General features: G+C 57.9%; 56 protein-coding genes (2 of these 56 only partly in view). 22 read left to right on the top strand and 34 right to left on the bottom strand.

The features are described from left to right. Window positions 1–278, top strand: the 3' end of a protein-coding gene (glpD, locus tag ACOTX7_RS07235; protein WP_221256570.1) for a glycerol-3-phosphate dehydrogenase. 1,231 nt of this gene lie to the left of the window's left edge; the window shows 278 of its 1,509 coding nt (coding positions 1,232–1,509); its start codon lies beyond the left edge, outside the window; the stop codon is at window positions 276–278. Window positions 279–363: 85 nt separating this feature from the next. On the opposite strand, the gene glgP is transcribed toward glpD, so the two are convergent. The 6 genes from glgP to asd all read right to left on the bottom strand — a co-directional run bounded on the left by glgP (window position 364) and on the right by asd (window position 11,075). After that, window positions 364–2,811, bottom strand: a complete 2,448-nt coding sequence (gene glgP, locus ACOTX7_RS07230; RefSeq protein WP_205922694.1) for a glycogen phosphorylase — start codon at window positions 2,809–2,811, stop codon at window positions 364–366. 18 nt (window positions 2,812–2,829) lie between these two features. Next, window positions 2,830–4,263, bottom strand: a complete 1,434-nt coding sequence (glgA, locus tag ACOTX7_RS07225) for a glycogen synthase GlgA (protein WP_022649646.1) — start codon at window positions 4,261–4,263, stop codon at window positions 2,830–2,832. Beyond that, the gene (gene glgC, locus ACOTX7_RS07220) at window positions 4,263–5,558 is read right to left on the bottom strand and encodes a glucose-1-phosphate adenylyltransferase (protein WP_003861582.1); all 1,296 of its coding nucleotides are present in this window, start codon (window positions 5,556–5,558) and stop codon (window positions 4,263–4,265) included. The genes glgA and glgC overlap by 1 nt, the downstream gene beginning before the upstream one ends. A 17-nt stretch (window positions 5,559–5,575) precedes the next feature. Next, window positions 5,576–7,549, bottom strand: coding sequence for a glycogen debranching protein GlgX (gene glgX, locus ACOTX7_RS07215; protein WP_221256572.1), 1,974 nt, complete (start codon window positions 7,547–7,549; stop codon window positions 5,576–5,578). Next, window positions 7,546–9,732, bottom strand: coding sequence for a 1,4-alpha-glucan branching enzyme (glgB, locus tag ACOTX7_RS07210; RefSeq protein WP_221256573.1), 2,187 nt, complete (start codon window positions 9,730–9,732; stop codon window positions 7,546–7,548). The genes glgX and glgB overlap by 4 nt, the downstream gene beginning before the upstream one ends. Before the next feature lie 239 nt (window positions 9,733–9,971). Next, window positions 9,972–11,075: an aspartate-semialdehyde dehydrogenase gene (asd, locus tag ACOTX7_RS07205; RefSeq protein WP_006812261.1), complete on the bottom strand. Its 1,104-nt coding sequence runs from the start codon at window positions 11,073–11,075 to the stop codon at window positions 9,972–9,974. 178 nt (window positions 11,076–11,253) lie between these two features. Here asd and yhgN point away from each other — a divergent pair, with 178 nt between their 5' ends. Further along, entirely contained in the window at window positions 11,254–11,847 is a 594-nt protein-coding gene (yhgN, locus tag ACOTX7_RS07200) for an NAAT family transporter YhgN (RefSeq protein WP_003861574.1), read from the top strand. Window positions 11,848–12,386: 539 nt separating this feature from the next. Here the strand turns inward: yhgN and gntU are convergent. The 5 genes from gntU to ACOTX7_RS07175 form a co-directional block, all read right to left on the bottom strand. Continuing rightward, entirely contained in the window at window positions 12,387–13,727 is a 1,341-nt protein-coding gene (gene gntU / locus ACOTX7_RS07195) for a gluconate transporter (protein ID WP_221256574.1), read from the bottom strand. 3 nt (window positions 13,728–13,730) lie between these two features. Next, window positions 13,731–14,258 carry a gluconokinase gene (gene gntK, locus ACOTX7_RS07190; RefSeq protein WP_024906707.1) on the bottom strand — a complete coding sequence of 176 codons (528 nt, stop codon included), beginning with the start codon at window positions 14,256–14,258 and terminating at the stop codon, window positions 13,731–13,733. Window positions 14,259–14,384: 126 nt separating this feature from the next. Continuing rightward, entirely contained in the window at window positions 14,385–15,380 is a 996-nt protein-coding gene (gene gntR / locus ACOTX7_RS07185; RefSeq protein WP_003861567.1) for a gluconate operon transcriptional repressor GntR, read from the bottom strand. Window positions 15,381–15,471: 91 nt separating this feature from the next. Further along, window positions 15,472–16,167, bottom strand: coding sequence for a pirin family protein (locus ACOTX7_RS07180; RefSeq protein WP_000639796.1), 696 nt, complete (start codon window positions 16,165–16,167; stop codon window positions 15,472–15,474). Between the two features lie 123 nt (window positions 16,168–16,290). Beyond that, window positions 16,291–17,328, bottom strand: coding sequence for an oxidoreductase (locus ACOTX7_RS07175; protein WP_221256576.1), 1,038 nt, complete (start codon window positions 17,326–17,328; stop codon window positions 16,291–16,293). 310 nt (window positions 17,329–17,638) lie between these two features. On the opposite strand from ACOTX7_RS07175, the gene yhhY reads away from it, so the two are divergent. Continuing rightward, entirely contained in the window at window positions 17,639–18,127 is a 489-nt protein-coding gene (gene yhhY, locus ACOTX7_RS07170; RefSeq protein ID WP_001290285.1) for an N-acetyltransferase, read from the top strand. A gap of 83 nt (window positions 18,128–18,210) precedes the next feature. On the opposite strand, the gene ggt is transcribed toward yhhY, so the two are convergent. Continuing rightward, window positions 18,211–19,956, bottom strand: coding sequence for a gamma-glutamyltransferase (gene ggt, locus ACOTX7_RS07165; RefSeq protein ID WP_221256577.1), 1,746 nt, complete (start codon window positions 19,954–19,956; stop codon window positions 18,211–18,213). 122 nt (window positions 19,957–20,078) lie between these two features. Here ggt and ACOTX7_RS07160 point away from each other — a divergent pair, with 122 nt between their 5' ends. Further along, the gene (locus ACOTX7_RS07160) at window positions 20,079–20,450 is read left to right on the top strand and encodes a DUF2756 family protein (protein WP_006812267.1); all 372 of its coding nucleotides are present in this window, start codon (window positions 20,079–20,081) and stop codon (window positions 20,448–20,450) included. Here ACOTX7_RS07160 and ugpQ read toward each other — a convergent pair. The 11 genes from ugpQ to livK form a co-directional block, all read right to left on the bottom strand. Continuing rightward, window positions 20,440–21,180: a glycerophosphodiester phosphodiesterase gene (ugpQ, locus tag ACOTX7_RS07155; protein ID WP_213828257.1), complete on the bottom strand. Its 741-nt coding sequence runs from the start codon at window positions 21,178–21,180 to the stop codon at window positions 20,440–20,442. The genes ACOTX7_RS07160 and ugpQ overlap by 11 nt on opposite strands. Continuing rightward, complete coding sequence (locus ACOTX7_RS07150) at window positions 21,177–22,247, bottom strand: sn-glycerol-3-phosphate import ATP-binding protein UgpC (protein WP_221256579.1); 1,071 nt, start codon at window positions 22,245–22,247, stop codon at window positions 21,177–21,179. The genes ugpQ and ACOTX7_RS07150 overlap by 4 nt, the downstream gene beginning before the upstream one ends. A gap of 1 nt (window position 22,248) precedes the next feature. Further along, window positions 22,249–23,094 carry a sn-glycerol-3-phosphate ABC transporter permease UgpE gene (gene ugpE / locus ACOTX7_RS07145; protein ID WP_205922687.1) on the bottom strand — a complete coding sequence of 282 codons (846 nt, stop codon included), beginning with the start codon at window positions 23,092–23,094 and terminating at the stop codon, window positions 22,249–22,251. After that, the gene (gene ugpA, locus ACOTX7_RS07140; protein ID WP_006812271.1) at window positions 23,091–23,978 is read right to left on the bottom strand and encodes a sn-glycerol-3-phosphate ABC transporter permease UgpA; all 888 of its coding nucleotides are present in this window, start codon (window positions 23,976–23,978) and stop codon (window positions 23,091–23,093) included. Before ugpA ends, ugpE begins: the two co-directional genes overlap by 4 nt. A 116-nt stretch (window positions 23,979–24,094) precedes the next feature. After that, window positions 24,095–25,411 carry a sn-glycerol-3-phosphate ABC transporter substrate-binding protein UgpB gene (gene ugpB / locus ACOTX7_RS07135; RefSeq protein ID WP_214592450.1) on the bottom strand — a complete coding sequence of 439 codons (1,317 nt, stop codon included), beginning with the start codon at window positions 25,409–25,411 and terminating at the stop codon, window positions 24,095–24,097. 189 nt (window positions 25,412–25,600) lie between these two features. Beyond that, window positions 25,601–25,861, bottom strand: coding sequence for a hypothetical protein (locus ACOTX7_RS07130; protein ID WP_221813294.1), 261 nt, complete (start codon window positions 25,859–25,861; stop codon window positions 25,601–25,603). A 107-nt stretch (window positions 25,862–25,968) separates the two neighbouring features. Then, window positions 25,969–26,682, bottom strand: a complete 714-nt coding sequence (gene livF / locus ACOTX7_RS07125; RefSeq protein ID WP_006812273.1) for a high-affinity branched-chain amino acid ABC transporter ATP-binding protein LivF — start codon at window positions 26,680–26,682, stop codon at window positions 25,969–25,971. Between the two features lies 1 nt (window position 26,683). Next, window positions 26,684–27,451, bottom strand: a complete 768-nt coding sequence (livG, locus tag ACOTX7_RS07120; protein ID WP_006812274.1) for a high-affinity branched-chain amino acid ABC transporter ATP-binding protein LivG — start codon at window positions 27,449–27,451, stop codon at window positions 26,684–26,686. Beyond that, the gene (locus ACOTX7_RS07115) at window positions 27,448–28,725 is read right to left on the bottom strand and encodes a high-affinity branched-chain amino acid ABC transporter permease LivM (RefSeq protein WP_006812275.1); all 1,278 of its coding nucleotides are present in this window, start codon (window positions 28,723–28,725) and stop codon (window positions 27,448–27,450) included. The genes livG and ACOTX7_RS07115 overlap by 4 nt, the downstream gene beginning before the upstream one ends. After that, the gene (livH, locus tag ACOTX7_RS07110) at window positions 28,722–29,648 is read right to left on the bottom strand and encodes a high-affinity branched-chain amino acid ABC transporter permease LivH (protein ID WP_003861540.1); all 927 of its coding nucleotides are present in this window, start codon (window positions 29,646–29,648) and stop codon (window positions 28,722–28,724) included. Before livH ends, ACOTX7_RS07115 begins: the two co-directional genes overlap by 4 nt. Before the next feature lie 46 nt (window positions 29,649–29,694). Beyond that, entirely contained in the window at window positions 29,695–30,804 is a 1,110-nt protein-coding gene (livK, locus tag ACOTX7_RS07105; RefSeq protein ID WP_221256580.1) for a branched-chain amino acid ABC transporter substrate-binding protein, read from the bottom strand. A 424-nt stretch (window positions 30,805–31,228) separates the two neighbouring features. On the opposite strand from livK, the gene panM reads away from it, so the two are divergent. Beyond that, window positions 31,229–31,612, top strand: a complete 384-nt coding sequence (gene panM / locus ACOTX7_RS07100; RefSeq protein ID WP_006812278.1) for an aspartate 1-decarboxylase autocleavage activator PanM — start codon at window positions 31,229–31,231, stop codon at window positions 31,610–31,612. Between the two features lie 177 nt (window positions 31,613–31,789). Here panM and livJ read toward each other — a convergent pair whose 3' ends face one another. From livJ to ftsY, 6 genes are all read right to left on the bottom strand, one after another. Then, window positions 31,790–32,887 (bottom strand): branched chain amino acid ABC transporter substrate-binding protein LivJ, encoded by a 1,098-nt coding sequence (gene livJ / locus ACOTX7_RS07095; protein WP_073885143.1) that lies wholly within the window; start codon window positions 32,885–32,887, stop codon window positions 31,790–31,792. Between the two features lie 197 nt (window positions 32,888–33,084). After that, the gene (locus ACOTX7_RS07090) at window positions 33,085–34,350 is read right to left on the bottom strand and encodes a 4-aminobutyrate--2-oxoglutarate transaminase (protein WP_047353741.1); all 1,266 of its coding nucleotides are present in this window, start codon (window positions 34,348–34,350) and stop codon (window positions 33,085–33,087) included. A gap of 136 nt (window positions 34,351–34,486) precedes the next feature. Beyond that, window positions 34,487–35,344 (bottom strand): RNA polymerase sigma factor RpoH, encoded by an 858-nt coding sequence (gene rpoH / locus ACOTX7_RS07085; RefSeq protein WP_000159624.1) that lies wholly within the window; start codon window positions 35,342–35,344, stop codon window positions 34,487–34,489. 250 nt (window positions 35,345–35,594) lie between these two features. Next, entirely contained in the window at window positions 35,595–36,650 is a 1,056-nt protein-coding gene (ftsX, locus tag ACOTX7_RS07080) for a permease-like cell division protein FtsX (RefSeq protein ID WP_006812283.1), read from the bottom strand. Next, window positions 36,643–37,308, bottom strand: a complete 666-nt coding sequence (gene ftsE, locus ACOTX7_RS07075; protein WP_006812284.1) for a cell division ATP-binding protein FtsE — start codon at window positions 37,306–37,308, stop codon at window positions 36,643–36,645. The genes ftsX and ftsE overlap by 8 nt, the downstream gene beginning before the upstream one ends. Before the next feature lie 2 nt (window positions 37,309–37,310). Further along, a complete protein-coding gene (gene ftsY / locus ACOTX7_RS07070; protein WP_221256583.1) occupies window positions 37,311–38,771 on the bottom strand; it encodes a signal recognition particle-docking protein FtsY in 1,461 nt (486 codons plus the stop codon). Between the two features lie 126 nt (window positions 38,772–38,897). Between ftsY and rsmD the strand changes: the two genes are divergently transcribed. Together rsmD and ACOTX7_RS07060 are read left to right on the top strand one after the other, a co-directional pair. Then, on the top strand, window positions 38,898–39,500 hold the full coding sequence (gene rsmD / locus ACOTX7_RS07065) for a 16S rRNA (guanine(966)-N(2))-methyltransferase (protein ID WP_006812286.1): 603 nt from the start codon (window positions 38,898–38,900) through the stop codon (window positions 39,498–39,500). Further along, a complete protein-coding gene (locus ACOTX7_RS07060; RefSeq protein ID WP_006812287.1) occupies window positions 39,484–39,765 on the top strand; it encodes a DUF1145 family protein in 282 nt (93 codons plus the stop codon). The genes rsmD and ACOTX7_RS07060 overlap by 17 nt, the downstream gene beginning before the upstream one ends. Before the next feature lie 95 nt (window positions 39,766–39,860). Here the strand turns inward: ACOTX7_RS07060 and ACOTX7_RS07055 are convergent, their stop codons facing one another. After that, window positions 39,861–40,220 carry a DUF2500 domain-containing protein gene (locus tag ACOTX7_RS07055; protein WP_221813292.1) on the bottom strand — a complete coding sequence of 120 codons (360 nt, stop codon included), beginning with the start codon at window positions 40,218–40,220 and terminating at the stop codon, window positions 39,861–39,863. 129 nt (window positions 40,221–40,349) lie between these two features. Here ACOTX7_RS07055 and ACOTX7_RS07050 point away from each other — a divergent pair, with 129 nt between their 5' ends. Next, window positions 40,350–40,976 (top strand): lysoplasmalogenase, encoded by a 627-nt coding sequence (locus ACOTX7_RS07050; protein ID WP_205925186.1) that lies wholly within the window; start codon window positions 40,350–40,352, stop codon window positions 40,974–40,976. Between the two features lie 76 nt (window positions 40,977–41,052). Then, entirely contained in the window at window positions 41,053–43,224 is a 2,172-nt protein-coding gene (gene zntA, locus ACOTX7_RS07045) for a Zn(II)/Cd(II)/Pb(II) translocating P-type ATPase ZntA (RefSeq protein WP_221813290.1), read from the top strand. Between the two features lie 99 nt (window positions 43,225–43,323). Here the strand turns inward: zntA and ACOTX7_RS07040 are convergent, their stop codons facing one another. From ACOTX7_RS07040 to tusA, 4 genes are all read right to left on the bottom strand, one after another. Continuing rightward, window positions 43,324–44,610 carry a TRAP transporter large permease gene (locus tag ACOTX7_RS07040; RefSeq protein WP_221256585.1) on the bottom strand — a complete coding sequence of 429 codons (1,287 nt, stop codon included), beginning with the start codon at window positions 44,608–44,610 and terminating at the stop codon, window positions 43,324–43,326. Between the two features lie 10 nt (window positions 44,611–44,620). Continuing rightward, window positions 44,621–45,130: a TRAP transporter small permease gene (locus tag ACOTX7_RS07035; protein WP_001293225.1), complete on the bottom strand. Its 510-nt coding sequence runs from the start codon at window positions 45,128–45,130 to the stop codon at window positions 44,621–44,623. Window positions 45,131–45,142: 12 nt separating this feature from the next. Further along, window positions 45,143–46,114, bottom strand: a complete 972-nt coding sequence (locus ACOTX7_RS07030) for a TRAP transporter substrate-binding protein (RefSeq protein WP_000858957.1) — start codon at window positions 46,112–46,114, stop codon at window positions 45,143–45,145. A 624-nt stretch (window positions 46,115–46,738) separates the two neighbouring features. Next, window positions 46,739–46,981, bottom strand: coding sequence for a sulfurtransferase TusA (gene tusA, locus ACOTX7_RS07025; protein ID WP_000130627.1), 243 nt, complete (start codon window positions 46,979–46,981; stop codon window positions 46,739–46,741). A 169-nt stretch (window positions 46,982–47,150) separates the two neighbouring features. Here tusA and ACOTX7_RS07020 point away from each other — a divergent pair, with 169 nt between their 5' ends. From ACOTX7_RS07020 to ACOTX7_RS06960, 13 genes are all read left to right on the top strand, one after another. After that, window positions 47,151–47,816, top strand: a complete 666-nt coding sequence (locus ACOTX7_RS07020; protein ID WP_006812293.1) for a 7-cyano-7-deazaguanine/7-aminomethyl-7-deazaguanine transporter — start codon at window positions 47,151–47,153, stop codon at window positions 47,814–47,816. Between the two features lie 72 nt (window positions 47,817–47,888). Next, complete coding sequence (locus tag ACOTX7_RS07015; RefSeq protein WP_003861272.1) at window positions 47,889–48,446, top strand: DcrB family lipoprotein; 558 nt, start codon at window positions 47,889–47,891, stop codon at window positions 48,444–48,446. 135 nt (window positions 48,447–48,581) lie between these two features. Continuing rightward, the gene (locus ACOTX7_RS07010) at window positions 48,582–49,631 is read left to right on the top strand and encodes an AI-2E family transporter (RefSeq protein WP_003861270.1); all 1,050 of its coding nucleotides are present in this window, start codon (window positions 48,582–48,584) and stop codon (window positions 49,629–49,631) included. A 125-nt stretch (window positions 49,632–49,756) separates the two neighbouring features. After that, on the top strand, window positions 49,757–50,479 hold the full coding sequence (locus ACOTX7_RS07005; protein ID WP_221256586.1) for a beta-ketoacyl synthase chain length factor: 723 nt from the start codon (window positions 49,757–49,759) through the stop codon (window positions 50,477–50,479). Further along, the gene (locus ACOTX7_RS07000) at window positions 50,476–51,291 is read left to right on the top strand and encodes a lysophospholipid acyltransferase family protein (RefSeq protein ID WP_221256587.1); all 816 of its coding nucleotides are present in this window, start codon (window positions 50,476–50,478) and stop codon (window positions 51,289–51,291) included. The genes ACOTX7_RS07005 and ACOTX7_RS07000 overlap by 4 nt, the downstream gene beginning before the upstream one ends. After that, entirely contained in the window at window positions 51,272–51,529 is a 258-nt protein-coding gene (locus tag ACOTX7_RS06995) for a phosphopantetheine-binding protein (RefSeq protein ID WP_003861263.1), read from the top strand. Before ACOTX7_RS07000 ends, ACOTX7_RS06995 begins: the two co-directional genes overlap by 20 nt. Window positions 51,530–51,540: 11 nt before the next feature. Next, window positions 51,541–51,792, top strand: coding sequence for an acyl carrier protein (locus ACOTX7_RS06990; protein WP_022649680.1), 252 nt, complete (start codon window positions 51,541–51,543; stop codon window positions 51,790–51,792). Between the two features lie 10 nt (window positions 51,793–51,802). After that, entirely contained in the window at window positions 51,803–52,363 is a 561-nt protein-coding gene (locus ACOTX7_RS06985) for a hypothetical protein (protein WP_260630825.1), read from the top strand. Beyond that, complete coding sequence (locus ACOTX7_RS06980) at window positions 52,356–53,702, top strand: AMP-binding protein (protein WP_221256590.1); 1,347 nt, start codon at window positions 52,356–52,358, stop codon at window positions 53,700–53,702. Before ACOTX7_RS06985 ends, ACOTX7_RS06980 begins: the two co-directional genes overlap by 8 nt. Continuing rightward, window positions 53,689–54,039, top strand: coding sequence for a hydroxymyristoyl-ACP dehydratase (locus ACOTX7_RS06975; RefSeq protein ID WP_221256592.1), 351 nt, complete (start codon window positions 53,689–53,691; stop codon window positions 54,037–54,039). Before ACOTX7_RS06980 ends, ACOTX7_RS06975 begins: the two co-directional genes overlap by 14 nt. Continuing rightward, window positions 54,030–55,721, top strand: a complete 1,692-nt coding sequence (locus ACOTX7_RS06970; protein ID WP_221813288.1) for a glycosyltransferase family 2 protein — start codon at window positions 54,030–54,032, stop codon at window positions 55,719–55,721. The genes ACOTX7_RS06975 and ACOTX7_RS06970 overlap by 10 nt, the downstream gene beginning before the upstream one ends. Before the next feature lie 3 nt (window positions 55,722–55,724). After that, window positions 55,725–56,147 (top strand): acyl-CoA thioesterase, encoded by a 423-nt coding sequence (locus ACOTX7_RS06965; protein WP_006812302.1) that lies wholly within the window; start codon window positions 55,725–55,727, stop codon window positions 56,145–56,147. Next, window positions 56,144–56,167, top strand: partial view of a LolA family protein gene (locus tag ACOTX7_RS06960; protein ID WP_221256595.1) — the 5' portion only. Its footprint extends 582 nt past the window's final position; only the first 24 of its 606 coding nucleotides appear in the window; the start codon lies at window positions 56,144–56,146; its stop codon lies off the right edge, out of view. Before ACOTX7_RS06965 ends, ACOTX7_RS06960 begins: the two co-directional genes overlap by 4 nt.

Below are 56,167 nucleotides of genomic sequence, written 5' to 3'. Positions count from 1 at the left end.
AAGGGATGGCGCGCCACTATGCCCGCACCTACGGCAGCAATACCGAACTGTTCCTCGGCGGCGCGAAAGAGATTGCCGATCTGGGCGAGCATTTTGGCCATGAGCTGTACGAAGCGGAGCTGCGCTACCTGGTGGAACACGAGTGGGTACGCCGTCTGGACGATGCCATCTGGCGTCGTACGAAAGAAGGTATGTGGCTGAACGCCGAGCAGCAGTCTCGCGTGGCGCAGTGGCTGGCGCAACATGCGGGAAAGCGTGAGCTTTCGCTGGCGTCGTAATTGAAAAAAGCCGGGTGGCGGCTCCGCCTTACCCGGCCTACAGGATCGAGTAGGCCCGGTAAGCGCAGCGCCACCGGGCGTTGTTTTACAACCTCACCGGATCAATATGCCAGATATTCTCGGCATACTCCTTGATGGTCCTGTCTGACGAGAAGTACCCCATGTTGGCGATGTTATGCATCGCGGCGCTGGTCCACTTCTCCTGCTGACGGTACAGTTCGTCCACCTTATCCTGACAATCCACATAGCTGCGGTAATCCGCCAGCACCTGATAGTGATCGCCAAAGTTAATCAGCGAGTCCACCAGGTCACGATAGCGTCCAGGCTCCTCAGGGTTAAACACCCCGGTGGCGATTTGCGTCAGCACCTGGCGTAACTCTTCATCCTCTTCATAATACTCACGCGGCGCGTAGCCCTGCTTGCGCAGCGCCTCCACCTCTTCCGCCGTATTCCCGAAGATAAAGATATTCTCCGCGCCCACATGCTCCAGCATCTCAACATTTGCGCCGTCCAGCGTGCCGATAGTCAGCGCGCCGTTCAGGGCAAACTTCATGTTGCTGGTGCCCGATGCTTCCGTCCCCGCCGTGGAAATCTGCTCAGAGAGATCCGCCGCCGGAATAATCAGTTGCGCCAGGCTTACGCTGTAGTTCGGGATAAACACCACCTTCAGCTTATCGCCAATGTCCGGATCGTGGTTCACCACCTTCGCCACATCGTTGATGAGATGAATAATGTGCTTCGCCATGTAGTACGCGGACGCCGCCTTACCGGCAAAGATTTTCACGCGCGGCACCCACTCCGCCGTCGGGTCAGCCTTGATGCGGTTGTAGTGGGTAATGACGTGCAGGACGTTCATCAGCTGCCGCTTGTACTCGTGGATGCGTTTGATCTGCACGTCGAACAGCGCTTTCGGGTTCGCCACCACGTTCAGATGCAGCGCCAGCCAGACCGACAGACGTTTCTTGTTCAGCAGCTTGGCTTCGCGCACGGCTTTGTTCACCGTCGGGAAATCAATGTGCTGCTCAAGCTCGCTCAGCTGGCTCAAATCGGTGCGCCAGGTGCGGCCAATGTTCTCATCCAGCACATCGGAGAGCGGCTGGTTCGCCAGCGCCAGCCAGCGGCGCGGGGTGACGCCGTTGGTCACGTTGCAGAAACGCGTCGGGAAGATCTTCGCGAAGTCTGCAAACAGTGACTGCACCATCAGGTTCGAGTGCAGTTCTGACACGCCGTTCACCTTGTGGCTGATCACCACCGCCAGCCAGGCCATGCGTACGCGACGACCATTGGATTCATCAATGATCGAGGCGCGGCTCAGCAGGCCGGTATCGTTCGGGTACTGCTCCTGCAAGGTCTTGAGGAAGTAGTCGTTGATCTCGAAGATGATTTGCAGGTGGCGCGGCAGAATTTTGCCGAGCATATCCACCGGCCACGTCTCCAGCGCTTCGCTCATCAGCGTATGGTTGGTGTACGAGAACACCTGGCAGGTGACTTCAAACGCGTCATCCCAGCTGAACTTATGCTCGTCAATCAGCAGGCGCATCAGTTCAGGGATCGAGAGCACCGGATGGGTGTCGTTGAGGTGAATGGCGGTTTTCTCCGCCAGATTCGCATAGGTTTTGTGCAGCTGATAATGACGGCTGAGAATGTCCTGAATCGTTGCCGAGACGAGGAAATACTCCTGACGCAGGCGCAGCTCGCGGCCGGAGTAGGTCGAGTCATCCGGATACAGGACGCGTGACACATTCTCGGAGTGGTTTTTATCTTCCACCGCCGCGAAGTAGTCGCCCTGGTTAAATTTACCCAGGTTGATCTCGCTACTGGCCTGCGCATTCCACAGGCGCAGGGTATTGGTCGCATCGGTGTCGTAGCCGGGAATGATCTGGTCATAGGCCACGGCGAGGATCTCTTCGGTTTCCACCCAGCGGGATTTTTTTCCTTCCTGCTGAATACGCCCGCCAAAACGCACCTTGTAGCGCGTATTGTGGCGCTTGAACTCCCACGGGTTACCGTACTCCAGCCAGTAGTCCGGGGACTCTTTCTGACGGCCATCCACGATGTTCTGCTTGAACATGCCATAGTCGTAGCGAATACCGTACCCGCGCCCCGGCAGCGCCAGCGTCGCCAGCGAGTCGAGGAAACAGGCGGCAAGACGCCCGAGACCACCGTTACCCAGCCCCGGGTCGTTCTCTTCGTCAATCAGCTCTTCTAAATCCAGCCCCATCTCTTCCAGGGCGTTTTTTACGTCGTCGTAGATACCGAGCGATAACAGCGCATTGGAGAGGGTGCGACCAATCAGAAACTCCATCGACAGGTAATAGACCTGACGCGTCTCCTGCGAAAGCTGGGCGCGGTTGGAGCGTAGCCAGCGTTCGACCATACGGTCACGCACCGCAAACAGCGTGGCGTTCAGCCACTCATGCTTGTTGGCAATAACGGGATCTTTCCCAATGGTAAACATCAGCTTATAGGCGATGGAGTGCTTCAACGCCTCAACGCTGAGCGTGGGGGAAGAGTAGCTAAATGGAGCATTCATATCAGTAACTTCGCCTCGTTACATCAAGCGTTGATAAAGGTCGCGGTAGGACTGCGCCGCAACGTGCCAGCCAAAGTCCATAGACATCGCCTGACGTTGTACGTAACGCCACAGGGATGGACGGGACCACAAGACGAAAGCACGCCGGATCGCCCGAAGCAGCGACCAGGCATTACTGTCCTCGAAAACAAACCCGCTGGCGATACCGTCCGCCAGGTTTTCCAGGGAGCTGTCAGACACCGTATCCGCCAGCCCACCCGTGCGTCGCACCAGCGGTAGCGTGCCGTACTTCAGGCCATAGAGCTGCGTCAGGCCGCATGGCTCGAACCGGCTCGGCACCAGAATCACGTCCGCACCGCCCATGATGCGGTGAGAAAACGCTTCGTGATAACCGATCTGCACACCCACCTGCCCCGGATGTTCCGCCGCGGCCGCCAGGAAACCTTCCTGCAATACCGGGTCGCCCGCGCCGAGCAGCGCCAGCTGGCCGCCCTGCTCAAGTAACCCTGGCAGCGCTTCCAGCACCAGATCCAGCCCTTTCTGGCTGGTCAGGCGGCTGACCACTGCAAACAGCGGCACCTTGTCGTTGACCTTCAGCCCCATCGCAATCTGTAGCTGGCGCTTGTTTTCCGCTTTGTCCTCAACGGAGTCACGGCCATAGCGCGCCGCCAGCAGGAGGTCCGTTTCCGGATTCCAGATCTGTTCATCCACGCCGTTCAGAATGCCCGACAGACGACCTTCACGATGGCGCTGTTGCAGCAGCCCTTCCATACCGTAACCGAACTCCGGCTGGGTAATTTCCCGCGCGTAGGTTGGGCTGACCGCCGTGATGTGGTCGGCGTAGTACAGACCGGCCTTCAGGAACGAAATCTGTCCGTTAAACTCCAGTCCGTGCATGTTAAAGAATGACCATGGCAGATCAATGTCGTTCATATGATGGGCGTAATACATGCCCTGATACGCCAGGTTGTGCACCGTAAACACCGATTTGGCCGGATGGCCCTTCGCCGCGAGATACGCCGGTGCCAGGCCCGCATGCCAGTCGTGCGCATGCACCACGTTCGGACGCCAGAACGGATCCAGCCCGACGGCCATTTCTGCCCCCACCCAGCCCAGCAGGGCGAAGCGCAGCACGTTATCGGTGTAGGCGTACAGATTGGTATCGTGATACGGGCTGCCGGGTCGGTCGTATAAATGCGGCGCATCAATCAGGTAAATCCCTACGCCATTGTAATGTCCAAACAGCAGGGTGATACGTCCCGCGAAGGTCTCGCGGCGGGTAACAACCTTTGCATCGGGGATACCACGCCGGATATCCGGAAAAGCGGGTAACAACACGCGGGTATCCACCCCTCCGGCAATTTGCGCCGCCGGTAATGCACCAAGAACATCCGCCAGTCCGCCCGTTTTTAACAACGGGAACATCTCAGAACATACGTGTAAAACCTGCATCATCGCTCCTGTTTGATTTGCAGCTTCCGCAACATTTCCCGTGTTACTAACACGATCCCCTCTTCCGAACGGTAGAAACGACGCGCATCTTCTTCCGCGTTTTCCCCAATCACCATCCCTTCAGGAATGACGCAGGCACGGTCGATAACGCAGCGACGCAGGCGACATGAGCGCCCTACCCAGACGTCCGGCAGCAGAACTGCCGAATCGATATTACAGAATGAGTTTATACGCACGCGCGGGAACAGCACGGACTGCACCACCACCGAACCGGAGATAATGCACCCGCCAGAAACCAGCGAGTTGAGCGTCATGCCGTGGCTGCCGGAGCGGTCCTGGACGAACTTCGCTGGCGGCAGCGATTCCATATGGGTGCGAATCGGCCAGTTCTGGTCGTACATATCCAGCTCAGGCGTCACGGATGCCAGATCGAGGTTGGCTTTCCAGTACGCTTCCAGGGTTCCCACATCGCGCCAGTAAGGTTCCGCATTCGGATCGGACTGCACGCAGGAGAGCGGGAAGGGATGTGCATACGCCATGCCAGCTTTGGTAATTTTCGGGATGATGTCTTTACCGAAATCGTGGCTGGAGTTTTCGTCTTTGTCGTCCTCTTCCAGCAGCTCATAAAGATAATCGGCATCAAAGACATAGATCCCCATGCTGGCGAGCGATTTAGTGTCGTCGCCTGGCATGGTTGGCGGGTTTGCCGGCTTTTCGACGAAGTCGATAATCTTGTCGTCGCCGTCTACATGCATCACGCCAAACGCGGTTGCTTCCGCAACGGGCACCGGCAGACACGCCACGGTGCAGCGCGCCCCTTTTTCGACGTGGTCGATCAGCATGTGGGAGTAATCTTGCTTGTAGATGTGATCCCCGGCGAGGATGACGATGTATTCCGCGTTATAGCGGCGAATGATGTCGAGGTTCTGGGTCACGGCATCCGCCGTGCCGCGGTACCAGTTCTCCCCGTGAACGCGCTGCTGCGCCGGGAGCAGATCGACAAACTCGTTCATCTCTTCGCTGAAGAATGACCAGCCGCGCTGAATGTGTTGCACCAGTGTATGCGACTGATACTGGGTAATGACGCCAATGCGGCGAATGCCTGAGTTCAGGCAGTTGGATAGCGCAAAGTCGATAATACGGAACTTACCACCAAAGTGAACGGCCGGTTTGGCGCGCTTGATGGTCAAATCTTTCAGACGGGTACCACGCCCGCCCGCGAGTATCAGGGCAACTGTTTTTAATGGTAGCTGGCGCGCCAACATTAACGGATCGTTCTTCTCTAATCTAACCATGACTAACTCCTTTTTTATCATCTTTGGAATACGCACACTCCGTGCGCAGGCCCGTGCCAGACAGCCATTACTACCGGATTATCCGCTCCGGCAAAGGGGGGAACAGCTCGCCACTCCCCGTCAGGTAAAACAATCTCAGCGACGTCGTCCGTCGCGTTCAGCGTTACCAGCCACGTATCCGACAACAGGATTTGCAGACGTGGTACGCCGTGTTGCCACTCTTGCGCGCTTAACGGTTGCGCGTCTTGATTCAGCCAGCGAACGTTGCCGTCGCCCTCCTCCCACCAGCGGTCGGCGGTGAGCGCGGGGATTTGCTGGCGAAGATGGATCAGCGCCGCGGTGAAATGGGTCAACCCGCTGTTCGCTTCTCCCCAGTCAAGCCAGGTCAGGGTGTTATCCTGGCAATAGGCGTTATTGTTGCCGTGCTGGCTGTGGCCGTGTTCGTCACCCGCCAACAGCATCGGCGTACCCTGCGATAACAAAAGCGTCGTCAGCAGCGCATGAACGCTGGCGCGTCGCCGCTCGATCACATCCAGACTTCCGCCTAACCCTTCTATACCATGGTTAAAGCTATGGTTATTGTTAGTCCCATCGCGATTCTCTTCGCCGTTTGCCTCATTGTGTTTCTGATTGAAACAAACGCAGTCGCGCAGCGTAAAACCGTCGTGCGCCGTCACCAGGTTAATGGTGGCCGACGGACGTTTTCCGTCGCGCTTAAAGAGATCGCTGGAGCCAGCAAAGCGTCCGGCGAACTCCCCTAACGACAGATCGCGCGTCAGCCAGAAGCGGCGGATGGCATCGCGGTAGTGGTCGTTCCACTCGGCAAACAGGGGCGGAAAGTTCCCCACCTGATAACCGCCCTCACCGATATCCCATGGCTCTGCGATGAGCTTCACCCGGGAAAGCACCGGGCAGTTTTTGATTGCCTCAAACAGCGGCGCCTGCTGGCTGAACGCCGGGGTACGCCCCATCACCGGCGCCAGGTCGAAGCGAAAACCGTCTACGTGGAAGGTCTCAACCCAGTATTTCAGGCACTCATACGCGTAATGCGTGACCGCCGGATGACTGAGATTGAGGGTGTTACCGCACCCGGTCCAGTTCTCGTAATCGCCGTCGTCCCTGATCCAATAATAGCTACGGTTATCGATTCCGCGCTGTGAGAGCGTCGGGCCGTCAAGATCGCTTTCCGCACTGTGGTTCAGTACCACGTCCAGAATGACCTCAATCCCCGCCGCGTGAAGCGCCTTCACCGCATCTCGAAACTCATCCCGCGCCTTCTCGGGATGCACCGCGTAGCGCGGGTCGAGGGCGAACATCGCCAACGGGTTGTAGCCCCAGTAGTTGCTTAACCCAAGACGCTGAAGGCGCGGCTCGCTGGCGAAATGCGCCACCGGCAACAGCTCCAGCGCGGTGATGCCTAAGTGCTTCAGGTAAGCGACCATCGTCGGATGCCCAAGCGCTTTATAGGTGCCGCGCATCTCTTTGGGGAGCGACGGGTGCAGATACGTCAGCCCTTTGACGTGGGCTTCATAAATCACGGTATTGCCCCACGGCGTCTGCGGCGGGGCATCGTCTTCCCAGTCGTAGAGATCGTGCACCACCACGCTTTTAGGCGCGACGGACGCGCTGTCGCGGTGGTCAGGTTCGCCATAGCCAACGTGGAACAGCGGGTCGTCTTTAAACTCGCCGTCGACGCGGTGCGCGCACGGGTCTATCAGCAGCTTCGCCGGGTTAAACCAGTGTCCCTGAGCAGGCTCCCAGGGGCCGTGAACGCGAAAACCGTAGTGCATCCCCGGCCGCCCTCCGGCCAGATAACCATGCCAGGTATCCCCCGTGCGCGCCGGTAAATCGTAACGGTGCTCGTTACCTTCCCCGTCAAACACACAGAGTTCCACCCGCTCCGCATGGGCGGAAAAGAGCGTGAAGTTCACCCCCTTTCCGTCAAAACTCGCCCCGAGCGGTTCGGGTTTACCTGCCGTGAGCTGTGTCATTCTCCCTCCCGCACCAGCCAGATTGTGCTCAGCGGCGGCAGCGTCAGGCTCAGGGAGTTTGGTCGGCCGTGGCTTTCGAAGGTGTCGCTCTGTACCAGCCCACCGTTACCGGCGTTGCTGCCGTGGTAGTGCATGGAGTCGGTATTGAGAATTTCGCGCCATTTGCCCGGCTGGTTAATGCCGAAGCGGTAGTGTTCGCGCGGCACCGGGGTAAAGTTGCTGGCAACGATGATCTCGTTACCCGCTTTGTCGCGGCGTACAAAGACAAACACCGAGCGCTCGTGGTCGTCCACCACCAGCCACTCAAAGCCGTACGGATCGAAGTCCAGCTCGTGCAGCGCTTTGTGATGGCGATAGGTCAGGTTCAGGTCACGGACCAGACGCTGCACGCCGTGGTGCCAGTTGTCCGCGCCCTCCAGCAGATGCCAGTCAAGGCTGGTGTCGTGGTTCCATTCGCGCCCCTGGGCGAACTCATTGCCCATAAACAGCAGCTTTTTGCCCGGGAAGGCGAACATCCAGCCGTAGTAGGCGCGCAGGTTGGCGAACTTCTGCCACGGGTCGCCCGGCATGCGGTCGAGAATGGATTTCTTGCCGTGTACCACTTCATCGTGCGACAGCGGCAGCATGAAGTTTTCGGTGTAGTTGTAGAGCAGCCCGAAGGTGAGCTTATCGTGGTGATACTGACGAAAAACCGGGTCGAGCTTCATGTAGTCGAGCGTGTCGTGCATCCAGCCGAGGTTCCACTTGTACCAGAAGCCCAGACCACCCATTGCCGGTGGACGGGAAACGCCCGGGAAGTCGGTGGACTCTTCCGCCATGGTCACGGCGCCTTCCACCTGCTCGCCGATGATGCGGTTGGTGTTGCGCAGAAACTCAATCGCTTCCAGGTTTTCACGGCCACCGAACTCATTCGGGATCCACTCACCCTCTTTGCGGCTGTAGTCGCGGTAGATCATCGACGCCACCGCATCCACGCGCAGGGCATCAATGCCGAAGCGTTCGATCCAGTACAGCGCGTTACCGACCAGATAGTTCGACACTTCACGGCGACCGTAGTTGTAGATCAGCGTGTTCCAGTCCTGGTGATAGCCTTCGCGCGGATCGCTGTGCTCGTACAGCTTCGTGCCGTCGAACTCTGCCAGCGCAAAATCGTCCGACGGGAAGTGGCCCGGCACCCAGTCGAGGATCACGTTCAGCCCGGCGGCGTGGGCGGCATCGATGAAATAGCGGAAGTCATCGCGCGTGCCGAAGCGGCGCGTAGGCGCATACAGCCCGGTAGGCTGATAGCCCCAGCTGCCGTCGAACGGGTGTTCGTTGATCGGCAGCAGCTCCAGATGGGTAAAGCCCATCCATTTGGCGTACGGCACCAGCTGGTCCGCCAGCTCGCGATAGCTCAGCCAGAAGTTGTTATCGGTGTGACGACGCCACGAGCCAAGATGCACCTCATAAACCGATATTGGCGCATCGAAGCGGTTGGCCTGCTTGCGCTCCTCGCTCTGGACGACCTTTTCCGGCAGGCCGCAAATCAGCGAGGCGGTATTCGGGCGCAGTTCGGCCTCAAAGGCGTACGGGTCAGATTTAATACGCAGCTTGCCGTTGGCATCGATCATCTCGAATTTGTAGAGCTGACCGTTGTGCGCGCCGGGGATAAACAGCTCCCAGATGCCGGTTTCCCGGCGCAGGCGCATAGGGTGACGACGACCGTCCCAGTAGTTGAACTGCCCGACAACGGAGACGCGCTGGGCGTTTGGCGCCCATACCGCAAACCGCGTGCCGGTGATACCGTCCATGGTATCCGCATGGGCACCCAGCGTTTCGTAGGGGCGTAAATGGGTCCCTTCGGACAGCAGCCAGGCGTCCATCTCTTTTAAGAGCGGGCCGAAGCTATAGGGATCGTCAATCAGGTTTTGCTGACCGTGCCAGATAACGGCAAGCTGGTAACGAAAAGGATTTTTACGGCGGGGCATGACGCCCGAGAAGAAGCCACGCGAGTCGAGGCATTCCAGATTACCCACCTTGCGGCCGGTTTTGGGTTCGATAACCCACACTTCTGTCGCATCCGGTAACAGCGCCCGAACTTCCAGTCCGGCCTCCGTACGGTGCATCCCTAGCACAGAAAAGGGGTCGGCAAAATGACCCGCAATAAGCGCATTAATCACGTCTCTCGAAATACGATCGGACATGGTATTCATCCTGTTTTTTTATGTCGCCCTTTTTACTCGCTCCGGAACGACTTTTAATGTGACCTAAACGGTGCAGTTAATCCTCTCTGCTCCGCCCTACCCTCAGGTGAGAAATAAATCTTCCTTAAAGCATAGCCAACGTCGTGGGTCCTCCTGATAAAAAATCAGACATCTGCGTTTTACTCCATGTAGTACGCAAAAAAAGGGGGTGACAATCACCCCCCGTGTTTAACAAATTATTACGCCAGCTGGCGCAGCATGCGGCGCAGCGGCTCGGCGGCACCCCACAGCAGCTGGTCACCCACGGTGAACGCAGAGAGATACTCCGGCCCCATGTTCAGCTTGCGCAGGCGGCCAACCGGGGTGGTCAGCGTACCGGTGACGGCTGCCGGGGTCAGTTCGCGCATGGTGATATCGCGATCGTTTGGCACCACTTTCGCCCACGGGTTGTGTGCGGCCAGCAGCTCTTCCACGGTCGGAATAGACACATCTTTTTTCAGTTTAATGGTGAAGGCCTGGCTGTGGCAGCGCAGCGCGCCGATACGCACACACAGACCGTCAACCGGAATGGTGTTCGCGGTCGCGAGGATTTTGTTGGTCTCAGCCTGGCCCTTCCACTCTTCGCGGGTCTGGCCGTTATCCAGCTGTTTGTCGATCCATGGGATCAGGCCACCGGCCAGCGGTACGCCGAAGTTATCCACCGGCAGCTCGCCGCTGCGGGTCAGTTGAGTGACTTTACGCTCAATGTCGAGGATAGCGGACGCCGGGTCTGCCAGCTCGGTCGCGACGCTCTGGTGCAGCTGGCCCATCTGGGTCAGCAGCTCGCGCATATGACGCGCGCCGCCGCCGGAGGCCGCCTGGTAGGTCGCCACGGAGACCCACTCCACCAGGTCCTGCGCGAACAGGCCGCCGAGGGACATCAGCATCAGGCTGACGGTGCAGTTACCGCCGACAAAGGTTTTCACGCCGTTGTTCAGGCCGTCGGTGATGACGTCCTGGTTAACCGGGTCAAGAATGATGATGGCATCGTCTTTCATGCGCAGCGAAGAGGCCGCGTCAATCCAGTAGCCCTGCCAGCCGCTTTCACGCAGCTTCGGATAGATTTCGTTGGTATAATCGCCGCCCTGGCAGGTCACAATAATGTCGAGTGCCTTCAGCGCCTCCAGGTCGTAAGCATCCTGCAACGTGCCTGTGGTACCTCCAAAGGACGGTGCAGCCTGGCCGAGCTGGGAAGTGGAGAAGAAGACCGGGCGGATGGCGTCGAAATCGCGCTCTTCAACCATGCGTTGCATGAGTACAGAGCCGACCATACCGCGCCAGCCGATAAAACCAACGTTTTTCATAGCATTTTTTTCCTGCAAGGGGTGTGTGCTGATTGTGCAAGCCAGTATTGAACTGGGATATGCTTCACATTACAAAATGCTGCCAAAGTCGCAAGCGAAATTAATCGATGATTGCCCGGCTATCAGAAAAAGTGCTAATCATCGGAATAACCACAATAAGTATCAGGGATAATTTAAGATGAGTGAAATCATTTCCGCAGCGGTTTTATTGATCCTGATTATGGATCCGCTCGGTAATTTGCCGATCTTCATGTCGGTGCTGAAGCACACCGAGCCGAAGCGCCGCCGGGCGATCATGATCCGCGAACTGCTCATCGCCCTGCTGGTGATGTTTATCTTCCTGTTCGCCGGTGAAAAGATCCTTGCCTTCCTGAACTTACGCGCCGAAACGGTCTCCATTTCCGGCGGGATAATTTTGTTCCTGATTGCCATTAAGATGATTTTTCCGAGCGCGGAAGGCAGCAGCAGCGGCCTGCCCGCGGGTGAAGAGCCGTTTATCGTGCCGCTGGCAATTCCGCTGGTCGCCGGACCAACGATTCTGGCGACGCTGATGCTGTTGTCGCATCAGTATCCGAATCAGATGAGCCATCTGGTGATTGCCCTGCTGATCGCCTGGGGCGGGACGTTTATTATCCTGTTGCAGTCGTCGCTGTTCCTGCGCCTGCTGGGTGAGAAAGGGGTGAACGCGCTGGAGCGCCTGATGGGGCTGATCCTGGTGATGATGGCCACGCAGATGTTCCTGGACGGGATCCGGGCGTGGATGAAAGGGTAGGTAAAAGCAAAACGGCAATCTTAGATTGCCGTTTTTAGTGTTTGCCCCCTCTCCCCGTGGGAGAGGGCCGGGGTGAGGGCATCAGGCCGCAGAGGTCTTATTTTGTCGGGTGGCGGCTTCGCCTTACCCGACCTACAACAAACTCTGGTCCCGTAGGCCGGGTAAGCGTAAGCGCCACCCGGCTTTTTTACAGCGGCACGATGCCTTCCTTTGTGAGCAACCCGCACGTCGACAAACCGCGAGCAATTATCTGCCAGTTCGGTGAAATCAGTGGTGTGATCGAATGGGGTAGTAAATAAAGTGTGAGAAAAGTTAGGGGTAGTAGTCATAAGACAGCCTCTGATGAGTAATGTGTATCCACCACTGGAGAGGCTAATCCTGACGCCTGATTTTGCAGGCGCGGCAAGAAGATACTGCGTTGGGGGCGGGGTGGCAAGAGAGGCTCTGGAAGGCGGCTCGCAAAACGAAATATTATTTTAGGGTGCGGCCTGATGCCCTCACCCCAGCCCTCTCCCAACGGGAGAGGGAGAAAACCGGGATTAGCTCAGCAGCGTAAACGCAATCATCCCGACAATCGCACCCGTCGTGCCGAGGATGGTTTCCATCAGCGTCCAGGTTTTCAGGGTTTGCGCTTCGGTGGCGCCGGTAAATTTACCGAACAGCCAGAAGCCCGCGTCGTTCACGTGCGAAACCACAATCGAGCCACCCGCGATACAGATAGAGAGCGCCGCCATCTGCGCACCGGAGTAGTTCAGCTGTTCAATCACCGGCATCACCAGACCGACGGCAGTTAAGCACGCCACGGTCGCGGAGCCCTGAATGATACGCACCGCCGCGGCCAGCACGAAGCAGGTGACCGCAATCGGCAGCCCCATCCCGGTCAGGGCTTCGCCCAGTGCCGGACCCACGCCGGAATCCACCAGCACCTGCTTGAACACGCCGCCCGCCCCGATCACCAGCAGGATAATCCCGGCCGGTTGCAGCGCCGCGCCGCAGATCTCCATCACGCGGTCTTTCGGCATGCCCTGACGCATCGCCAGGCCGTAAATCGCCACCAGACACGCCACCAGGATCGCGGTGAACGGATGACCGATAAATTCGAACCATTCGTACACGGTTGACCCCACCGGCACAAAACGCGCGGCGATGGTTTTCAGGCCAACCAGCACCAGAGGCAGAAGAATCAAAGAGAGACTAAACCCGAAGGACGGCATTTTGCCCTCGCCCAGGTGCGGCTCGGAGATGTCATCCGGAATGTGCAGCTCAACGTAACGGCTGATGAAGTTGCCCCACAGCGGACCGGCGATAATCATTCCCGGTATCGCCGCGCACAGGCCAATCAGGATCATCCAGCCAAAGTCAGCGTGCATCTGGGAGGCCAGCAGCATCGGCGCAGGCCCCGGCAGCAGAAACGCCGCCGCTGCCGCCACGCCCGCAAACAGCGGAATGACCAGCTTCACGAGGTTAGTGCCGGTATGACGCGCCATAGAGAACGCGACGCTAATCAGCAGCACTACCGCCACTTCGAAGAACAGCGGCAGCGCGCAAATCAGACCAGCCAGACCAATCGCGTAGTGCGCACGGCTGTGGCCGAAGGATTTCAGCATCTTGACCGCAATCTGATCGACCGCGCCCGTCTCGTGCAAAATCTTGCCAAACATCGCGCCCAACGCCACCACAATGGCCAGGAAGCCGAGCGTGCCGCCCATCCCTTTTTCCATTGTCGCCGCGATTTTGTCGAGCGGCATGCCGGAAAAGAGACCGGCACCAATAGAAACCACCATCAAAGCAACGAAGGCGTGCATACGCGCCTTCATCACTAAAAACAGCAGCAGCAAAACGGAACCCACTGCTGTCAACACTAGCGTTAATGTACTCAAAACTTACTGCCTTTTATTAATAACCTCGATGGTGCTGGCAACAACACCTTCCAGCGGCTGATCGATATCAACCACTAAGACGTCTTTTTCATCTTCACCCGGCTCCTGAAGCGCTTCGAACTGCGTCACCAGCATCTGGGTTTTGAAGAAGTGGCCTTTACGCGCCTTCAGACGGCTTTCAATCACTTCGAAATCGCCTTTCAGGTAGATGAAAGAGAGGTTCGGATTGCCGTCGCGCAGCAGGTCGCGATAGGTTTTTTTCAGCGCGGAGCAGACGATCAAGGAGACTTTATTGGTGCGCTGCATCGCGAACGCGGCGTCATTCAGCGCCTGCAACCACGGTTTGCGGTCGTCGTCGTTCAGCGGCTCGCCGGAAGCCATTTTCATGATGTTGCTGCGCGGATGGAGGAAGTCACCATCAAGAAACGCAGCCTGGAGTTGATGCGCCACTTCGCTCGCCACGGCAGATTTACCGCTACCGGACACGCCCATCAGGACGTAAACGTGGTGATCGTGATTAGTCGTGCTCAAAGGGTGTCCCTCAGTAAATTGTTACGGGTAACAGTTATCGGTAACATTGTCCTGCCGGGGCATAAGAGAAGCAATATCCAAACGTGCGCGAAGTGAATAAGTGTGAGCTACTTCAAATTTGTCGGATTAAATAGATCCACCCGGTGACAAGGTGAAACCTAAATCTAACATTTTCGGGGTAACTGCCTCTCCACGAATGCGCGCCAGCAGGCGCTCTGCACCAATGCGGCCCATGCGTTCACGCGGGGTCAGAACGCTCGCCAGACGCGGCTCCATCACCTGGCCAATGTCGTGGCCGTGGAAACCGGCAATCGCCATATCATCCGGGATTTTTAAACCCAGACGCTGGCACTCAAACGCGGCGCCGACCGCAAGGTCATCGTTGGTACAGAAAATACCGTCCAGTTGCGGATACTCGCGTCGCGCCTGACGCATCAGCTCAATACCCGAGGTATAGGAGGAGGATTGCTCCACCATCACGCTGTACGGGGTTAAACCGGCGTCGAGCATCGCCTGCTCGTATCCCTTCTGTTTGATGATAGTACGTTCATCCAGACGCGCACCCAGATAGGCCACATGGCGATGGCCGCGGGCGATAATCGCCGCCGTCATCTGACGCGCCGCTTCAAAGTTATCGAACCCCACGGCGATGTCGAGGCACGGCGACTGGCTGTCCATCAGTTCCACCACCGGAATGCCTGCCACTTCAATCATTTTCAGCGTGCGCGGGGTGTGAGTACGTTCCGTTAAAATCAGACCGTCGATGTTCCAGGAAAGCATCGATTCAAGACGTTCCTCTTCCAGTTCCGGCTTGTACCCGTAGTGCGCGAGCATGGTCTGATAACCGAACGCATCGGTGACGCTTTCGATACCACGCAGCACTTCAGCGAAAACCTGATTGGTTAAGGAAGGAAGCAGGACGCCCACCGCACGGCTGGTGGCATTGGAGAGAATATCGGGTGCGCGGTTGGGGATATAACCCAGTTCATCAAGGGCGGCGGCAATCTTGCCACGCAACGCCACGGAAACCTGTTCCGGGTTACGTAAAAAACGGCTGACCGTCATTTTGGTCACACCGACGCGATCGGCGACATCCTGAAGTACGGGGCGTTTCTTTTTCATCGTCCTGAGAAATCTTGAAGTGAGAGATTTGCTCAGTTTATCACGGACAAAGCTCAACCTTCCCCGTTTAAAGGGAAGGTTGAGAAATTATTTAGACCGGCGGCAGGTCAAACAGCAGAATTTCACTTTCGCTGTCCGCATGCACGGAGAGCGCCTGCTCATCCCAGATGGCCAGGCCATCGGCGGTTGTCGCTTTGGTGCCGTTGATGGACACTTCCCCTTTCACCACCTGGATCCAGACGCGGCGGTTGGCGGCAATCTGGTGGACAGACTGTTCGTCTTTCGCCAGCGCCCAGCGGTACAGTTCCATATCCTGATGCACTTTCAGGGAACCTTCACGCGCATCCGGGGAGAGCACCAGCTGTTTGCCCTGTTTTGCGTCGAAGCGGCGCTGTTCGTAGCGTGGCGTGATGCCAGTCTCTTCTGGAATGATCCAGATTTGATACAGGTGCAGTTTTTCCGTTTTGCTCGGGTTGTACTCGGAGTGACGCACCCCGGTACCCGCGCTCATAATCTGGAACTCGCCCGCCGGAACCTGCTCTTTGTTGCCCATGCTGTCCTGGTGCTCAACCGCCCCTTCCAGCACATAGGTCAGGATTTCCATGTCTTTGTGCGGGTGGGTCCCGAAGCCCTGGCCTGCATCAATCACGTCGTCGTTAATGACGCGCAGTGCGGAGAAGCCCATGAAGTTCGGGTCGTAGTAGTCGGCAAACGAGAATGAATGCCATGAGTCCAGCCAGCCATGATTCGCGTGACCACGTTCGTTTGCTTTGCGTAAGTAGATCATTGTTTTCACCCTCAGTTCGTTTCGATGGAGTAAGTGTGGACGCAAACGCCCTGGGATCATAGAGGGTGAAAATTGACTCCTCTGTTCAAAAATTTAGAACAAACGAAGAGGAGCCATGTTTTCTTATCTGGCAAGGGTTACCGTGGCAGGAGAAGCCTGTTCGAAGGCCCGTTCAAGGATTTCCAGGTTGGTCAGAACGTCAGATTCCTTGACGTAATTCGGCGCGCCATTGGTGAGGGTTTCATACAGCGCATCGTAGACGCGTCCATAGTCGCCCGTTTCCGGCTTCAGTTCTTCTATGACCGTAACGCCCTCATCGTTCACATACTCCAGCACGCCCACGGAATCATCCGCCGCAAAGCCCGGTTCGCCCGGCATGATGTTGGCCTTCAGGCTGGTCTCCTGCTGGTCAATGCCGTACTTAATGAACGAGCCTTTGGTGCCGTGCACAATGAATTTCGGGTAGTCGATTTTTACCAGGTGGCTGGTTTTGACGATGGCTTTCAGGTCACCGTAGAACAGCTGCGCTTCAAAGGTGTCGTCCGGGTTGGCTTTATTGCGCAGGCTGCGGATGTCGTACGCGACGTGATCCGGGCGGCCAAACAGGGAGATGATCTGGTCCATGGTATGCACGCCCAGACCATAGAACGAACCGTCCTGCGGCAGGCCGGGGTTGGTCTCCGCCACCGGACGGTAGTAATCGAAGTGGCTTTCAACCTCCACGATCTCGCCGAGCTTGCCGCTTTCAATTGCCTTTTTCGCCGTCAGGAAGCAGCTGTCAAAGCGACGGTTCTGATACGGCGTGACGGTCAGCCCCTTGCTCTTTGCCAGCGCGAACAGTTCTTTCGCTTCGGCGATGGTTGGGGTGAACGGCTTTTCCACCAGTACGTTTTTGCCCGCTTCGAGCGCGCGTTTCGCATAGTCAAAATGGCTGTCAGCGTGGGTACAGACGACGACAAGTTTGACCTGCGGATCCCCCAGCACCTCGTCGAGATCGCTGGTGAAATGAATATGGGAATACTGCGGAGATTGCTCTTCCGGCTTCGCGCGGCGGCGGTAGATGTGGGCGACGTGCCAGGTCTCTTTACGGTGGAGGACATACGGAAGGTGGTAACGGGTGGTGCTTTTGCCAAATCCAATAAATGCGCAATGTAGTGTCATGGCTCAGTCCTTTTGGAAGGTTACTGGGTTTTACCATAGCGCATGTTTTGCCCTCACCCCAGCCCTCTCCCACGGGGAGAGGGAGAAAAAGAGCAAAAAAAAGCCAGCGAGAAGCTGGCTAAAGTAATACTGGAAGCAATGTGAGCAATGTCGTGCTTTCAGGTTCCCGTAGGAGGTCTTCCTGAATGCAGAGCAATAATAATCATTCTCATTCGCACTTGTCCAACACTTTTTGCAAAAAATAGCGATTGACTCAACTTTTAAAGTCATTGATGTTTGAAGGGACGTTTAACTGACTGAGGAACAAGGAATGAGTGAGATAGTGATACGCCACGCTGAACCGAAAGATTACGACGCCATTCGTCAGATCCACGCCCAGCCGGAGGTGTACCACAACACGCTACAGGTTCCTCATCCTTCAATGGAAATGTGGCAAATGCGGCTAGGCGAGCAGCCGGGCATTAAACAGCTGGTTGCCTGCATTGATGATATCGTGGTCGGGCATTTGTGCATTGACGTCGCCCAGCGACCACGCCGCAGTCACGTTGCCGATTTCGGTATTTGTGTGGGTGCGCAGTGGCAAAACCGCGGCGTCGCCAGCGCGCTGATTCGCACCATGATCGATATGTGTGACAACTGGCTGCGCGTCGATCGCATCGAGTTAACGGTATTTGTCGATAACGAACCGGCAATCGCGGTGTACAAAAAGCACGGCTTCGAGATTGAAGGCACCGGCAAGCGCTACGCCCTGCGCAACGGCGAGTATGTGGACGCGTATTATATGGCGCGTATGAAGTGACACAGACCCCTCACCCCGGCCCTCTCCCCAGGTGTAATCGTTCCCTCTCCCCTTTGGGGAGAGGGCCAGGGTGAGGGGAATAATCAATATCCCGCCGTTAAATCATCCACCGAACGCGGGTCCGATGCGCCAAACAGCGCGCCGTCCGGCCCGACCATAATGCTCTGGGTGCTGCCCATCGCCTCTTTCACCGCCACCTTCTGCCCGCGCTGCTCAAGCAGTTTGAGGGTGTCCGGGCTAAAGCCCTTCTCCACGCGCAGCTCGTCCGGCAGCCACTGGTGATGGAAGCGCGGCGCATTGGTCGCTTCGGCAACGTTCATGCCAAAATCGATGCTGTTCACCACCATTTGCAGCACGGTCGTGATAATCCGGCTCCCGCCCGGGCTGCCGGTCACCAGCCAGGTTTTGCCGTCTTTCACTACGATGGTGGGCGACATGGACGACAGCGGGCGCTTCTTCGGCCCGACCGCATTCGCATCGCCGCCGACCAGCCCGTAGACGTTCGGCACGCCCGGTTTGGCAGAAAAATCATCCATCTCGTTGTTCAGTAAAATACCGCTGTTGCCCGCCACAATTCCGGTGCCAAAGGTGGTATTCAGCGTATAAGTTACCGCCACCGCGTTTCCGTCCTTATCCACCACCGAGAAGTGCGTGGTCTGGTTGCTTTCATACGGTGCCAGCTTGCCGGGGCGGATCTCGCTGGACGGCTTAGCCTTGTTGATGTCGATCTCGTCGGCAATCGATTTGGCATAGGCTTTATCGGTCAGCGCCTGCCACGGCACCTTAACGAAGTCCGGATCGCCGAGGTATTCCGAGCGGTCAGCATAGGCGCGCTTTTCCGCCTCCGCCATCACCTGCATGGCGTCCGCGCTGCCGAAGCCGAACTTGTGCATATCAAAGTTTTCCAGAATATTGAGGATCTGCACGATGTGGATCCCGCCGGAGGACGGCGGCGGCATGGAGAAGACGTCGTAGCCGCGATAGGTGCCGCTAATCGGCTCGCGCTCCACCGCCCTGTATTCCGCCAGATCCGCTTTGGTGATAAGCCCGCCGTTCTTTTGCATCTCTTCCGCAATCTGGTCGGCAATCGCCCCTTTGTAGAAGGCGTCAGGACCGTTTTCAGCAATCAGTTCGAGACTTTTGGCGAGGTTCTTCTGCACCAGCTTATCGCCCTTCTTCAGCGGCTCGCCGTTCTTCCAGAAGATAGCCTTGCTGTTTTCATGATTGGGAATGACTTCGCTGCCGTAGGTTTTGAGATCGTCCGCCAGGGCGTCATTGACCACAAACCCCTCCCGCGCCAGCCTGATGGCAGGCTGCACCACCTTGTTCAGCGACATCGTGCCGTATTTCTCCAGCGCCAGCGAGAAGCCCGCAACGGTGCCCGGTGTACCGGTCGCGAGATGCGAGGTCAGAGACTTTTTGCTGTCCGGGTTCCCCTGGTCGTCGAGGAACATATCGCGGGACGCCTGGGAAGGTGCCATTTCGCGGAAGTCGATGGCCGTGGTTTTACCGTCTTTGGTGCGCAGTATCATAAACCCGCCGCCGCCCAGGTTCCCCGCCTGTGGATGCGTCACCGCCAGCGCGTACCCTACCGCGACCGCCGCATCCACCGCGTTACCGCCCTGCTTAAGAATATCGACGCCCACCTGGGTTGCCAGCGCGTCAACCGAGGCCACCATGCCGTGCGTCGCCCGCACGGGATGAAAAACATCCTCCTCCACGCCGTAAGAGACCGGAGGAGCTGCGGGCGGGTTGGCCGCCACGGTAAATGTGCCGCCTGCCATCAGCGCAGCGATGGCGACCCAGCGCAAAAAGGTTGGTTTCATCATTATTGTTCTCCAGGTGAAGGGGTCCATATTCCCCGCTTAAGCCTGGTTCACAACTCTTAAAAAATCATCGTTATGCCGGAATGAGGGTAAACTTAAGAGAAGCCTCAAAGGAGGAGATAACCATGAAACGATTACTGATCCTGACCGCGCTGCTTCCGTTCGCCGCGCTCGCACAGCCAATCAACACCCTGAACAACCCGAACCAGCCGGGTTACGTCATCCCGAGCCAGCAACGTATGCAGACGGAGATGATGAGCCAGCAACAGCAGCAGAAAGGGATGCTCAATCAGCAGTTAAAAACGCAGACACAGGTGCAGCAGCAGCACCTGCAAAACCAGATGAATACCAACACCCAGCGCGTGCAGCAGGGCCAGATGCTTGAACAGCCGCTGCCCAATGCCAACGGTGGGATGTTAGGGGGCGGGATGTCGCAAAGCAGCGGTCAGCAGCATATGCTGCCGACCCAGCAGAACGGCAGTATGCTTAATAAATAAAGTTCGGCCCGATCTGGTCAATTGCATCGGTACAGATGCTGTCCACGCCCCAGCGCAGCAGCTCGGCTGCACGCTGGGGTTTGTTGACGGTATACACCAGAATATGCAGACCCGCCTCCTTCAACAGCGTCACGCGCGCTGCGTCCAGCAGCTTATGGTTGAGGTGGATCGACACGCAGCCTAAGCGGGTTGTCAGCGCGCGCCAGTCTTCTCGCCACTCATCCAGCAACAGCCCGCGCGGCAGTTCCGGTACGGCATTCTGTGCGGCTTCCAGTGCGTCAATGTCAAACGACGACAACAGCGGCGCGGTCATCCCTTCCCACAGTTCGCGCGCGGCAAGGGCAATCACTTTACCCGTCAGCGGCCCGGTGCCGGTAGTCGGTTTGATTTCGATGTTGGCCATCATGCCGTGTTGACGACAGCGGTCCGCCACTTCCGCCAGCAGCGGCAGCGGTTCGCCTTTGAATTCTCCGCTGTACCAGCTTCCGGCGTCCACCTTCAGCAGGTCACGCCACGGCAGATCGCCCGCCACGCCCCAGCCGTTGCTGGTGCGTTCGAGGTTGTCGTCGTGCAGCAGGAAAATTTCGCCGTCTTTCGACAGCTTAGCGTCGAACTCGATCATCGTGTGGCCGAAGCGCGCGCCGATATCAATCGCCGCCAGGGTGTTTTCCGGCGCCAGTTTACCGCCGCCACGGTGGGCGACGATGTGGGGGTAAGGCCAGTTGCTCATACTCGTTGTCCTGTTTCACCGTCAAATAAGTGCAGGTGATTTTCCGGCATATGCAGCCACAGCGTGCTGCCTGCTTTCGGGCGCTCCTGATGCGGCAGACGCACCACCAGCTTTTGCGCGCCCCAGCGACCATGCGCCAGGTTATCGGCGCCCAGCATCTCCAGCGTGTCCATCACCAGCGGCACGCCGCCGTCCGCCTGAGACGTCAAACCAATATGCTCCGGGCGGATACCGAGCGTCATCTTACGCCCGGCGTAGCCACGATAGTACCAGTTGATCGGCAACGCCATCCCGCTTTCCAGTTCAAAGTGGGTTCCCGCCGCATTGATCCGCCCGTCCAGCAGGTTCATCGCCGGGCTGCCGATAAAGCTCGCCACAAAACGGCTGGCTGGTTTTTCGTACACCTCCACCGGGGTGCCAATCTGCTCGGCGATGCCTTTGTTCATCACCATGACGCGCTGGGCAAGGGTCATCGCTTCAACCTGATCGTGGGTCACATACAGGGACGTGGTTTTCAGGCGGCGATGCAGTTGCTGTAGCTCAAGGCGCATCTGCACCCGCAGTTTGGCGTCGAGGTTAGACAGCGGTTCGTCGAACAGGAATACCGCCGGATCGCGCACGATGGCGCGCCCCATCGCCACGCGCTGGCGCTGGCCGCCGGAAAGTTCACGCGGGCGGCGCTTGAGCAGGCCGTCCAGCTCCAGAATGCGTGCGGCCTCTTTTACGCGCTCGGCGATATGGCCTTTGCCCATCCCGCGAATTTTCAGCCCCCAGGCCATGTTCTCTTCCACGCTCATGTGCGGATAGAGGGCGTAGTTCTGGAACACCATCGCGATGCCGCGATCTTTTGGCTCCATCTCGGTGACGCGCTGGCGGTCAATCCAGATATCGCCAGAAGTGACGCGCTCCAGCCCCGCCACCATGCGCAGCAGGGTGGATTTTCCGCAGCCGGACGGGCCGACCATCACGATGAATTCTCCGTCTGCCACGTCGAGCGTCAGCGGCTGAATGACCTGGGTTTTGCCGTCCCAGCTTTTGGTTACTGCCTGTAATTTTAAACCTGCCATCTTATTTCTCGCTATCGACCAGGCCGCGGACAAACGCGCGCTGCATGGCTAAAACAATGACTACGGGTGGGATAAGGGTGAGCAGCATCGCCGCCATCACCTGGTTCCAGAGGGTGGTGCCTTCGCCGGTGGCGATCATGCCTTTGATACCCGCCACGGCGGTGCCGAGGTTGACGTCCTGAACGATCAGCAGCGGCCACAGATACTGGTTCCAGCCGTAGATAAAGGTGATCACAAACAGCGCCGCGAGGTTGGTTTTCGACAGCGGCAGCACGATGTCGCGGAAGAAGCGCATCGGCGAGGCGCCGTCGATGCGCGCGGCTTCAATTAGCTCATCCGGCAGGGTCATAAAGAACTGGCGGAACAGGAAGGTGGCGGTGGCCGAGGCCATCAGCGGCAGGGTTAACCCCGCGTAGCTGTCGAGCATCTTCAGGTTGGCGATCACCTCCACCGTCGGGAAGATACGCACCTCCACCGGCAGCATCAGGGTGATGAAGATCATCCAGAAGAACAGGTTGCGCAGCGGAAAGCGAAACCAGACGATGGCAAAGGCGGAGAGCATCGACACCGTGATTTTGCCGACGGTGATGCCGAACGCCATGATGAAGCTGTTGAGCATCATCAGCCAGAACGGCGCGCTGTTGGCCCCCACGCCCTGGGTCCAGATGGTTTTCATGTTTTCGAAAAGATGCCCGCCAGGGACGAGCGTCATCGGCGTGTCGAACACCGCTTTGGTGTCCAGCGTGGCGGCGACAAAGGCCACGTACAGCGGGAAGAGGATGACGATAATCCCTAAAATCAGCATGGTATGGCTGAAAATCGTCAGCCCGCGACGGTTCTCAATCATTGGTAGCGCACCTTACTTTCAACATAGCGGAACTGCACCACCGTGAGGATGATGACGAGGAACATCAGCACCACGGACTGCGCGGCAGAGGCTGAGAGATCAAGCCCGGCAAAGCCTTCGCGGTAGATCTTGTAAATCAGCGTGGTGGTCGCCTGCACCGGGCCGCCCGCGGTGGCGGCGTCGATCACCGGGAAGGTGTCGAAGAAGGCGTACACCAGGTTAACCACCAGCAGGAAGAAGCTCACCGGGGCGATCAGCGGCAGCGACAGGCGGAAGAAGCGGCGCACCGGCCCTGCGCCGTCGATGGCGGCGGCCTCTACCAGCGAACGTGGAATGGATTGCAGCGCGGCAAAGAAGAACAGGAAGTTGTAGCTGATCTGTTTCCACACCGAGGCGAACACCACCAGGAACATCGCCTGACCGCTGTTCTGCGCGTGGTTCCAGTCATAGCCGAACTCCGCCAGGAAGTGGGTAATCAGCCCGCGCCCCGGGTTAAACAGGAAGATCCACAGCACGGCAGCGACGGCGGGCGCCACGGCGTAAGGCAGCAGCATCAGGGTCTGATACAGGCGACTGCCGCGTACCACGTAATCCACCAGCGCGGCGAAAAACAGCGACGCGACAAGGCCGCTGACGGTCACCAGCGCGCTGAATTTGATCGTCGTCCAGAAGGAGTCCAGGTAGTAGCTGTCGTGGAACAGCGCGGTGAAGTTGTCCAGACCGACAAACTGGCTGGAAAGCCCGAACGGATCGACGCTTTGTACCGAGTACCACAGCGCTTCGCCCGCAGGCCAGATAAAGAAGATAACGGTGATGACCAGCTGGGGCGCGACCAACAGGTACGGCAGCCAGCGGGAACGGAACACCGGACGGGATGATGACATAGGTTTGCTCTGTAGATATTCACCCCTCACCCTAACCCTCTCCCCATAGGGGAGAGGGGACGATTACACCCTCTCCCCTATGGGGAGAGGGCCGGGGTGAGGGGGATTAGTTTGAATTACGATTTGGTCGACTGCTCAAAGCGGCGCAGCAGCTGATTCCCGCGTTCTACCGCTGAATCCAGCGCCTGCTGTGGCGTTTTCTTCCCGGTCCAGACGCTTTCCAGCTCTTCATCCACTATGGTGCGGATCTGCGGCATGTTGCCCAGACGCAGGCCTTTGGTGAACGGCAACGGCGGCTTGTTCAGCATCTGACGCGTCGCGATGTCCGCCCCCGGGTTCTTGCTGTAAAAGCCCTGCTCGCGGGTCAGGTCGTACGCGGCTTTGGTGATCGGCAGGTAGCCGGTCTTCTGATGCCACTCGGCGGCGTTTTCCGGCTTCGCCAGGAAGTCGAGGAACTCGGCGACGCCTTTGTAAGTACCGTTGTCTTTGCCCTGCATCACCCACAGGCTCGCCCCGCCGATGATAGCGTTCTGCGGCGCGCCTTTTACGTCAGCGTCGTACGGCATCATGCCTACGCCGTAGTTGAATTTGGCGTAGTGACGGATGTCCGCCAGTGAGCCGGACGAGGCGGTGGTAATCGCGCAGTCGCCGTTGTAGAACTTCTCGGTGGATTCGTCCTTACGCCCGAAGTAGCTGAAATCGCCCTTCTTGTTGAGTGCTTCCAGCAGCGCAATATGCTTCACCTGCTCCGGCTTGTTGAACTCCAGTACCGCATCGGTGCCGTCGAAGCCGTTGTTTTTGGTGGCCACCGGCAGGCCGTGCCAGGCGCTGAAGTTTTCAATCTGGATCCAGCCCTGCCAGCCGCTGGCATAGCCGCACTTCATCCCCGCCGCTTTCAGCTTCGCGGTGTACTCGGCCAGGTCCTGCCAGGTTTTTGGCGGCTGCTCCGGGTCTAAACCGGCTTTTTTGAAGGCATCTTTGTTGTAGTAGAGCACCGGCGTAGAGCTGTTAAACGGCTGGGACAGCAGGTGGCCGGTTTTGGAATCGGTGTAGTAACCCGCCACGGTTGGCACGAACCGCGATTCGTCGAAGTTGATGCCCGCCTCTTTGAACACTTCATACACCGGCTTGATGGCTTTTGAGGCCATCATAGTGGCGGTGCCAACCTCATAAACCTGTAACAACGCCGGTGCGTTGCCGGTACGGAAGGCGGCGATGCCCGCGCTCAGGCTCTGCTCGTAGTTACCTTTGTACACCGGCACAATTTTGTAATCCGGATGGGTGTCGTTGAAACGCTGCGCCAGGGAGTCAACCTCTTTACCCAACTCCCCTTCCATGGAATGCCAGAACGGAATGGTGGTCACAGCCATTGCGTTCGTCGCAAAAGCCAGACCGATTGCCAGACCCAAAGCTGTGTGTCGTAACGATGTCATTGTCATCTCTCTTATTGTGCCGGATGCGCGATATCACGCGTTTTATGCTCGCGAGGTAACATGACATGCGCGAATGACAGAAAAATAACTGTTTACTTACAAAATGATGACACTCGTAAGGCGACTGCATGGCGAAAGTATGATGGATCCGTGAAGGAATGATGGCGGCCTACCCGGCCGCCGGAGAGTCTATGGGCGCTCGTACAGCGCCTGTTCCCGACGCTGCTCGCGCCGCTCGCGTTCACGCTGGAGATCTGATTTTTCATCTTCCCATGCGGGGCAGACCGCACTGCTAAAAACTTCGCATGGGATCTCCTGTGCAAGCGGATTATCGCTTTTTTCATGCCAGATAGAGGGGTCCCGCGGGTCGAATTTGGATTCAGCGGTAGCTGCCGGGACTGCGGCCAGAAACACAACACCGGACAATATGCCAGGAACGAAACCTCTCATCTGTACTCCTTGCTCTTTAACGTGATTGATAACCATTCGCGATAATAACATAACGCAAAAAAAAGGAGCCAGTGGCTCCTTTACGATTTGATGACGCAGAGAGGGTGTTAACCTCCCAGATAGGCACTCCGCACCGCCTCGTTCGCCAGCAGTGCGTCACCGGTATCCTCAAGCACCACCCGGCCGTTCTCCAGCACGTAGCCGCGGTCAGCGAGCTTCAGCGCCTGGTTGGCGTTCTGCTCGACGAGGAAGATGGTCATCCCCTCTTTGCGCAGCTGTTCGATGGTGTCGAAGATCTGCTGGATGATGATCGGCGCCAGGCCGAGCGACGGTTCATCCAGCAGCAGCAGGCGCGGCTGGCTCATCAGCGCGCGGCCAATCGCCAGCATCTGTTGTTCACCACCGGACATGGTGCCCGCGCGCTGGATACGGCGCTCCCACAGGCGCGGGAAGAGTTCGTACACCCATTTAATGCGGGTCTGGTATTCATCCCGATGGGCGAAGAAACCGCCCATCGCCAGGTTCTCTTCCACCGTCATGCGGGAAAACACGCGACGCCCTTCCGGGACAATCGCCACCGCTTCACGCATGATTTTTGCCGTCTGCCAGTCAGTAATGTCTTTTCCGTCAAACACAATCCGCCCGCTGGTAGCGCGCGGATCGCCGCACAGGGTGCCAAGCAGCGTGGTTTTCCCCGCGCCGTTGGCGCCAATCAGGGTGACGATTTCTCCCTGATTGATGTGCAGGCTGACGTCGTGCAGCGCCTGGATCTTGCCGTAGTGCGCGTTGACCTTGTCGAACGTTAACATCGCTTTTTCCATCTTATGCCTCACCAAGGTATGCGCGGATCACGTCCGGGTTGTTGCGGATCTCTTCCGGCGTGCCGTTCGCCAGCGGCGTGCCCTGGTTTACCACGTAGATACGGTCCGAAATGCCCATCACCAGCTTCATGTCGTGCTCAATCAGCAGGATGGTGGTGTCGTGATGATCGCGCAGCTCGGCAATCAGCTCGTCCAGCTCTTTGGTCTCTTTCGGGTTGAGGCCCGCCGCCGGTTCGTCAAGCATCAGGATCTCCGGCTGGGTCACCATGCAGCGCACGATCTCAAGACGACGCTGGTCACCGTAGGCGAGGTTGCTCGCCTGTCGGTTAGCGTGCTGGAGCAGGCCGATACGGTCGAGCCAGGTGGCGGCGCGGTCGAGCGCCTCCTCCTGCGTGCGGCGGAAGGCCGGGGTTTTCAGCAGGCCGGAGAACAGCCCGGTTTTCAGCTGTTGATGCTGCGCCACCAGCAGGTTCTCAATCACCGTCATCTCGCGGAACAGACGCACGTGCTGGAAGGTACGCACCACGCCCATGCGGGCGATCTGCTGGCCCGGCAGCCCTTCAAGGTGCTGATCGCGCAGCATGATGGTGCCGCCCGTCGGCTTGTAGAAACCGGTCAGACAGTTGAAGACCGTGGTTTTTCCCGCGCCGTTCGGGCCAATCAGGGAGACAATCTCTTTCTTGTGCAGATCCAGATTCACGTTGTTGACCGCCAGCAGGCCGCCAAAACGCATCATCAGGCCGTTTACGGATAATAATGGCTGACTCATGCCTGCTCTCCTTTCGCTTCCGCACTCTTAAGCTTCAGCTGTGGACGCGTCATCGGCAGCAGACCCTGCGGACGCCAGATCATCATCAGCACCATCAAACCACCCAGCATCAGCATGCTGTATTCGTTAAAGTCGCGCATCAGCTCGCGGGAGACCACCAGCAGGATGGCGGCGAGGATCACGGCGAACTGCGAGCCCATCCCGCCAAGCACCACAATCGCCAGCACAAAGGCGGATTCGGCAAAGGTGAAGGATTCCGGGCTGACGAAGCCCTGGCGCGCGGCAAACAGCGTCCCGGCGAAACCGGCAAACGCGGCGCTGATGGTAAACGCGGTCAGCTTGATGCGGGTCGGGTTCAGGCCCAGGGAGCGGCAGGCGATCTCATCTTCACGCAGCGCTTCCCACGCGCGGCCGAGCGGCATGCGCAGCAGGCGGTTGATCACGAACAGGGTGATGACCACCAGCAGTAGCGCCACCAGGTAAAGCCAGATTACGCGGTCGGACGGGTCGTACTTGATGCCGAAGAAGTTGCTGAAGGTATCCCAGCCGCCTTCGCGGGCGGTACGGCTGAACTCCAGGCCGAAGAAGGTCGGTTTCGGGATCTGGCTGATGCCGTTCGGGCCGCCGGTCACCTCGGTGTTGTTGAGCAGCAGGATACGGACGATTTCGCCGAAGCCTAAGGTCACAATCGCCAGGTAGTCACCGCGCAGGCGCAGCACCGGGAAGCCGAGCAGGAAGCCCGCGGCGGCAGAGACCAGCCCCGCCAGCGGCAGACAGGTCCAGAAGCCGAGACCGTAATAGTGGTTCAGCAGCGCGAAGGTGTACGCCCCGATGGCGTAGAAGCCGCCGTAGCCCAGTACCAGCAGGCCAGAAAGCCCCACGACCACGTTCAGACCCAGCCCCAGAATCACGTAAATCATGGTCAGGGTGGCGATATCCACCGTACCGCGCGACACCATAAACGGCCACGCCACGGCAGCCACCAGCAGCGCCACGAGGAACAGCTTCTGTTTCACGGTTGTACCGTCGATCGCCGGCAGGACGAATTTCGGCCCGGAGACGTTTTTCAGCGTCTTCTGGAACAGCGGACGCAGTAGCTGGAACAGGAACACCACGCCAGTGCCGATAAACACCCACTGCCAGCGGATGTCAGGGGCGGTATCCACCACCAGCTTCGTGCCGTCCAGCCCTAACTGAACGCCCATAAAGACGCCCGCCAGGACGAAGAACATGGCGGCAGAAAGCAGCGCCATGGCAAAATGCATCGGTTTCATACTTTCTCTACCTCCGGACGGCCCAGAATACCGGTAGGCATTACCAGCAGAACCAGAATCAGCAGGGCAAACGACACCACATCTTTATATTCAGTGCTCAGGTACGCCGAGGAGAGCGCTTCCGCCACGCCCAGGATCAGGCCGCCGATCATCGCCCCCGGAATACTGCCGATACCGCCCAGCACCGCTGCGGTGAAGGCTTTCATCCCGGCCATAAAGCCGATGTAGGGGTTGATGACGCCGTAGAACTGGCCGAGCAACACGCCTGCCACCGCCGCCATCGCCGCGCCGATCACGAAGGTGAGCGCAATCACGCGGTCGGTATTAATCCCGAGCAGGCTCGCCATCTTCAGATCTTCCGCGCAGGCGCGGCAGGCGCGTCCCATGCGGGAGTAGCGGATGAACAGGGTAAGGGCCAGCATCGCAATAAAGGTCACAACCCAGATCACCAGCTGCATGGTGGTGACAGAAGCGGAGAAGTTTTCGCTGGCCCCCACAATCCACTGGCCGTTAAACAGGCTTGGCAGCGCCACGTCGCGTGAGCCTTCTGTCAGGCTGACGTAGTTTTGCAGGAAGATAGACATCCCGATGGCGGAGATCAGCGCGATCAGGCGCTTGGAACTACGCACGGGCCGGTAGGCCACCCGCTCAATGCTCCAGCCGTAGGCGCTGGCAATCACAATCGCACCGACAAACCCGGCGGCCACCAGCAGCCAGCTGCTGTCGATGCCCATCATCATCAGCGCGGCGATGATCATAAAGGAGACGTAGCTACCGATCATGTACACCTCGCCGTGGGCGAAGTTGATCATGCCGATAATGCCGTAAACCATCGTGTAGCCGATGGCGATCAGCGCATAGGTGCTTCCCAGCGTGACGCCGTTAAACATCTGCTGCAAAAAGTAGAGAAACTGCTCGGACATATGCAAACCTTTTTATACCCGCCCGGTGAGCCGGGCGGTGGGATAGTTATTTGGCGACCGAGGAAGACCCGTCGGCGTGCCACTTAAAGACACCAAATTCAAATCCCTTCAGATCGCCTTTCTCATCCCAGTTCAGCGGCCCAATCACGGTGTTCGCCCCGTGCGCTTTTAAATCTTTCACCAGATCCAGCGGCGCTTTGCTGCCGGTACGATCCATGGCCGTTGCCAGTGACTGCACGGCGGCATAGGTGATCCAGACGTACGGACCACTCGGATCCTTCTTCTGCGCCTTGAGCGCGTCCACGATAGCCTTATTCGCCGGATCCTGGTCATAGCGTTTTGGCATCGTCACCAGCATGCCTTCGGCAGAATCCCCGGCGATGTTTGACAAGGAGGCGTTGCCCACGCCTTCAGGCCCCATGAACTGGGTTTTCAGACCGGTGGCGCGCGCCTGGCGCAGCATCTGGCCCATTTCCGGGTAGTAGCCGCCGTAGTAAACGAAGTCGATATTCTCTTTTTGCAGACGGGCGATCAGCGCCGAGAAGTCTTTCTCACCGGCGGTGATGCCGTCGAAGAAGACGATATTCGCCCCGCCTTTTTTCAGGCCGTCCTGCACGGAACGCGCCAGACCTTCGCCGTACTGCTGCTTGTCATGGATGATGGCGATACGCTGCGGCTTAACGGTCTCGAGAATGTAGTTGGCGGCGGTTGGCCCCTGAGAGGAGTCCAGACCCGCGGTACGCATAATGTGCTGATAGCCGCGCTGGGTCAGTTCCGGGTTGGTGGCGCCCGGGGTAATCATCAGGATACCTTCGTCTTCGTAGATGTCAGACGCAGGCTGCGTGGAGGATGAACACAGGTGCCCAATGACGTACTGGATACCGTCGTTAACGATTTTGTTGGCAACCGCGACGGCCTGTTTCGGATCGCAGGCGTCGTCATACTCCACGCCCACCAGCTTGTCGCCTTTGATCCCGCCTTTGGCGTTGATGTCTTTGATGGCCTGACGCGCGCCGTTGAACTCCATGTCGCCCCACTGGGCAACAGGGCCGGACATCGCCCCTACTACCGCAACTTTAATGTCGTCTGCCATAGCGGCATGCGAGATCGACAGTGCGACCATCCCCGCGATTAATGTCTTCGCGTTCCTTTTCATCTCTGAATCCCCATTCGTGATGTCGTGTTTATATTTTGTTTTATTATGGTTAAAAAGCATTCTGTACTTTTAATGAACAACGCTATTTTTACCAGTGCCTTTAATGGTTTAGCGCAGTTTTTTGTCAAAAACCAGACTAAAATATCTATTTTTCAGGCGATTAAGCAAAGATAATATTCTGAAATCAGGCAGAGATAAACAAATAAAAGCGCAGTTGGCAGCATAAAATAACGGTACAAAGCGCCGAATAAATCACTGCCTTTCAGGTTAAAATTCTGCTTATTTTTCGATCCATGTGTTTTCAAACTGCCCATCGCGTCGTCATAAAACTAATCACCTGGTAAATGGGAATAAAAAGAGAAAGCGCCTGAGCAAATAAATTGAGTACACTGGCCGTACTCTTTTTGATTTGGACAAACAGCTAATGAAACTGACTATCGTGCGTCTGGTGACCTTTAGCGACCAGGATCATATCGACCTGGGCAAGATCTGGCCGGAATATTCCCCTTCGTCGCTGACCGTCGATGAGAATCACCGCATCTATGCCGCGCGCTTTAACGAACGTCTGCTGGCCGCCGTCCGCGTAACGCTGAGCGGCACGGAAGGGGCGCTGGACTCCCTGCGCGTGCGCGACGTCACCCGCCGTCGGGGAGTCGGGCAGTATTTGATTGAAGAGGTGATCCGCGAAAACCCGAGCGTAACCTCCTGGTGGATGGCCGACGTGGGCGTGGAGGATCGCGGTGTAATGGCGGCGTTTATGCAGGCGTTAGGGTTTACGGCGCAGGCGAACGGGTGGGAGAAGCGCTAAAAAAAAGCCGGGTGGCGGCTGCGCCTTACCCGGCCTACATTATCTGCCGCATTTTCCCAAGCATTTCGTGTTGCAGGAAGGCGGCAAGTTATGAAATCCCCGGGAGCTTACATAAGTAAGTGACCGGGGTTGAATAACGCAGCCAACGCACCTGCGGCGCGAAAGGCGACGGGAAAATTATTTGGCGTCAGTAGCCGTGCCATTGGCATGCCAGTCAAACACGCCGAACTCGAAGCCCTTCAGGTCGCCCTTTTCATCCCAGGACAGCGGCCCCATCACGGTTTCCACCGAGTTCGCTTTCAGCCAGGTGGCAATCTCCGCCGGATCGGCTGACTGGTTCAGGCCCGCTTGCAGAGACTGCAACGCTGCGTAGGTGGTCCAGACGAACGCACCGCTTGGATCCTGTTTCTTCGCCTTGATGGCATCGACCACAGGTTTGTTCGCAGGCACCTGGTCGTAGTTCTTCGGTTTAGTTACCAGCAGCCCTTCAGCTGATTCACCCGCGATATTAGACAGGGAAACGTTCGCGACACCTTCTGGCCCCATGAACTGCGTCTTCAGACCCGCCGCACGCGCCTGGCGCAGGATCTGCCCCATTTCCGGGTGATAGCCGCCGTAGTAAACAAAATCGATATTCTCTTTCTTCAGACGCGCCACCAGGGTAGAGAAGTCTTTCTCACCGGCGGTGATACCGTCAAAGAACACCACGTTGGCGTTCGCTTTTTTCAGGTTGTCCTGCACGGCACGCGCCAGACCTTCGCCGTACTGCTGTTTGTCATGAACAATTGCGATGCGCTGCGGCTTCACTTTTTCCACGATGTATTTCGCGGCGGTTGGCCCCTGATCGGAGTCCAGACCGGTGGTGCGCAGGATCAGCTTATAGCCGCGCGCGGTCAGCTCGGGTGCCGTCGCAGCGGGCGTGATCATCAGAATGCCTTCATCTTCGTAGATGTCAGATGCGGGCTGTGTGGAAGAGGAGCACAGGTGGCCGATAACGTATTTGATCCCGTCGTTCACCACTTTGTTCGCCACCGCGACCGCCTGTTTCGGGTCACAGGCATCATCGTATTTTACGATCTGTAGTTTTTCGCCCTTGATGCCGCCCTTAGCATTAATGTCTGCAACCGCCTGTTCCGCGCCCGTAAATTCCTGGTCGCCGTACTGTGCTACCGGACCGGACATCGCGCCCACCACTGCCACTTTAATATCGGCCTGCGCGGTACCAAATGCCAACGCGATACATCCTGCCAGTAACGCTTTACCCTTCATGTTCATCCTGAGATTCCCCATTATTATGGTTATAACGATTGTTGTGATGTTGTTGTGTAGCGCTTTATTTCAGTTATAGGCGTGCTGTTCGCGCTTTTTCAGCATACTCTGCTAAAACATACCCCATTTTTATGATTTTGGAATAGCTAATTTGAAATGAAAATATGATAAGCCCGACCGTCATTTCAGCCGGGCTTTTGGCTTTATCGTGTCAGCGAGGCGGAAATAATATCCAGCGCCTTACGGAACTGCGCTTCGGGGATGGTGAGCGGGTAGAGGAAGCGAATAACGTTGCCGTAAACGCCGCAGCTCAAAAGCAGCAGCCCTTCGTTCAACGCGCGCTCCTGAACCTGACGGGTAAATTCCGGCGACGGCTGCCCGGTTTGCGGATCGGTAAATTCCACCGCCACCATCGAGCCCTGCCCACGGATATCGGCGATATACGGACAGCCATCCTTCGCTTTATTCAGCACCTCGACCAGATGATGCCCGAGATGCGCCGCGCGGGTGCAGAGATCTTCTTCGTCAATCACGTCCAGCACCGCATGGGCCGCAGCAATCGCCAGCGGGTTGCCCGCGTAGGTGCCGCCCAGCCCACCCGGGGCGGGGGCGTCCATCACCTCCGCCCGGCCAGAGACCGCCGAGAGCGGCATCCCGCCCGCCAGACTTTTCGCCATGGTGATCAGGTCCGGCTTCACGCAGTGGTTTTCCATGGAGAACAGCTTGCCGGTGCGGGCGAAACCGGTTTGCACTTCGTCGGCAATCAGTAAAATCCCGTGGGTATCGCACAGGGCACGCAGCGCCTGCATAAAATCAGCGGGCGCGACGTTGAATCCGCCCTCGCCCTGAACCGGCTCAATAATGATTGCCGCCACCTGATCGGGCGCGATATCGGCTTTGAAGATACGATCCAGGCTTTTTAACGCTTCGGCGGTAGTGACGCCGTGCAGGTTGTTGGGGAATTGCGCGTGGTACACCGAGCCGGGGAACGGGCCGAAGCCGAGTTTATAGGGCGCCACTTTGCCGGTCAGCGCCATGGTCATAAAGGTACGGCCATGGAACGCGCCGCCGAAGGTGATAAGGCCGGGACGTCTGGTGTACGCGCGGGCGATTTTAACCGCGTTTTCGACCGCTTCTGCCCCCGTTGAGAAGAAGGCGGTTTTGGCCGGGCCGTCTATTGGCACGCGCTGGTTGAGGCGCTCGGCAAGCGCCACATAGCCTTCATACGGGACGATTTGATAAGCGGTATGGGTAAAGGCGTGAAGCTGTTTTTCGATGGCGGCGATAACGTCAGGATGGCGATGCCCGGTATTCAGCACGGCGATCCCGGCGGCAAAATCAATATACTCGTTACCTTCCACGTCCCACACCGTGGCGTTTTCGGCTTTATCGGCATAGAAGTTACACATGACGCCGATACCGCGCGGCGTTGCCTGTAAACGCCGGTCGTTCAGTTCGTTATTTTTCACCCTGTCACCCTCTGAAAGTCGCCTGCTTAGCGCATCAGTAAGTGTTTGCCAGGGGGGAGAAATTCGCCAGAGCGGGCGCTAAAAAAACAAAACCCCCGGATTCGCATCCAGGGGTTCTCGTCTTATTTCGCGGAAATTACGCTTCGATAGCGGCGCGAAGTTTTTTCATGGCGTTTTTCTCAAGCTGACGCACACGTTCAGCGGAGACGCCGTAGCGGTCGGCCAGTTCCTGCAACGTGGACTTGTTATCTTCGTCCAGCCAGCGGGCACGGATAATGTCCTGGCTACGCTCGTCGAGACCTTCCATCGCGAAGGTCAGCTTGTTCGCCGCCTGGTCTTCCCAGTTATCCTCTTCAATGCCGTCAGCAAAGTTAGAGGTTTTATCCTGTAGATACAGAACCGGGGCCATCGGCTGGCTGTCGGACGCGTCATCGTCGGCAGACATATCAAACGTCATGTCCTGCGCGGCCATACGGGATTCCATCTCGCGGACGTCTTTGCTGGAAACGCCCAGCTCGCGCGCCACCATTTCCACTTCATCCTGATTGAACCAGCCCAGACGCTGCTTGGTTTTACGCAGGTTGAAGAACAGTTTGCGCTGCGCTTTCGTCGTGGCGACTTTCACAATACGCCAGTTACGCAGAACGTATTCGTGAATTTCAGCTTTGATCCAGTGCACGGCGAAGGAGACCAGTCGCACACCCACTTCCGGGTTGAAGCGACGTACCGCCTTCATCAGGCCAATGTTGCCTTCCTGAATCAGGTCCGCCTGCGGCAGGCCGTAGCCCGCATAATTACGAGCAACGTGAACAACAAAGCGCAGGTGAGACAGGATCAGCGTTTTAGCTGCTTCCAGATCGCCCTGGTAATGCAGCTTTTCAGCAAGCTCCTTTTCTTCCTCGGCCGTTAACATCGGCCAGGTGTTCGCAGCCCGGATGTAAGATTCCAGGTTACCAACAGGGGCTAAAGCTAAAGTTTGCATTTCTTTGGTCATTCATTCCTCTCAATGTTTCTTCTGGTCCAGGTTGTCCCCGTCAGGCAACAACCATGCCAAAGCGTTTGAGCAACGAGATTAGCATTCACTCTTTTATCAGACAGTGATTTTATCCACAAGTTCCAGGTGCAACAGTGAATAAATTACGCACAAAATGTGACATGAAGATGATTACAGGGGAAGAGACAACAGGGACGCTTTCCCTGCAAGCGAACATCTCGGTGCAGGGAAAGATTATATCACGGTTTTATTAGTCGGGAGTAAAGTGGCGTAAATGTTGAACCGTTGCCAGCCATGCCGCCACCCAGCCGATCATGGAGCACACCAGCAGCAACAGCAGGCACTCATCGAACCCTAAGCCACTGATATCAAACTTAGTTCCGAACACCTGCGCCACCTCGGTGACGGCAGACGACAACCGCATCACCAAAATTTCTGACAAAATCAATGAAAGAAATGCACCAGAAAAACCTAATAATGCGCCGCCGTAGAGGAACGGGCGGAGAATGAAACCATCCGTTGCGCCAATCAGTTTCTGCACGTTGATGGTATCGCGACGGGCGAAGATGCTCAGACGAACGCTGTTACCGATGACAAGGAACACCGCCGCCACCATCAGCACGCCGATCATCGCCGACACGCGTCCTACCAGCCCGGTCAGGGCGGCAAGGCGGGCAAACCAGCTGTCGTCCATGCGCACTTCATCAATCCCGTTGATGCGGGTAATGCGGTCGCGCAGGGTGTTGAGCGAATCCGTGCCCTGGAAATCGAGCTTCGGGATCACCACCGCCACCGCGGGCAGCGGGTTCTCTTCGAGCATATCCAGCGCGCCGCCAAATCCGGACCAGTTGCGGAATTCGCCCAGCGCTTCATCGCGCGATAGGTAGTTCACCTTCTCGACGCCCTGTTCGGCCTGAATCTGTCCGACCACCTGCGCCGCCGCGTTATCGTCCAGCGCTTTATCCAGATAAACGGTGATCTGCGGCGACGGATAATACTGGGACGCCGCCTGGTTTACGTTTTTGTAAACCATGTAGCAGACGCTGGGCAGCGTCAGGGAGATGGCAATCACCATCACCGTCAGGAACGTCGCCAGCGGTTTGCTTTTCAGATCCTGCAACGCGCCCTGGAAGGCGTAGCGCACCTGCTCGTTGAAGACGTTGGTTTTGCGGGAGTTCGGCTTCGGTGTCGGTTTAGCGCGCTTAGGCGCATTGCGATTGCCGTCCCCGCCGCCCTGAGGCTTGCGGAAACGGTCAAACCGGTTGCTGAACTGCCGAATCTGGTTCATTGCATCACGCTTATTCACCGTGGCCTCCGTGCAAATGCCCGTCGCTCAGGGTCAGCATGCGGTACGAACGGCGGGAGATCAGCCCCATGTCGTGCGTCGCCATCAGTACCGTGACCCCCACGCGGTTAAATTCCTCAAACAGACGCAAAATCCCTTCGGACAGGGCATCGTCCAGGTTACCGGTCGGTTCATCCGCCAGCAAAACGGCTGGCTTGTTCACCACCGCACGGGCGATGCCCACGCGCTGCTGTTCACCGCCGGAGAGCTGGATCGGGAAGTTTTTCGCTTTGTCCAACAGCCCGACCTTATCCAGCGCCGCCGAAACGCGACGGCGGATATCATCGTAACTGGCACCGGCAATAATCAGCGGGATCGCGACGTTATCGAAAACCGTGCGATCCATCAGCAAGTGGTGATCCTGGAAAATCATGCCGATCTGACGACGCAGGAACGGCACTTCTCGGTTCTTAAGACGGCTAATTTCATGGCCGCTGAACCAGATTTTCCCGGCGCTTGGCCGCTCGATCCCACAGATCAGCTTGAGCAGGGTACTTTTCCCCGCGCCGGAATGGCCGGTCAGGAATGCCATCTCGCCTGGCTGGAGGTGAAATGTTACCCCCTGTAGCGCTTGTCTCCCACCGAGATAGGCCTTGCTGACGTGTTCAAAGCGAATCATTGTTAGTCCTCTCGGGCAAATAGTGCCTCAATAAAGTCGTCCGCTTTAAACGGACGCAAATCTTCAATACGCTCGCCCACACCGATGTAACGGATAGGAATGCCGAACTGGTCGGCCACGGAGAAGATCACCCCGCCTTTCGCGGTGCCGTCCAGCTTGGTCAGCGTGATCCCGGTCAGTCCTACCGCTTCATGGAACAGCTTCGCCTGGCTAATGGCGTTCTGCCCGGTGCTGGCATCGATAGTCAGCATAATTTCATGCGGTGCATCTTCGTCCAGCTTCTTCATGACGCGAACGATTTTCTTCAGTTCTTCCATCAGGTGCGATTTGTTCTGCAAACGCCCTGCGGTATCCGCAATCAGCACGTCCACGTTACGCGACTTCGCCGCCTGGATAGCATCGAAAATCACGGAGGCGGAATCCGCGCCGGTGTGCTGGGCAATGACCGGAATATTGTTGCGCTGGCCCCACACCTGGAGCTGTTCCACCGCTGCCGCACGGAAGGTATCACCCGCCGCCAGCATCACCGATTTGCCCTGCTGCTCGAACTGGCGCGCCAGCTTGCCGATGGTGGTGGTTTTACCCACGCCGTTGACGCCAACCATCAGAATAACAAAGGGCATTTTGCCTTCAATATTAAGCGGTTCGTCAACTTTTGCGAGAATTTCACCCATCTCGTCTTTCAGCAGGCCGTACAGCGCCTCGGCGTCACGCAGTTGCTTGCGGCTCGCCCCTTCGGTCAGGTTAGTGATGATCTTCCGGGTGGTTTCCACGCCCACGTCCGCAATCAGCAGTTGCTCTTCCAGCTCCTCAAACAGATCGTCGTCGATCTTCTTGCCGCGGAACAGACTGATAAATCCGGAACCTAAGTTTTCTTTGGTCTTGAGCAGGCTGCGTTTCAGACGCGCGAAGAAACCTTCTTTGGTTGGTTTTTCCTGCTCCTGAACGATCGCTTCTTCGGCCTGCTCTTCTACCGGCACAACAATGACCGCTTCTTCAGCCGCTTCCGCCGCCAGCGCCTGGGCTTCCAGCTCTTCGTCGGTCAGCTCTGGCTCAAGGGCCGCTTCTTCTTCCACCGCCTCTACAATTTCAACGGTTTCCGCTTCGGCCTGCCACTCTTCGGCAGAAACCTCTTCGGTTTTCACCTCTTCCGGCAGCGGCAGTTCTTCGTGTTCGATAGCGGCCTGCGGCGCTTCGGTAAGGGTTTCAACGATAACCGGCTCTGGTTTTTCGTTCTCCTGAACCTGTTCAGTGACCTCAACCACCTCTTCAGCAAAGGATTCAATCTCTTCTTTGCTGTGCGCTGGCTCTTCCGCTTCGACAACCGCAGCGGTTTCGACAGGCGTTTCAGGCTGTGACTGCTCTTCTACAACCTGTTGTTCTTCGGTTTTCTGTTCTGTTTCTTGCTCTTTTTCACCGAAACCCAACCAGGAAAAGAAGCCACGTTTTTTTTGTTTTGCCATCTGCGACTACACTCCTCGCGGCGCTATATACAGGGAAGCTAAAAAAATGATGAAATAGTCTAACACTTTACTTAATTGACATCACCGCCCGCAATCGCAGGGCATTGTTAACAGAGCTTTCCTGAGATGAAGAAACCCACCCGCGCCCCGGCCGGTCAAATACGCATTATCGGCGGTCAGTGGCGAGGCCGGAAATTACCGGTGCCGGACAGCCCCGGTTTACGCCCCACCACGGACCGCGTTCGCGAGACGCTGTTTAACTGGCTTGCCCCGTCAATGGTAGACGCCAACTGCCTGGACTGCTTCGCTGGCAGCGGTGCATTAGGTCTGGAAGCACTGTCGCGTTATGCCGCCAGCGCTACGCTGCTGGAGATGGAGCGCGGCGTCGCGCAGACGTTGCAGCAAAATCTGGCTACGCTGAAGGCAACCAACGCGAAAGTGGTGAATACCAATACGCTGAGCTTCCTCGCCCAAAACGGGACGCCGTTCAACGTGGTGTTTGTTGACCCGCCGTTCCGTAAAGGACTGCTGGAAGAGACATTATCGTTGCTGGAAAAAAATGGCTGGCTTGCAGACGACGCGCTGATTTACGTCGAAAGCGAAGTGGAAAATGGCCTGCCGCCCGTTCCCGTTCACTGGGATCTGCACCGCGAGAAGGTCGCCGGTCAGGTGGCTTATCGTCTGTATCACCGTCAGGCACAAGGAGGATCCGATGCCAGTACTGATTAACGTAGGGCGCTTGCTGATGCTGGGCGTCTGGGCATTTTTGATTTTGAATCTGGTGCACCCGTTCCCGCGTCCGCTGAATATCTTTATTAACGTGGCGCTGATTTTTACCGCGTTCATGCATGCGTTGCAGATGGTGATGCTGAAAAACGGCCTGCCGAAAGATGGCCCACCGATGACCGGCTGGCAGCAGCTGCGGGTGTTTATTTTCGGCGTATTTGAACTGCTGGTGTGGATGAAGAAGTTTAAGGCGCAGGTGAAGAAGTAACAGATTTGCCCCTCACCCTAACCCTCTCCCCAAAGGGGCGAGGGGACGATTACACCCTCTCCCCTCTGGGGAGAGGGCCGGGGTAAGGGGTAAAATTACCGCTCCGGTACAAACCCATCAAACCGCGACCCTTTGTAGCTCAGCGTCCCCTTCTCCCCTACCGTCAGCTGGTGGTACTGCTGCGCCTCCAGGCGGAAAGTGATCTCCAGCCCGCCGGTTTCCGGCTTAAAGCTCGCTTCATAGCGCATCGTTGTGCCCGCAGGCGTCACCTGCTGCTGGCGGGAGCGGCGGTCGTTAAGCGGCTTCTCACGCTTGTTCGTCACCACCACGCGCTTTTGCATCAGCGGCGCGGCGTCATTGTCGGCCTTCTCACGGCGCTGCTGCACGAAGCGAAACGAGGCGGCAATGACGATAATCGCCACCACGATAATGAAAAACAGCGGCATCTTGCTCATTGAAAAATCCCATCAGATTATGCGGAATTCAGGATACCTCGCCTGCCCCGGCATTGCCAAACGCCCGCTCGCGTCACTACACTGGATCAGGAACTGATCATTCAGCCTCAACAGTTACAGGGAGTTAATATGCTTTGGTCATTTATCGCTGTCTGTTTTTCCGCATGGCTTTACGTCGATGCGTCTTACCGTGGCCCAGCCTGGCAGCGCTGGTTGTTTAAACCCGTCACGCTATTACTCCTGCTGTTGCTTGCCTGGCAGGCCCCGATGTTTAACGCCGTTAGCTATCTTGTCCTCGCGGGGCTGTGTGCTTCCCTGATTGGCGATGCCTTAACCCTGCTGCCGCGTCAGCGCCTGCTGTACGCCGTGGGGGCGTTCTTCCTGTCGCATCTGCTCTATACCATCTACTTTGCCAGCCAGATGACGCTCTCCTTCTTCTGGCCACTGCCGCTGGTGCTGCTGGTGATTGGCGCCCTGCTGATCGCGGTGATCTGGTCGCGTCTGGAAGAGATGCGTCTGCCGATATGTACCTTTATCGCCATGACGCTGGTGATGGTGTGGCTGGCCGGTGAACTGTGGTTCTTCCGCCCGACGTCTCAGGCCATGTCCGCCTTCTTCGGCGCGGCGCTGTTGTTGCTCGGCAATATCGTCTGGTTGGGCAGTCATTATCGCCGCCGCTTCCGTGCGGATAATGCGATTTCCGCCGCCTGTTACTTTGCCGGACACTTCCTGATTGTGCGTTCACTGTATATCTAAATAACGCTTGACTCTGGAGTCGACTCCAGAGTGTATGCTGCGGTTAATGAGAAAATTATCATTACCGGAGACTGCCATGTCGACTCCAGAAACACCTAAAAAAGTTCCACAATTCTCGGCACTTAAGCTCAGCCCGGTTCCGCCGAAAGACGACTGCTGCTGCGAGGGCGCGTGCGAAACCCAGGTCGACGCGCTGCCTGAAAGCGGCAATCACTACAGCTGGGTGGTCAACGGTATGGACTGCGCGGCCTGCGCCCGCAAAGTGGAAAACGCGGTGAAGCAGGTGCCGGGCGTGAACCACGTTCAGGTGCTGTTTGCTACCGAAAAGCTGCTGGTCAGCGCCGAAAACGACGTCAGTAAACAGGTTGAAGCCGCCGTCAGCAAAGCGGGTTATACCCTGCGCAGCGAAACGGCGCCCGCTGAAAAAACCTCCCCGCTAAAAGAGAACCTGCCCCTAATCACACTCATCATCATGATGGCCCTGAGCTGGGGGCTGGAGCAGTTTAATCACCCGTTCGGCAATCTGGCGTTTATCGCCACCACGCTGGTCGGCCTGTTTCCAATTGCCCGTCAGGCGCTGCGCCTGATGAGAAGCGGTAGCTGGTTTGCCATTGAAACGCTGATGAGCGTGGCGGCCATCGGCGCGCTGTTTATTGGCGCGACGGCGGAAGCGGCGATGGTGCTACTGCTGTTCCTGATCGGCGAACGGCTTGAGGGCTGGGCGGCGAGCCGGGCGCGCAAAGGGGTGAGCGCGCTGATGGCGCTGAAGCCGGAAACTGCCACGCGGATCCATGAAGGCAAACGTGAAACGGTCGCCATCAACACGCTGCGCCCGGGCGACGTGATTGAAGTCGCCGCTGGCGGGCGTCTGCCAGCCGATGGGACCCTCGTGACCGCCACTGCAAGCTTTGATGAAAGCACCCTGACCGGAGAATCCATCCCGGTAGCGCGTGCGGCAGGTGAAAAAGTGCCTGCGGGCGCCACCAGCGTTGACCGACTGGTGCAGCTCACCGTGCTTTCTGAACCGGGCGACAGCGCCATCGACCGCATCCTGAAGCTGATTGAAGAGGCCGAAGAGCGCCGCGCACCGGTCGAACGCTTTATCGATCGCTTCAGCCGAATTTACACCCCCGCCATCATGCTGGTGGCGCTGCTGGTTACCGTGGTGCCACCGCTGTTCTTCGGCGCACCGTGGGAGGGCTGGATTTATAAAGGGCTGACCCTGCTGCTGATCGGCTGTCCGTGCGCGCTGGTGATCTCCACCCCGGCGGCGATTACCTCGGGCCTGGCAGCAGCGGCACGTCGCGGGGCGCTGATTAAGGGCGGTGCGGCGCTGGAGCAGTTGAGCCAGGTTCAGCACATCGCCTTCGATAAAACCGGCACGCTGACGGTTGGTAAACCGCAGGTCACCGGCGTCTATCCGCAGGACATAAGTGAAGACGCACTGCTGATGCTGGCCGCCGCCGTGGAGCAGGGCTCCACTCACCCGCTGGCGCAGGCGATAGTGCGTGAAGCGCAGGAACGTGGGCTGAACATCCCTTCGGCAACCGCCCAGCGAGCGCTGGTCGGGTCAGGGATTGAGGCCGTCGTCGACGGCAAAAAAGTGCTGATCGCCGCGGCAGGTGCGTTCGCGGATCCACAGGTTGAGGCATTAGAGCAGGCCGGTCAGACGGTTGTTGCCGTGATGCAGGACGGCGTACCGATGGGCATGCTGGCGCTGCGCGATACCCTGCGTGACGATGCGAAAGACGCCATCAACGCGCTGCACAGGCTGGGCGTACAGGGCGTGATCCTGACCGGCGACAACCCGCGCGCGGCGGCGGCAATTGCTGGCGAGCTGGGGCTGGCGTTTAAGGCCGGGTTACTGCCTGCGGACAAGGTGCGTGCCGTAACGGAGATGAACGCGCACGCTCCGCTGGCGATGGTAGGCGATGGCATTAACGATGCCCCGGCGATGAAGGCTGCAATCATCGGCATTGCCATGGGCAGTGGCACCGACGTGGCGCTGGAGACGGCGGATGCAGCGCTGACGCACAACCGTCTGACCGGGCTGGCGCAGATGATAGATCTCGCGCGGGCGACGCGGGCCAACATTCGCCAGAACATCGGGATTGCGCTGGGCCTGAAGGGGATTTTCCTGGTCACCACGCTGCTTGGCATGACCGGCCTGTGGCTGGCGGTGCTGGCGGATACCGGGGCGACGGTGCTGGTGACGGCGAACGCGCTGCGGTTGTTGCGCCGTCGGTAAAAACGCCCGGTGGCGGCTACGCCTTACCGGGCCTACAACATCTCCGAACCGTAACCGTAGGCCGGGTAAGGCGTAGCCGCCACCCGGCATAAAACGGCGTCACTGCATCCCTAACACCCCCGGCAACCATAATGAAATCGCCGGAATATAGGTAATCATCCCCAATATCACCAGCAATATGCCGTAAAACGGCAGCATCGCGCGCACAACGTGCTCGATCTTCTGCTTACTCACCGCGCTCGCCACGAACAGCACCGACCCGACCGGCGGCGTGATCAACCCAATCCCCAGGTTAACCATCATGATCATCCCAAAATGCACCGGGTCGATCCCCAGCGCATTGGTCACCGGCAGCAGCACCGGGGTCAGGATCAGAATGATCGGCGCCATGTCCATCAGCGTGCCAATCAGCAGCAGCATGATGTTGAGGTACATCAGGATCACGTATTTGTTATCGGACAGCGAGGTGAAGAATTCGGTAATGCGCATTGGCAACTGCATGTAGGTCATCACTGCGCCAAACGCCGCCGCAAAGCCAATCAAAATCATCACGATGGTGACGGTTTTCACCGTGCGGCACATCAGCTTCGGCAGTTCATTCCATTTGTAGTCGCGGTAGATGAACATGGTGACGAAGAACGCCCACAGGCAGGCCACGGCGGCAGATTCAGTGGCGGTAAATATCCCGGACAAGATCCCGCCGAGGATAATCACCACCGTCATTAGCCCCCACAGGGCATCCAGCACAATTTTCAGCGCCTGCCTGAAAGGGATTTTATCTCCCTTCGGATAACCGCGCTTGCGGGCGAAGCACAGGCAGAGGGCCATCAACCCCATACCCAGCAGCAGGCCCGGCAGCACGCCCGCAATAAACAGCGTGGCGATGGAGACTGTGCCCCCTGCCGCCAGCGAGTAAATCACCGAGTTGTGGCTGGGTGGGATTAAAATCGCCTGCACCGACCCGCTCGCTGTGACCGCCGCCGCGTATTCGCGCGGATAGCCCTTCTTCTCCATCTCCGGGATCATCACGCTGCCGATGGACGCCGTATCCGCCACCGACGAACCGGAAATCGCGCCGAAGAACGTCGAGGCGACAATGTTCACCAGCGACAGCCCACCACGAATGAAGCCCACAAAAATGTACGCGAAATTGACCAGCCGTCGGGCAATCCCCCCTTCCGCCATGATCGCCCCGGCAAGAATGAAGAACGGGATCGCCAGCAGGGTAAATTTATTGACCCCGCTGGTGATCTGGATCATCAGTGCTTCCAGCGGGAGGTCAATCCACAGCGCACCCGCCACGGCGCTTAAGCCCACGGCGAAGGCCACCGGCATCCCCAGCGCCAGCAAAATGGCGAGGGTGAATAACAAAACAAAAGCATCCATTGTTCACCCCTTAAGTGTGATTGCCGATCAGCACGACCGGACGGTTTTCCTGTGAGCCAAACAGCAGGCGTTCAAGCACAAACAGGATCAGAATGGCCGACCCGACAGGCAGCGGCAGATAGCTTTCGCCGGAGGTCAGGAGCGGAAACTCCGCCACCGGCTGTTCCCAGAGTTCGACGCACAGCCAGTAGCTGTACCAGCACATCAGGCCAGAAATCAGCAGCATCAGCAGATCCACCACCCGCGCGCACAGGGTTTGCAGCGATGCGGGCAGACGGTCGGTGAGCATGTTGACCGCAATATGCGACCCGGCGCGGTAACTGACCGCCGCGCCGATGAAGGTAAACGTCACCATGCAGATAATGGCGATCGGTTCCGGCCAGGATTCGCCGCGATTGAGCACGTAGCGAGAGAAGATGCCGATGGGGATCACAATCGTCATCACCAGCAGCGAGAGACCCGCCACCGCCATGGCGAGCAGGTACAGACGGTCCATCCACTTCAGGTAGAGTTCGGACATACGTACTCCGGCTTACTGAACGTCAGCGATGGCTTTCATCAGATCCTGATGCTTATCGCCATACTGCGCGCGCACCGGCTCTGTCGCCTTGATAAACACCGCTTTATCGATATCGTGGAACTGCACGCCACCGGCCTTCATTTTGGCCAGCGCCTGGGCGTTATAGTCGTTCCACAGCTTGCGCTGCTCGATCTGCGCTTCGCGGGCCAGCGTCAGGATCTTTTGCTGTTCGTCAGCGCTCAGTTTGTCCCACTTCACTTTGGAGTAGAGCAGCATTTCCGGGGTGATGAAGTGGCCGCTCAGCGTGTAGTTTTTGGCGACCGGCATGTAGTTATGGGCGATAAAGGTTGGCGGGTTGTTCTCCGCACCGTCGATCACGCCGGTCTGCATGCCGCTGTACACCTCGCTGACGCCCATCGCGATCGCGTTGGCCCCCATCGCTTTCAGCGTGGCCAGTGCCACCGGGCTACCCTGCACGCGAATTTTCTTCCCTTTCAGATCGTCCGGCTTCAGGACAGGCTCTTTGGTGATCAGGTTGCGGGTGCCGGAATCCATCCAGCCGAGGAAGACCAGGCGGGATTTTGGGTTCGCGGTGAGTTTGTCGCCGATCTGCTTGCCAATATCCCCGTCGATTACCTTGTGCATGTGGTCTTCATCGCGGAACACGTAGGGCAGCGTAAACACTTCGATATCCGGCAGGATGGCAGCTACCGGCGCCATAGAGACGCGGATCATATCAATCGCCCCCATCTGCGCCTGCTCAATCATCTGCTTTTCATCCCCCAGCACGCCGCCGGGGAAGACCTTAATCTCCAGCTTGCCATCGGTTTGTTGTTTGAGTTTTTCACCCATGTGCTGAACCGCCACCACGTTCGGGTAGCCTTCAGGATGCACATCGGCGGCTTTAATGGTTTGCGCGGAGACGGTGCAGGCAAAAGCAGACAGGCACAGAGCGGCCAGTAACGGCTTGAGGGTCGTTTTCATTGAGTCAACTCCAGGGTAGTGAGATAAGCGTTAAAACGGTGTTTTAGTTTTTGACGTTTAAAAAATAGACTACGGCTGGAAAAGAGAGGGTGAAGCGCCTCACAAAAAGCGCGAAATTTTGAAACGATGGTTTAGAAAGGTTTCTCCCTCTCCTCGTGGGAGAGAGTACCCCAGTAATTTAAAAACAAAAGCTATAACGTTGCCTCAGAATAACTAAGGGCTTTCAGCGATGCCTCGGTCCGGCTGTAAATCGCTGAGGCGTTTCCTGTAGGCCGGGGCGAGGCGCAGGGATGCGCCGAGAGGGCGGGCTTTACAGGGATGTTACCTCCGCCCGTCCCCGATAAGCCGGAAGGAATAAGCCGAAGGCACCGCGAAGCGGCGATTTACCGCCGGAAGCCCGGGTCGCCAGGGTGGTGGCGACTGAGCCACCCTGGCACGTTCACCGCTCATGTCGTGACAGAGTAGCAAGGAACATAAAGTGAACGGAATGACCACCAGAGCCGTATGTTCCCCCTCACCCCAGCCCTCTCCCTCAAGGGAGAGGGGGCCGTCTGTGCAGGCATTATTTAGTGGGGAACCCTCAGCCCCGTAGGAGAGGGTCGGGATGAGGGCGTCAGGCCACACTTACCCCTTACGAATCAAATACCGGTACGGCAGGGTTTCGGTTTGCTGCGCCACCAGTTCATGTTCCATAAAGGTGCAAAAACCGGGAATATCGCGGGTGGTGGCCGGATCATCTGCGACGATCAGCAGCGTTTCGCCGCTCTGCATGTTACGGACGGTTTTACGCACCATCATTACCGGCTCCGGGCAACGGAGGCCCTGAGCATCAAGCGTGTGGTCTGGGCTGGAAAACAGGTCGGTCATTTTCTTCTCGTTCAGGTAAAAACGGCTGTAGTTTACGCCCCGCTATCGCCAATGCAAACCAGGTTAACGATTGCGTGAAAATTAGCCATTGCAAAGTGTCGCCAAAGCAGTATCATGCGGCGGCTTTATTGGGTTCCCTCACCCCAAATATTAATCAAAAAGGTACAATATGAACTCCTTTACACAATCGCAGCGCGTCAAGGCGTTGTTCTGGCTTTCGCTATTTCATCTGCTGGTGATCATCTCCAGTAACTATCTGGTACAGCTCCCCATCTCCATTTTTGGTTTCCATACCACCTGGGGCGCGTTCAGTTTCCCGTTTATTTTCCTCGCGACGGATTTAACCGTGCGCATCTTTGGCGCACCGCTGGCGCGGCGGATTATTTTTGCGGTGATGATCCCGGCACTGTTTGTCTCCTACGCTATCTCCTCGCTGTTTTACATGGGCAGCTGGCAGGGCTTCGACGCGCTGATGCATTTCAACCTCTTCGTCGCGCGTATTGCCGCCGCCAGCTTTATGGCCTATGCCCTGGGGCAGATCCTCGACGTTCACGTCTTTAACCGCCTGCGTCAGAATCATCGCTGGTGGATGGCACCGACGGCATCCACGCTGTTCGGTAACGTGAGCGATACGCTGGCCTTCTTCTTCATCGCCTTCTGGCGCAGCCCGGACGCCTTCATGGCAGAACACTGGATGGAAATTGCTCTGGTGGACTACGCCTTTAAGGTGCTTATCAGCCTGGTTTTCTTCCTGCCGATGTACGGTGTGCTGTTGAATATGCTGCTGAAAAGGCTGGCAGATAAATCTGAAATCTCCGCATTGCAGGCAGGTTAAGGGTTCGCTTTATCAGTTGTGATAAGATGAACGAATGAGCCGTTATGGCCGTTTATCGAAAGGAAGAAGTCAATGCGCAATCTGGTTAAATATGTCGGGATTGGCCTGCTGGTTGTTGGCCTTGCAGCCTGTGATAACAGCGACACCAAAACGCCTGCTCAGGGCGCGTCAGCAGAAAGCAACGCCACCGGTCAGCCGGTAAGCCTGATGGATGGCAAACTCAGTTTCTCTCTGCCCGCAGACATGACCGACCAGAGCGGTAAGCTGGGCACCCAGGCGAACAACATGCACGTCTATTCCGATGCCACCGGCCAAAAAGCGGTGATTGTGATTGTCGGTGACGATACCAGCGAAGATCTGGGCGTGCTGGCTAAACGTCTGGAAGATCAGCAGCGCAGCCGCGACCCGCAGCTTCAGGTGGTCACCAACAAGTCTGTTGAACTGAAAGGCCACACGCTGCAACAGCTGGACAGCATCATCTCTGCCAAAGGCCAGACCGCGTACTCCTCCGTTGTGCTCGGCAAAGTCGATAATAAATTGCTGACCATGCAGATCACCCTGCCGGCAGATAATCAGCAGAAAGCGCAGACCGCCGCTGAAAACATCATTAACACCCTCGTGATCCAGTAATCGTTCACCAGGCTACCGTGGCCTCCGGCGCTTGCGTCGGGGGCCATTTTTTTGCCACGACTTTCAGACTAACACTCCAGACGAAGCCCATCCGGCGCACTACAATTAACACGCCCCCCGGAAAAAGGAATTCTTATGACTGCCAGCCCGCCCGATAAAGCCGGACTTCATATTTTATTAAAACTTGCCTGCCTGGTGGTTATCCTGGCGGGTATCCACGCGGCGGCGGATATCATTGTTCAGCTTCTGCTGGCACTGTTTTTCGCCATTGTGCTCAACCCGCTGGTGACATGGTTTTTACGCCGGGGCATCAGCCGCCCGGTTGCCATTACCATTGTGGTGATGGTGATGCTGGTTGTTCTGACGGCGCTGTTCGGCGTGCTCGCCGCCTCGCTGAGCGAATTTTCCACCATGCTGCCGCAGTACAATAAAGAGCTGACGCGTAAGCTGGTCGATCTCCAGCGCATGTTGCCGTTCGTGAATCTGCATATTTCACCGGAACGGATGCTGCGCCGAATGGATTCCGAGAAAGTCATGACCTACGCCACCACCCTGATGACCGGGCTTTCCGGGGCGATGGCCAGCATTCTGCTGCTGGTAATGACGGTGGTGTTTATGCTGTTCGAAGTACGCCACGTGCCGTATAAACTGCGTTTTGCCCTGAACAATCCGCAGATCCACATTGCCGGTTTGCACCGCGCGCTGAAGGGTGTCTCTAAATACCTGGCGCTGAAAACCCTGTTAAGCCTCTGGACCGGCGTGATCGTCTGGCTGGGGCTGGTACTGCTGGACGTGCAGTTCGCGCTGATGTGGGGCGTGCTGGCGTTTTTACTGAACTACGTGCCCAATATCGGCGCGGTGCTTTCTGCGGTTCCGCCGATGATCCAGGCGTTTCTGTTTAACGGTTTTTATGAGTGCATGCTGGTAGGGGCGCTGTTCCTCGTCGTGCATATGGTGCTGGGTAATATTCTCGAACCGCGCATGATGGGCCACCGTCTTGGCATGTCGACGATGGTGGTGTTTTTATCGTTACTGATCTGGGGATGGCTGCTGGGACCCGTGGGCATGCTGCTCTCCGTGCCGCTCACCAGCGTCTGTAAAATCTGGATGGAAACCACCAAAGGAGGCAGTAAACTCGCCATTCTGCTGGGGCCGGGTCGGCCAAAAAGCCGTTTGCCGGGATAACCGGGTGAAAACGGTCAAAAGTGACGTTTATTCGCCAGCGCGACGACAACATTGTACGATGTGCGCAGCAAATCGCGCTGGCGAAGAAAAAGTCACAGAAACAGGTTTATCGCGGACGCGCGTAGATGAAATTTACACTTACCCTTATCGACTGGCAGGCAAGAGCGCCAGGACTCAGCGATGCCGACGAATGGCAGGCATGGTCACGCCGGTCTGACGCCATCGATCCCGCGGCACCGCTGGCGAAACTGACCCATCTGCCGATGATGACCGCCCGCCGCCTGAATTCAGGCAGTAAGCTGGCCGTTGACCTTGGCCTGATGATGCTGCGCAAACATCGCATCGACGCCGTCGTCTACAGTAGCCGTCATGGGGAACTGGAGCGTAATTTCCGTATTCTTCAGGCTCTGGCGGCAGAAGAGCCTGTTTCACCGACCGATTTTGCCATGTCGGTACACAACTCGGCGGTCGGCAATCTCACTATCGCCGCGCGTCAGCCGGTTGTCTCTTCGTCGGTATCCGCCGGTATGGATACCTTCCAGCAGAGCTTATGCGACGTGCTGAGCCTGCTGCATGCGGGCTACTCCCGCGTGTTGCTGGTAGATTTCGACGGCCAGTTGCCTGATTTTTATCACGCCGGGCTGCCGCCGCAGATGCCCGTCTGGCCCTACGCGCTGGCGCTGGTGATTGAGGCCGGAGAAACGCTCAGCTGTGAAACGCACCCCAACCACACGCCTGAAGAGCCAGCGCTGCCGCAAAGCCTCCAGTTCCTGCGCCATTACCTGCGAGACGAGCGCCAGTTTACCCTGCCGGGCGAGCGCCTGCTGTGGCAATGGACGCGCCAATGAAAGGGTTACGTTCCCGCCTCGATTGGGTATGGCGCATGCTGATGACCGGATTGTGCTTCGCCCTGTTCGGCCTCGGCGGGCTGACGCTGTCGCTGGTGTGGTTTAACCTGCTGCTGATTTTCCAGCGCGACCGCACTCAACGCCGTCGCCTGGCACGCCGCACGATTTCTGCCAGTTTTCGCCTGTTCCTCGCGGTGGTGCGCGGGGTGGGCGTGCTGGATTACCGTTTCAACAACCTGGACGTTCTGCGCGCCGAGCGGGGCTGTCTGGTGATTGCGAACCACCCTTCGCTGCTGGACTACGTCCTGCTGGCGTCGGTGATGAACGAAACCGACTGTCTGGTGAAAAGCGCCCTGCTGCGTAATCCGTTTGTCAGCGGCGTGATCCGCGCGGCGGACTATCTGATTAACAGCGAAGCCGACACGCTGCTTACCGCCAGCCAGCAGCGTCTGGCCCAGGGCGACACCCTGCTTATCTTCCCGGAAGGTACCCGCACCCGGGTGGGCGAAGCCATTACCCTGCAACGTGGGGCGGCGAATATCGCCGTTCGCTGCAACAGCGCCGTGCGCGTGGTGGTGATCCACTGTAGCGAACGGATGCTGGATAAACAGAGCAGCTGGTATAACGTGCCCCCCAACAAACCTGTTTTCACCGTGGATGTTCGCGAACGCATCAACATTCATGATTTTTATGATGCGAGTCAGCACGAACCCGCGCTGGCGGCAAGGCAGTTAAACCGGCATATGCAGCATCAGTTAACAACCGGTCTTCAATCTTTGTCAGGAACGAAAGATGCAAGCGCTCTATCTTGAAATTAAGAATCTCATTATCTCTACGCTGAATCTGGAAGAACTTACCCCAGAGGATATTGATACAGACGCCGCGCTCTTTGGCGACGGCCTCGGTCTGGACTCAATCGACGCCCTTGAGCTGGGGCTGGCGGTGAAAAATCAGTACGGCGTAGTGCTTTCTGCCGAAAGTGACGAGATGCGTCAGCACTTCTACTCCGTTGCCACGCTCGCGGCTTTTATCCATCAACAACGCGCCTGAGAATGACCGCCATGACAGAACAACAAACGATTTATCAGGAAGTCTCTGCGCTTCTTATTACCCTGTTTGAAGTCGCCCCGGAGGATATTACCCCTGAGGCACGGCTTTACGAGGACCTGGATCTCGACAGCATTGATGCCGTCGATATGGTGGTGCACCTGCAAAAGAAAACGGGCCATAAAATCAAGCCCGAAACCTTTAAAGCGGTGCGCACGGTGCAGGACGTCGTGGACGTTGTGGAACAGCTTCAGCGCGACGCGTAACGTGCGTTCGATGCCGATCCTTCCCGCCCTGACGGGGCTGATGCTGCTGGCATGGCCGTTTCTGATCGGCTTTGGGCTGGCGAATAACAGCCTGCACGGGATACTGCCCGTGATGGCGCTGGTGCTGCTGTTGCGCGTCTGCCAGGCCCGTCGGCAGGGCGGCCCCCTGCATTATCTGTTCGTGAGCGTGGCGCTGGCTGGCATTGTGCTTTGCGCGGCGAGCTACGTCCTGGACGCGCACCAGTGGGTACTGTTTTATCCGGTGGTGGTGAATCTGGTGATGCTGGTGGTGTTTGGCGGTTCGCTGTGGACGGCTATGCCTGTCGTTGAACGGCTGGCGCGCCTGCGTGAGCCGGATCTTTCCCCCGTCGGGATACGGTACACGCGCCGGGTTACCCAGATATGGTGCGTGTTTTTTATCGTCAACGGAGCCATCGCGCTGTTTACCGTTTTACATGCGGACATACGTCTGTGGACGCTGTGGAACGGGATGATTGCCTATCTCCTGATGGGCACGCTGATGGCCAGCGAGTGGCTGGTGCGACAACGGGTGATGAAAAACGATGTTTAACCCCCTTCCGCTTAGCCAGTGGCTCAGTGCGCCCCGCCCTGACGACACCCCTGTTGCCTGGCGTGACGGCCGCCTCTGGACGCTTGGCGATTTACGCCACGACGTCACTCAGTTGGTCGACACGCTGCGTCATGAAGATGGCGAGCGCTGGGCGCTGTGTTTTGAAGACGGCTATCTGTTTATTGTCGCCCTGCTGGCAACGCTGCATGCGGGGAAAACGCCCGTCCTCCCCGGGCACAGCCGGGCGGCGCAGCTTAACGAACAGCGGGCACTGTTTAGCGGCGTCCTGAGCGACACCACGCTCGATTTTCAGGGGCGACAGCGGCGGGTGACTTCCGCTCAGCGGGCAGGCCATCCCTTTTCACCGCTGCCTGCCATCGATGAGATGCGCACGATTGAGCTTTACACCTCCGGCTCGACCGGCGCGCCGCAGCGGGTGTGTAAGCCGGTTATCAGCCTGGATCGCGAGGCGCGTCTGCTGGCGGCGCATTTTGGTGAACGTCTGGCGGGCTGTCACGTCGTGGCTTCCGTGGTGCTGCACCACCTGTACGGCCTGACGTTTCGTGTTGTCTTACCCATGGCGCTCGGCCTGCCGCTGCATGCCAGCCTGCTCAACTATGCCGAGCAGCTCTCTGCCCTTCCCGGCGATAAACGCTATCTTTTCATCAGCAGCCCGGCGTTCCTTAAGCGGCTGGACGCATCGCTGACGCCGTCCCCCGTTAACCTGCTCTTCTCCGCTGGCGGTGCTCTGCCCTGGCAGGAGGTCACTGCGGTTCAGGCCTGGCTCAACGTCTGGCCGGATGAAATATACGGCAGTACGGAAACGGGGGTTATGGCCTGGCGCTACCGTCAGGAGGAAAGCACGCGCTGGCAGCCTTTCCCCGGCGTGGCGTTTCACGGCGATCGCGTGACGTCGCCGCTGATCCCCGAGGCGGAAGGGATCGCGCTGGACGATATTCTGCACTTCACGGCTGACGGGCAGTTCAGCCTCGTCGGGCGTCGCGGTCGGGTGGTCAAAATCGAAGATAAACGCATTTCGCTCGATGACATTGAGCGCCGCCTGCTGGCGCTGGACGGCATCCGCGAGGCCGCCGCGCTGACGGTGACGCGCGGCGGGCGTCAGGGCATCGGCGTGTTGCTGGTGCTGAATGAAGCGGCGCGTCAGCAACACGACCAGGGCAAAAAAGCGCAGGTGCTTGCCTGGCGTCGCGCCCTTCGCCCCTGGCTTGAACCGGTTGCCGTGCCGCGCTACTGGCGGATCGTCGATGAAATTCCGGTCAACAGCATGAACAAGCGCGTGACTGCGCAACTACAGGAGTTGTTTCATGAAGATCCCTGAAATCGGGCGCCTCCAGCCCGATCCACAGCATCTGGAGATAACCCTTTATCTTGATCCTGACCTGCTCTGGTTTAAGGGACATTTCGCCGTACAGCCGTTGCTGCCCGGCGTCGCCCAGCTCGACTGGGTAATGCATTACGCGACCACGCTGGCGCCGGGCTACCGTTTTCACAGTATTCAGAACGTAAAGTTCGCCGCCCCGCTGTTGCCGGAGAACACGGTCACGCTGGCCCTTGCCTGGCAGCCTGAACGCCAGATGCTGACCTTTAGCTATCAGCGCCATGCGGGTAACGCGCGCCACACCGCCAGCAGCGGGAAGATTCGCTTATGTCAGTAACCTTCCGTCCCTGCGTGCTGATCCCGTGCTACAACCACGGGGCGATGATGGCTTCGGTGCTGGCGCGCCTCGCGCCTTTCGATCTGCCCTGTCTGGTGGTGGACGATGGCAGCGATGAAACCACGCGCCGCACGCTTGAGGATTTGGCGGCGGATCGTCCGCAAATCACGCTGCTGCGGCTGGCAGAAAACAGCGGCAAAGGGGCGGCGGTGATGCAGGGGCTGAAAGCCTGCGCCGATCGCGGTTTCACCCACGCCGTTCAGGTGGACGCTGACGGGCAGCACGCTATCGAAGACATCCCCAGACTGCTGGCGCTGGCTGAACGCCATCCCGATGCGCTCATTTCCGGGCAGCCCGTTTACGATGATTCGATCCCCCGTTCGCGCCTGTACGGACGCTGGATCACCCACGTCTGGGTCTGGATTGAAACCCTCTCCCTGCAACTCAAAGACAGCATGTGCGGGTTTCGCGTTTACCCGATAGCCCCGGTCCTGCGCCTTGCGGCGGACACGCCGCTCGGCAGGCGGATGGATTTTGATACCGAAGTGATGGTGCGCCTCTACTGGCAGGGCAACACCAGCTATTTTCTGCCCACCCGCGTGACCTATCCGCCGGATGGGGTATCCCATTTTGATGCCCTGAAAGACAACGTGCGCATCTCATGGATGCATACCCGTCTGTTTCTCAGCATGCTGCCGCGCATTCCTTCCCTGCTGATGCGTCGCCGCTCGCAGCACTGGGCGCAGCAGCAGGAGGTGAAAGGGCTATGGGGCATGCGCCTGATGCTGCGCGTCTGGCAGTTGCTGGGGCGAAAGGCGTTCACCATCCTGCTGTGGCCGGTTACCGCCGTCTACTGGCTGACCGCCCGCTCTGCGCGTCTGGCGTCGCAGCAGTGGCTGGCGCGGGTTAAAACGGTGATGGCACAGCGGCAAATGCCGCAACCCGCGCGGCTTAACAGTTTTTCCCACTTCCTGCGCTTCGGTCATGCCATGCTGAATAAAGTGGCCAGCTGGCGGGGCGAAATGAAACTCCATCGCGATCTGGTCTTTGCGCCAGGCGCGCAGGAGGCGCTGGGACTGGACGATCCTCAGGGCAAACTGCTGCTCGCGTCGCACCTTGGCGATGTGGAAGCCTGCCGGGCGCTGGCCCAGCGCGAAGGGGCGAAAACCATTAACGCGCTGGTCTTTAGCGACAACGCCAGACGCTTTAAGCAAGTGATGGAGGAGATGGCGCCGCAGGCGGGCATTCACCTGATGCCGGTCACCGACATTGGCCCGGAGACTGCGATCCTCATTAAAGAGAAGCTGGATCGCGGCGAATGGGTGGCGATCGTGGGCGATCGCATCGCCGTCACCCCGCAGCGCGGCGGCAGCTGGCGGGTGATATGGAGCGAATTTATGGGCCAGCCCGCGCCGTTCCCGCAGGGGCCGTTTATCCTGGCGTCCATTTTGCGCTGCCCGGTGGTGCTGATTTTTGCCCTCTGTCAGCAGGGAAAGCTGACCCTGCACTGCGAGCCGTTTGCCGACCCGCTGCTGCTGCCGCGCGGCGAACGCCAGCAGGCGCTACAGCAGACCGTCGACCGCTATGCGCAGCGGCTGGAGCATTACGCGCTCTTGTCGCCGCTCGACTGGTTTAATTTTTTCGATTTCTGGCAGCTGCCAGAGGTCAACGAGAAGGAGTAAAGGGTGCTGACCGATCCCCGCTTTACGGCTGAAGTTGAAATCACCGTTCCGTTCCACGACGTCGATATGATGGGCGTGGTGTGGCACGGCAACTACTTCCGCTACTTTGAGATTGCCCGCGAAGCGCTGCTCAACCAGTTTGACTACGGCTATCGCCAGATGAAAGCGTCCGGCTACGTCTGGCCGGTGGTGGATACCCGGGTGAAATACCGCGATGCGGTGACTTTCGAGCAGCGCATTCGCGTCCGCGCCCACATTGAAGAGGTTGAGAACCGTCTGCGCATCGCCTATCAAATCTTCGACGCGCAAACCGGGAAACGCACCACCACCGGCTACACCATTCAGGTGGCGGTGGAGGAAGCAAGCCGGGAGATGTGCTTTGTCAGCCCGGCCATTCTGTTCGAACGTATGGGGATCGCGCCATGAAATGGATAACGCTACTCGCG

It is taken from the genome of Enterobacter cloacae complex sp. IR5418 (assembly GCF_049238105.1).
GTDB lineage: Bacteria > Pseudomonadota > Gammaproteobacteria > Enterobacterales > Enterobacteriaceae > Enterobacter > Enterobacter hormaechei.
This window is presented reverse-complemented; position numbering and strand designations above follow the sequence as displayed.

Excerpts from the sequence above, each read along its gene's own strand:
- ACOTX7_RS06980 (WP_221256590.1), top strand. The coding sequence starts at position 52,356 with ATGTTTAACCCCCTTCCGCTTAGCCAGTGGCTCAGTGCGCCCCGCCCT.
- glgX (WP_221256572.1), bottom strand. The coding sequence starts at position 7,549 with ATGACACAGCTCACGGCAGGTAAACCCGAACCGCTCGGGGCGAGTTTT.
- ACOTX7_RS07055 (WP_221813292.1), bottom strand. The coding sequence starts at position 40,220 with ATGAGCAAGATGCCGCTGTTTTTCATTATCGTGGTGGCGATTATCGTC.
- ugpA (WP_006812271.1), bottom strand. The coding sequence starts at position 23,978 with ATGTCATCATCCCGTCCGGTGTTCCGTTCCCGCTGGCTGCCGTACCTG.
- ACOTX7_RS07160 (WP_006812267.1), top strand. The coding sequence starts at position 20,079 with ATGAAACGATTACTGATCCTGACCGCGCTGCTTCCGTTCGCCGCGCTC.
- livK (WP_221256580.1), bottom strand. The coding sequence starts at position 30,804 with ATGAAAAGGAACGCGAAGACATTAATCGCGGGGATGGTCGCACTGTCG.
- zntA (WP_221813290.1), top strand. The coding sequence starts at position 41,053 with ATGTCGACTCCAGAAACACCTAAAAAAGTTCCACAATTCTCGGCACTT.
- ftsE (WP_006812284.1), bottom strand. The coding sequence starts at position 37,308 with ATGATTCGCTTTGAACACGTCAGCAAGGCCTATCTCGGTGGGAGACAA.
- glgC (WP_003861582.1), bottom strand. The coding sequence starts at position 5,558 with ATGGTTAGATTAGAGAAGAACGATCCGTTAATGTTGGCGCGCCAGCTA.
- ugpB (WP_214592450.1), bottom strand. The coding sequence starts at position 25,411 with ATGACATCGTTACGACACACAGCTTTGGGTCTGGCAATCGGTCTGGCT.
- ACOTX7_RS06995 (WP_003861263.1), top strand. The coding sequence starts at position 51,272 with ATGCAAGCGCTCTATCTTGAAATTAAGAATCTCATTATCTCTACGCTG.
- asd (WP_006812261.1), bottom strand. The coding sequence starts at position 11,075 with ATGAAAAACGTTGGTTTTATCGGCTGGCGCGGTATGGTCGGCTCTGTA.
- ACOTX7_RS07005 (WP_221256586.1), top strand. The coding sequence starts at position 49,757 with ATGAAATTTACACTTACCCTTATCGACTGGCAGGCAAGAGCGCCAGGA.
- yhhY (WP_001290285.1), top strand. The coding sequence starts at position 17,639 with ATGAGTGAGATAGTGATACGCCACGCTGAACCGAAAGATTACGACGCC.
- livG (WP_006812274.1), bottom strand. The coding sequence starts at position 27,451 with ATGAGTCAGCCATTATTATCCGTAAACGGCCTGATGATGCGTTTTGGC.
- livH (WP_003861540.1), bottom strand. The coding sequence starts at position 29,648 with ATGTCCGAGCAGTTTCTCTACTTTTTGCAGCAGATGTTTAACGGCGTC.
- ugpQ (WP_213828257.1), bottom strand. The coding sequence starts at position 21,180 with ATGAGCAACTGGCCTTACCCCCACATCGTCGCCCACCGTGGCGGCGGT.
- glgB (WP_221256573.1), bottom strand. The coding sequence starts at position 9,732 with ATGTCCGATCGTATTTCGAGAGACGTGATTAATGCGCTTATTGCGGGT.
- ACOTX7_RS07115 (WP_006812275.1), bottom strand. The coding sequence starts at position 28,725 with ATGAAACCGATGCATTTTGCCATGGCGCTGCTTTCTGCCGCCATGTTC.
- rsmD (WP_006812286.1), top strand. The coding sequence starts at position 38,898 with ATGAAGAAACCCACCCGCGCCCCGGCCGGTCAAATACGCATTATCGGC.
- ACOTX7_RS07130 (WP_221813294.1), bottom strand. The coding sequence starts at position 25,861 with ATGAGAGGTTTCGTTCCTGGCATATTGTCCGGTGTTGTGTTTCTGGCC.
- gntR (WP_003861567.1), bottom strand. The coding sequence starts at position 15,380 with ATGAAAAAGAAACGCCCCGTACTTCAGGATGTCGCCGATCGCGTCGGT.
- ftsY (WP_221256583.1), bottom strand. The coding sequence starts at position 38,771 with ATGGCAAAACAAAAAAAACGTGGCTTCTTTTCCTGGTTGGGTTTCGGT.
- ACOTX7_RS07060 (WP_006812287.1), top strand. The coding sequence starts at position 39,484 with ATGCCAGTACTGATTAACGTAGGGCGCTTGCTGATGCTGGGCGTCTGG.
- ACOTX7_RS07040 (WP_221256585.1), bottom strand. The coding sequence starts at position 44,610 with ATGGATGCTTTTGTTTTGTTATTCACCCTCGCCATTTTGCTGGCGCTG.
- panM (WP_006812278.1), top strand. The coding sequence starts at position 31,229 with ATGAAACTGACTATCGTGCGTCTGGTGACCTTTAGCGACCAGGATCAT.
- livF (WP_006812273.1), bottom strand. The coding sequence starts at position 26,682 with ATGGAAAAAGCGATGTTAACGTTCGACAAGGTCAACGCGCACTACGGC.
- livJ (WP_073885143.1), bottom strand. The coding sequence starts at position 32,887 with ATGAACATGAAGGGTAAAGCGTTACTGGCAGGATGTATCGCGTTGGCA.
- tusA (WP_000130627.1), bottom strand. The coding sequence starts at position 46,981 with ATGACCGACCTGTTTTCCAGCCCAGACCACACGCTTGATGCTCAGGGC.
- ACOTX7_RS07050 (WP_205925186.1), top strand. The coding sequence starts at position 40,350 with ATGCTTTGGTCATTTATCGCTGTCTGTTTTTCCGCATGGCTTTACGTC.
- ACOTX7_RS07150 (WP_221256579.1), bottom strand. The coding sequence starts at position 22,247 with ATGGCAGGTTTAAAATTACAGGCAGTAACCAAAAGCTGGGACGGCAAA.
- yhgN (WP_003861574.1), top strand. The coding sequence starts at position 11,254 with ATGAGTGAAATCATTTCCGCAGCGGTTTTATTGATCCTGATTATGGAT.
- ACOTX7_RS07020 (WP_006812293.1), top strand. The coding sequence starts at position 47,151 with ATGAACTCCTTTACACAATCGCAGCGCGTCAAGGCGTTGTTCTGGCTT.
- ACOTX7_RS07030 (WP_000858957.1), bottom strand. The coding sequence starts at position 46,114 with ATGAAAACGACCCTCAAGCCGTTACTGGCCGCTCTGTGCCTGTCTGCT.
- ACOTX7_RS07000 (WP_221256587.1), top strand. The coding sequence starts at position 50,476 with ATGAAAGGGTTACGTTCCCGCCTCGATTGGGTATGGCGCATGCTGATG.
- ACOTX7_RS06990 (WP_022649680.1), top strand. The coding sequence starts at position 51,541 with ATGACAGAACAACAAACGATTTATCAGGAAGTCTCTGCGCTTCTTATT.
- rpoH (WP_000159624.1), bottom strand. The coding sequence starts at position 35,344 with ATGACCAAAGAAATGCAAACTTTAGCTTTAGCCCCTGTTGGTAACCTG.
- ACOTX7_RS07015 (WP_003861272.1), top strand. The coding sequence starts at position 47,889 with ATGCGCAATCTGGTTAAATATGTCGGGATTGGCCTGCTGGTTGTTGGC.
- glgP (WP_205922694.1), bottom strand. The coding sequence starts at position 2,811 with ATGAATGCTCCATTTAGCTACTCTTCCCCCACGCTCAGCGTTGAGGCG.
- ugpE (WP_205922687.1), bottom strand. The coding sequence starts at position 23,094 with ATGATTGAGAACCGTCGCGGGCTGACGATTTTCAGCCATACCATGCTG.
- ACOTX7_RS07035 (WP_001293225.1), bottom strand. The coding sequence starts at position 45,130 with ATGTCCGAACTCTACCTGAAGTGGATGGACCGTCTGTACCTGCTCGCC.
- ACOTX7_RS06985 (WP_260630825.1), top strand. The coding sequence starts at position 51,803 with ATGCCGATCCTTCCCGCCCTGACGGGGCTGATGCTGCTGGCATGGCCG.
- ACOTX7_RS07180 (WP_000639796.1), bottom strand. The coding sequence starts at position 16,167 with ATGATCTACTTACGCAAAGCAAACGAACGTGGTCACGCGAATCATGGC.
- ACOTX7_RS07175 (WP_221256576.1), bottom strand. The coding sequence starts at position 17,328 with ATGACACTACATTGCGCATTTATTGGATTTGGCAAAAGCACCACCCGT.
- ACOTX7_RS06970 (WP_221813288.1), top strand. The coding sequence starts at position 54,030 with ATGTCAGTAACCTTCCGTCCCTGCGTGCTGATCCCGTGCTACAACCAC.
- ACOTX7_RS06975 (WP_221256592.1), top strand. The coding sequence starts at position 53,689 with ATGAAGATCCCTGAAATCGGGCGCCTCCAGCCCGATCCACAGCATCTG.
- ACOTX7_RS07010 (WP_003861270.1), top strand. The coding sequence starts at position 48,582 with ATGACTGCCAGCCCGCCCGATAAAGCCGGACTTCATATTTTATTAAAA.
- ggt (WP_221256577.1), bottom strand. The coding sequence starts at position 19,956 with ATGATGAAACCAACCTTTTTGCGCTGGGTCGCCATCGCTGCGCTGATG.
- glgA (WP_022649646.1), bottom strand. The coding sequence starts at position 4,263 with ATGCAGGTTTTACACGTATGTTCTGAGATGTTCCCGTTGTTAAAAACG.